Below are 55,777 nucleotides of genomic sequence, written 5' to 3'. Positions count from 1 at the left end.
CACGAGGAGTGATACCCAACCGCAACCGCGCCGACCGTTCCGAATTCGCCGACCAAGATCGGCTGCTCAGCCGTCACGGCTGGACGGAGGACGGCACCCCATTGAACTTTCCGCGCATACCCTAACCGGTTCCGAGCCCCTGGGCGGCCGCGGAGACCACGGCCGGCCAGGGATTCCCAGCCGGACAGCCCCATCACGGCTCGGTGGGACGAGCGAGCCGCCAGTAGTATGCGCGAATGGGTAGATTTCTTGCGCTGTTCAATGGCGTTGCCGATGAGGCTGACAAGGCCGGGCTCACCGAACGCCAGCAAACTGAGTTCATCCAGGCATGGGGGTCGTGGGCCCAGGCAAACGAGAAGGCTCTCGTCGACCCCGGCGCCCCATTGAACGCGAAGAAACTGGTCACGGCGCAAGGCGTGGAAGACTTCACCGACTCCCTGACGGGCTTCGCCATCGTGGAGGCGGACTCACACGACGAGGCAGTTCAGATCTTCTCTGACCACCCGCACCTGAGGCTGATCGCCGGAAACTCGATAGCCGTCCTCCAGTGCCCGCCTCCGCCTGTCTGACGTATCCGCCCGAGCCTCGCCGGATCACGCAGACCACAGGCAGGAGGGTCGCGACCACCGCGCCGGCCGTCGATTACCGCCGCGCATCGACCGCTGGCTCGTCGACGGACCGCGCGATGTCGGGTAGCAGGACGTGCAAATCGCCGAGTGCGGCGCACTCGGGGCCGACCCAGGCCGGGTCCGAGTCGGCGTGCTCGGTGGTGCGCACCACCGTCATACCGGCCGCCGCGGCACCGGCCAGCTCACCGTCGGCGCCGTCACCGACGAACACACAGCGGGCCGGGTCGGCGCCGAGCCGCTCGGCGGCGAGCCGGTAGATCACCGGATCCGGCTTGGCGAGCCCGACATCGCAGGAGAACACCGCCGCGTCGAACCGGCGGGCGAGCGCCGTCCCCGGCCACGCCGCCGAGGTCTCCGACGTGGCGTTGCTGACGAGGGCCAGCGGGTGCCCGTCGCCGCGCAGGGCGTCGAGCGCCCCCAGGGTCGCCGGGGAGACGGCCTCCAGCAGCCGCCGCGCCAGGGTCCGCCGAAGAGCCGCGGCCCGCGTCACCTGCTCGTCGGTTGGATCGCCGCCCACCCGGCGGGCGAGGACGCGCACCGTCCCCACCACGTCCCACCGGACCAGCCGCTCCCGCCAGCTCGCGTGGTACGCGTCGACGAACGTTGTCGGATCCACCCCGACGATCACGGCCATCTCCGCGACCACTCGGTCCCGCTCGTCGTCGGCACCGGGAACCAGGGTGTGGTACAGATCGAAGATCACCGGACGTGGCATGGCTGGCATGCTACCGACGGCGCGGGCGCAGTCGGCGTACCGTCAGGCCAGGGTGGCGTCGAGGGTGATCGTGGTGCCGGCGAGCGCCTTGCTGACGGGGCAGTTCACCTTCGCGGTCTCGGCGGCCGACTGGAAGTCCTCGGCGGAGATTCCCGGCACGGTGGCGCGGACCGTCAGGTGGATGCCGGTGATCCCGGTCCCCGGCTGGAACGTGACGTCGGCCTTCGTGTCGACGGTCTGCGGCGGCGTGCCGGCCTGCGACAGGCCGTGCGACAGCGCCATCGAGAAGCACGACGAGTGGGCCGCGGCGATCAGCTCCTCGGGGCTGGTCAACCCGTTCGAACTCTCCGCGCGGGCCCGCCACGTCACGTCGAACGAGCCCACTCCGGAGGAGTCGAGCGAAACGGCGCCCTTGCCGTCGGCCAGGCTGCCTTCCCAGTGCGCGTTAGCGGTACGAATGGTGGCCACGTCCTGCTCCCTTCGTCTCCGGAGGGGCATCATGATCCCCGCCCGGTATGCCTCCTGCAGGCTACGTCAGCCGCCCCGACAAAGCGCGGGCGGCGGGTTGCCGCCCCGACAAAGCGCGGGCGGCGGGTTGCCGCCCCGACAAAGCGCGGGCGGCAAGGCTGTCGCCCCGCCGCCCGCGCTCGCCAGAGGACTGGCTCAGCCGAGAGTGCCCAGATAGTCAGGGTTGGCCTTCAGCCACTCGTCGACGGCCTTCTCCTCGTCGCCCTTGTTCTTGTTGAACATCTCGTCTTCCAGGGAGGCGAGCTGGTCGTTGTTCATCTTGAACTTCTCCAGCTTGGCGGCGACCTCCGGGAAGTCCTCGCCGAAGCCCTCACGGCCCAGGCTGTGAATCTCCTCGGCCTGGCCGAGAGTGCCCTTGGGGTCGGCCAGGTCCTTCAGCTCGTACTTCGCGTACGCCCAGTGCGGGTGCCACAGGGTCACCACGATCGGCTTCTGGTCGGCGATCGCGCCGTCCAGCGCGGCCAGCATCGCCGGAGTGGAGGAGGTCTTGAGGTTCAGCTTGCCCTCCAGGCCGTACTGCGGGATGACCTGCTCCTGGGTGGCCTTGGTCAACCCGGCGCCCGGCTCGATGCCGATCATCTCGCCACCGAAGTCACCCGACTTGGCGGCCAGGTCCTCCAGCGATTCGATCCCCTGGACGTATGTCGGCACGGCGATGCTCAGGCTGGCGTCGTCGTACCAGACGCCGAGCTTCTCCAGCTTGTCGCCGTACTTGTCCATGTAGGACTTGTGCGTCTGCGGCAGCCATCCGTCGAGGAACAGATCCAGGTCACCGTTGGCCAGACCACCGAAGACGAGGCCGGCCTCGAGGTTCTTCAGTTCGACCTCGTAGCCGTCGTCCTCCAGGATCTTCTTCCACAGGTGCGAGGCGGCGACCGCCTCGTCCCACGCCATGTAGCCGATGGTGATCTTCTTGTCGTCACCACCGCCACTGCCGCTCGCCGTGCCGGAGTCGTCCCCGCAGGCGGTGGCGCCGAGCGCCAGTGCCGCGGTCATCGCGAGCGCGACCCCCCGGGTCAGTGCCTTCAACATGTGTTTCCTTCCTTACCTTCATCGAGCGCCGGCGCCCACGTTCGTCGAGCGGCCGGCGGGCCGGCGCGCGGCCGGGCACCAGTGGGACGTACGTCCCCCGGTCAGGGCTGGTAATGGTCAGTTGGCCTGCATGGCGCGCTGGGCGCGGGCCGCCGGGAAGCGGCCGCCGATGGAGTCGGTGAGGCGGTCGAGCACCACGGCCAGGATCACGACGGCGATGCCGCCCTCGAAGCCGGTGCCCACCTCGACCTGGGACAACGCATACATGATCACGTCGCCGAGGCCGCCGGAACCCACCATGCCGGCGATCACCACCATGGACAGCGCCAGCATGATCACCTGATTGACCCCGGTCATGATCGTCGGCAGCGCCAACGGAAGCTTCGTCCGCAGCAGGATCCGGCCAGGCGAGGCCCCGAACGCCTCGCCGGCCTGCACGATCTCCGGATCCACCTGGCGCAGGCCCAGCGCGGTCAGCCGGACCCCGGGCGGCATGCTGAACACCAGGGTGGCCAGCACTCCGGGCACCGTGCCGATGCCGAAGAAGAAGATCGCCGGGATCAGGTAGACGAACGCCGGCAGCGTCTGCATCAGGTCCAGCACGGGCCGGGCGACGGCCGCGGCGCGCCGGTTCTCGGCCACCAGGATGCCCAGCGGGATCGCCATCAGCAGCGACAACGCGCTGGCCACCAGGACCTGCGCCAGCGTGCTCATCGTCTCGTCCCAGTAGGGCATGCCGGCCACCAGGCCCAGGCCGACCGTCGCACTGAGCGCGAACTTCCAGGTGCGCAGCCACCAGCCGAGCCCGGCGATCACCAGCACCACGACGATCGCCGGTACGCCGGTGAGCATGTCGGTGAGCGGGTCCACGAGAGCGTCGACCACGGCCGCGACGGCGTCGAACACCGTGTCGAGCGAACTGGTCGCCCAGTCGACGACACCTTCGAGCCATTCGCCGAGCGGCACCCGGGGGAAGGGGTTGAGCGGTGAGACTGCCGTCCTCATGCCCGATCCCCTTCCGCGGTGGTGGTCTGTCGCTCAGGGGCGTCCGGCGCGGTCGGGGCCTGCGCGCCGTCGACCGACACGATCGTCGACGTGAGGACGTCGGGAGCCGTGGGGGAGTCGGCCGGTGGCGACGTCCCCGCGCCCGGGGGACGTTGGGCCGGCGTCTGCGGTTCGGCCGGCAACCGCGACTCGTCCACGGCTTGTTCCGCCGGGGGCGGCTGGCCAGGCCCGGCCTCATCCGCCGGTTCGTCGATCGAGTTCCGGGTGTCCTCGCCGATGTTGCCGAGCGCGGCCAGTAGCGTGATCCGCGGGATGACACCGGACAACCGGCCGGCGTCGTCCAGGACGGCGACCGGATACCGGCTCTCCGCGCAACTGGTGAACAGATCCGCCACCGGTGTGTCCCGGTCCACGGTCCGCACGTGCTCGGTGGAGACGTGCCCCTCCAGGCTCGCCTGGCCGGCCCGCAGTGCCCGGCCGACCTCGTCCTCCGTCACCGTGCCGAGGAACTTCTTCTGCGCACCGGTCACGTACACCACGGAGGTCTGCGTCTCCCGCAACGCCCGCGCGGCCAATCGCGGTCCGGCCGTCACGTCGAGGACGCTCTGCGGGCGTTCCATCACCGACGAGGCGGTGAGAATCCGGGTCCGGTCCACATCGGCCACGAACTGCGCCACGTAGTCGTTCGCCGGATCGGTGAGGATCTCCTCGGCGGTGCCGATCTGGACGATCCGGCCGTCGCGCATCATGGCGATCCGGTCACCCAACCGCATCGCCTCGTTGAGGTCGTGGGTGATGAAGACGATCGTCTTGCCGAGGTTCGACTGCAGTTCCAGTAGTTGGTCCTGGACCTCCCGGCGGATCAGTGGGTCGAGCGCCGAGAACGCCTCGTCCATCAGCATGATCTCGGTCCCGGCGGCCAGCGCGCGCGCCAGCCCGACCCGCTGCCGCATCCCGCCGGAAAGGTCCTGCGGGCGGCTGTCGGCCCACTCCTCCAGGCCCACCATGCGCAGCGCCTCCAGCGCGCGTTCCCGACGCTCGGCCTTGGGCAGGCCGGCGACCTCCAGGGCGTAGCCGGCGTTCTCCGCCACCGTCCGGTGTGGCATCAGCGCGAAGTGCTGGAAGACCATGCTGAGCTTCTCGCGTCGCAGCTTGCGCAGCGCCGCGGGCTTCAGCTTCGTCAGGTCCACACCTTCGATCTCCACGCTGCCGGAGGTCGGCGTGATCAGACCGTTGAGCATGCGCAGCAGCGTGGACTTACCGGACCCGGAGAGCCCCATGACCACGAAGATCTCGCCGCGCCTGACCTCGAAATTCGCGTCAATGACGGCAGCCGTCACCGGCAGGCCGGCCAGCGCCTCGGACCGGGGAGCCCCGTCCCGCAGACGCTCGACCGCCTGGTCACCGCGATTGCCAAAGACTTTGTACAGTGATTTGACCGCGAGGGCAGACACGGTCTCCCTTCCGACGAATTCACCGATGACGCGATGTCGTGGGATGCGATGTCGCGTGATTCGCCTTTGCGTATCGGTGGCCAAATAAGAGCTGGCCCATGCGACGCACAGGCCAGTCGAGGACCGTACCCGCTGGGATTCGCCGAGGCCAGCCGCTCAGATGTTTCCAGCGCACGGCTGTGGAATATCCCACAATCTGCCGCCCGATCTGTCATGCGACCGTCATATGGCGCGCGGGATCGTCATGAGCTTCACGCGATCGTCATATTTCTACTGGTCTGTGGTGCGTCGTCGCTGGGCTGCTCCCGACAAGCCGCAGGAGCGTCGCCGGAACTGCCAACGCGGCTTGATGGGCGGACGGCGGGCAGGAAAGATGAGCGTGAATAGCCTCGTGTTCCGGTCCGGTGGATGTGGATGGAATGCGTGCCGATGTGCGGTTGGCCGTTCGGTAAGCGCGGCCCGCAGGAAGCGGAGGGTTTGTCGACGTGAATGCGTGCTCTGGGCAGTCCCGGAATGGTGATAACGGTCGTCTCGGTCACGGCTGTCGGCATTCTCGGCATCCAGGTCAACGGACTCCAGGCAGCGGATGGGGATCCGCGGACCCGGCCAGTTTGATAAGCGAGAGGGTGTGGGCGACCAGGGTGATGGGGACGCCGAAGACAGGGATGAGGCTCATCGGCAGCGCGGTCATCAGTTCGGTGCTCACCTCGCTGTGGCGCAGGCCGACCGGGTCGGCCGCGTAGAGGGCGCCGAGCGTGACGGCGGCGACCAGGTCGGCCACCCCGAACGCCGTCCAGGCGACGAACAGTCGGCTGGACCGGCCGACCACGAACGCGGCCACCAGCGGCGCCGTCAGCCCGATGGCCACGTCGCCGAGGCCGGCGGGCAGGGCGAAGGCGGCCGGCAGGGCGTCGACCGCGAGGAGCGCCAGGAACGCGAGCCCGCCCACTCGCCAGGTCTGCAGCAGCGTGAGGAACCGCAGGTCGAGACCGCGGGCCCAGGTTCGGAACCGCGACGAGCCGAGGGCGAGGGCGAGTACGGCCAGCGGCGGGGCGAGCGCCGCGGTGGCGAGGGCGACCGGCGGGGCGCCGGGGGCCGTCCGGAACGCGCCCAGGGCGCTCGCCAGGAACGCGGTGCCGAACCAGCCGATGGTGACGGCGGCGGCAAGCATGGGTGTCCGGGAAGGCCGGGTGAGCGGTAACGCGGTCATCGTTCCTCCAGTCACTTGCATTTTGAAAGTGACTGTAGGGAGGTGAGTTGTATATTGCAAGTGACAAGGAGGTGCGATGCCAACCGCCCGGAGCCCGATCCGGCGCTCGGACTGCGCCATTGCCGGCACCCTCGACATCGTCGGGGACCGGTGGTCGCTGCTCATCGTGCGTGACCTGCTCTTCCGTGGTGAACTTCGATTCGCGGACCTGGCCACCTCGGCCGAAGGCGTGCCGACGAACACGCTCACCGACCGGTTGCGCCGGCTGGAGGAGTTCGGCCTCGTCGAGCGTCGCGCCTACAGTGAACGGCCACGGCGGCACCAGTACCGCCTGACCGACCGGGGCCGGGCCCTCGCCCCCGTGCTCGACGCCATGGCCAACTGGGGAGTCGACCACCTGCCCGGCACGCGCCGGCTCGATGACCACTGATCCACCGCCACCGGCCAGCCTCGCCACCCTCCGCGTCTCGCGACCGCGCCTGAAGGGGCGGGCCGCGACCGCATCGATCGGCCCACCGCCGCGTACCATTCCGCGATGACGACGACCCCTCCGGAGCTGTACCCGCCCATCGAGCCCTACGCCACCCACCGGATCGCGGTCGGCGACGGTCACGAGCTGTACGCGGAGGAGGTCGGCAGTCCCGACGGCATCCCGGCGGTGTTCCTCCACGGTGGACCGGGTGGCGGCCTCGTACCCGGGGCGAGACGGTTCTTCGACCCGGAGCGCTACCGCCTGGTCCTGTTCGACCAGCGCGGCTCGGGACAGAGCACCCCGCTGGGCGAACTGGCCGGCAACACCACCGGACACCTGGTCGCCGACATCGAGGTGCTCCGGCGGCACCTGGGCATCGAGTCGTGGCTGGTGTTCGGCGGTTCGTGGGGCACCACACTGGGACTCGCCTACGCCCAGGCGCATCCCACCCTGGTCACCGGACTGATCCTGCGGGGGATCTTCCTGATGCGCCGCAGCGAACGCGACTGGTTCTACCAGCACGGACTCAAGCACCTGCAGCCGGAGGAGTGGGAACGCTTCACGGCACCCATCCCACCGGCCGAGCGGCACGACGTGCTGGGCGCCTACCACCGCCGCCTGCACGGCCCCGACGACGAGGAGGCGCGCCGATGCGCGGCGGCGTGGGGCCGGTGGGAGGCGGTGAACTCGTCGCTGCGCTCCGATCCGGACCTCATCGCCCACCTCACCGAGGACGAACGGGCCCTGCCGATGGCGCGGATCCTGTCCCACTATGTCCTGCACGGCGGGTTCCTCGACAGCGAGACGCAACTGCTCGACGGCGTGGACCGGATCCGCCACCTGCCGGCCGTGCTCATCCAGGGCCGCTACGACCTGTGCTGCCCGCCGTTCTCCGCCTACGACCTGGCGCGCCGCTGGCCGGAGGCCGACCTGCACATGGTGCCCGACGCCGGCCACTCCGCCCTCGAACCGGGCATCACCCGCGCCCTGCTGGCCGCCACCGACCGGTTCGCCGACCTGCTCGACCCAGCCGACGCCACGCCGGCGGCCTGAAACCGACCACCGCTCGCCCCGGGTCGGCGATCACCCGCCGACCCGGCGGGCGAACCCGGCCCAGTACCGGTCCCGGACCGCACGCCGAGCCGTCTTGCCCGTGCTCGCGGTCGGCAACGCCGACGTGATCTCGATGTGCAGCGGCTTCTTGTAGCTGGCCAACCGTTCCCGGCAGGCGGCCACCACCTCCTCCGGGGAGAGGGTCCGCTCCGGCTCGACCGCCACCACCGCGGCCACCGCCTCCCCCCACCGGTCATGCGGTACGCCGAACACGACCACGTCCCGCACCGCGGGCAGCTCGGCGATGGCCCGTTCCACCTCGGACGGATACACGTTGAACCCGCCGGTGACGATGACGTCACCGGTCCGGTCGACCAGATGCAGGTAGCCGTCGGCGTCGAACCGGCCGATGTCGCCAGAGCGGAACCATCCGTCGTCGTCGAACACGGCGGCGCTCGCCTCCGGCCGCCGCCAGTATCCGGGCATCACACAGTCGCCACGGATGCGTACCTCGCCGGTGCCGCCGGGCGTCACCGGCCGGCCGGTGACGTCGGTGACCCGTACCTCCACCTCCGCCGTCGGCCGCCCGGCCGAGGCCAACCGGTCAGGCACCGCGCCCTCGGATCCGCCCGGCCGGTGGTCGGCGGCACCGAGCACCGTCACCGGCGCCAACGCCTCACTGAGGCCATAACACTGATAGAGCGTGTCACCGAACACGTCGTACGCGCGGGCGGCGGCGGGCGCCGAGATGGCCGCGCCCCCGTACACCACCGCCCGCAGGCCGCTGAGGTCCGGGTCGCCGGCGGCGGCCGTCGCGGTCAGTGCCGTCAGGATGGTCGGCACCGCCGGCAGCACCGTGACCCGGTGCCGGGCGACCGCCGCGAGGATCGTCGCCGGATCGGCCCGGCCCACGGGTACGGCGGCACCACCGCGGAACGTGACGGCCGAACCGACCGAGCCGCCGAGATGGCTCATCGGCGCGGCGTGCAGCACGACATCTCCGGGCCCCAGCGGCGGAAGGTCGGCCCAGAACCCGCGGAGCATCGCCAGCCAACCCCGATGGGTGACGATCGCCCCCTTCGGCTCGCCGGTGCTGCCCGAGGTGTACATCAGGGCCGCGACGTCGTCCTCGACGGGCTCCGGCACGGCCGGATGGTCGTCCGGTACGCCGGGACCGACCAGGTCCGCCAGGTCCCGCGCGGTGACCACCAAACCCGTACCGGATGCCCGGACCGGTTCGGCGGCCGACTCCTCACACAGCACCACGGCCGCTGCGCAGTCACAGGCGATAGTGGCGATCTCCCGCCCGTGCAGCCGGCTCGACACCGCCACCCGCACCAGCCCCGACAGGAACAGCGCATGGTCGAGGATGAGCGACTCCGGCCGGTTCGCCAGCGCCACCACGACCCGGTCACCGGGCAGCAGACCGTGCCGCAGCAGCCGATGTGCGGTCCGCCGGGCCGCCGCACCGAGCTCGGCGAAGCTGTGCCAGCGGGTGCCGTCGTACACGGCGGGCCGGTGGGCGTGCCGGTGATGGACCCGGCGGGTCAGCTCCGCCAGGGTGGTCATCGGTCGCCGGCCGGCCCGGCGCCGGCCCGGCGGATCCACCGGTCGGCCAACTCGGCCACGATGGTCGCGGCGGGCTCCCGCCGCCGGACCAGGGCGTGCAGCAACTCCCCACCATCGCGCTGGTGGGCGGGGTAGCCGACGTCCCGGGCGCGGACGAACGCGTTGTCCACCGTGGACAGGGTGGCGCGGAAGAAATCGTGGGTGAGGTCGTTGGCGGCCGGATCGGTCCACGCGGCGCGGTGTCCGGGTTGGCCACCCGAGCGCAGGTAGTCGCCACGCTGGAAGTCGGCGGCCAGGACGAGGGCGGCGAACCGGGCCGCGGTCGGCAGGTCACGGCAGCGGGCCGAGATGGCCAGCCCGACCCCGCCCAGCATGCTGCCGTCCGGGTTGCCGGTCGCGCTGGGCGCGTCGGCGAACCGGACCAGGTGCCGGGCGTGGTCGTCCCGGGCGTAGTTCGAGTAGCCGAACGTCAACGGCACGTACCGGACCGGGGCGCCGGCCGCCATGGCGTCCAGTGTGGTGATCGGGTCCTGGGTCAGCGACACCGGATCCACCAGGTCGAGCAGCCGGTACAAGGTGCCGATGGCGGGCACCGCGACCTCGGTCCGGACGCCGGCGTCGGTCCACCAGCCGGGACGGCCGTCGGGCCGGGGCCGCACCAGCGTCGCGTCCGTGCGGGCCGCGTGCTGGTGGCAGAGGGTCAGGAAACTCGCCCACAGGTGGGTCGGGCTCGCCGGCAGCCGCGCCGCGCTCCGATTCGGCAGCGCGGTCAGCAGCTCGATCACCTCGTCCCAACTCGCCGGCGGGGGACCGGACAGCAGGTCCGGCCGGTACGCGCTGACCTGCGCGGCCGCGTCCATCGGCAGCGCCCACTGCCGGTCCTGCCAGGTGTAGCTACGGAAGCTCGGCCCGACGCTGGCCTCCCGCAGGTCGGCCAGGACCTCGGCGGGCAGCACCTCGTCGAGCGGCACCACGGCCCCGGACGCCGCCGCCTGACCGACGAACGGATGGTCGACGGCGATCAGGTCGTAGCGGGCGGCCAACTCCGCCACCGGAACGTCCTCGAACTCGCGCAGCGACCGGGCCTCCCAGCGGATCGTGCGACCCGGATGCTCGGCGGCGGTCCGCCGGGTCGCGGCCAGCAGCGGTGCCACCCCGCGCGGATGGTTCCAGGTCATGCCCACCAGCGCGCTCATCGTGGCACCGGTGGCAGCGGGACGCCCCGGGCGCCGACGTCGATCCGGGTCAGGTGCCACCGGCCGAGGTTCGCGGTGAGCAGGGCATCGCCGTGGAACGCGACGTTCGTCGGATGGGCCAGCAGGTGCGCGGTCGGGTCGTGGGCCACCACCTCCACCACCTGATCGGGGGTGATCCGCAGCACCTGGCTCGGCTGGTAGCAGCCGACGTAGATCGACCCGTCGACGCCGACCGCGAGCCCGTCCGGCAGCGCGCCGGGCAGCACCGCCACGTCGCGGCGCGTCCCGGCCGACCCGTCGGGCCGGACCTCGATCTCTACCACCGCGTTGCGGAACATCTCGGCCACGTACAGCCGGGTGCAGTCCGGGTTGAAGGCCAACCCGTTGGCGAACCGGAACGGCCCGGCGTGCCACAGGTCGCCGGTCCCGTCCGGGAGTAGCCGCACGATGCCGGGGCCGGCGACCTCCATGTCCCAGCTGTCCGACACGTACAGCCGGCCCTGCTTGTCGAACGCCGGATAGTTGGGCACCCGGAACCGGTGCCCGGGCACGCCGTCGGCGAACAGTTCGAGGTGTCCGGTGGCCATGGTGAGCCGGAACACCGCGGCATGCTTGAGGTCGCAGACGAACAGGTCGCCGGCGGTGTCGAAGGCCATGCCGAGGCAGAATCCGTCGGTGCTGGCCACCACCTCACGGTGGTCACCATCGGGCGATATCCGGTAGATCTGCCCCAGTTCGCCACCGCACCAGACCGAGCCGTCGGGGGCGACGGCGACCCCCTCCGGGTGCGACAGTCGTGGCTCGGTCAGCTGACCGTCGCACCACACCCGCGCCGGCGCCTGTCCTGTCATCGCCGTCCCCTCATCGTCCGGTGAACGTCGGTTGCCGTTTGTCCAGAAAGGCCGCCACGCCCTCGGCGGCGTCGGCCGTCGCGTACAGGCCGGAGAGCACCTGCTGCTCGACGGTGAGGCCCACGTCGAGCGGCATCCGCGCGCCGTCGGCGACCAGCCGCTTGGCCGCGCGGACCGCGACCGGCGCCTTGGCCGCGATGGTGGCGGCCAGTTCCCGGGTACGCGGCAGCAACTCGTCGGGGGAGTGCACCTCGTTGACCACGCCCCGGTCGTGTAGCTTCCGCGCGGGATAGAACCGCCCGGTGAGCACCGCCTCGGTGGCGAACCGGACCCCGGCGGCCCGGGCCAGCCGCTGGGTGCCACCACCGCCGGGCAGCAACCCGAGGTTGATCTCGGGAAGGCCGAATCTCGCCCGATCGGAGGCGACGATGAGGTCGCAGCTCAGCGCCACCTCGAAGCCGCCGCCGAGCGCGTACCCGTTCACCGCCGCGATGGTGACCTGCGGCAGGGCCGCCAGCGCGTCGAACACGGCGCGGCTGAGCCGCTGGTACGCGTCGAAGTCACGCTGGCTGACGCCGTGGTACTCGCGGATGTCGGCACCGGCGATGAAACCCTTGCCGGTCCCGGTGACGATCAGCACCCGCACCGACTCGTCGGCGTGCAGGTCGGTGAGGTGCTCACGCAGTGCGAGCAGCATCCCCCGGGACAACGCGCCGAGCGCCGCCGGCCGGTCGACGCGCAGCACCTCGACCCCGCCGGCGCGTTCCGTGACCAGATGCTCATGGACCCGGTTCTGCTCGCGGTGGCTGCTTCCGGCTTCCTGGTGGCCGCCGGGCCGCGGGTCGCCGGTCATGACAGCGCCCCGGCGGCGTCGAGAGCGGCCAACTCCTCGGGGTTGAGGACGGCCCCGAGCACCTCGCGGGTGTGCTCGCCGACGGCGGGTGGGCGGCGACGCTGCCGCCACGGAGTCGCGGACAGGGTGATCGGGCAGCCGATCAGCTCGATCTCCTCGCCGTTGGGGTGCTCGGTGGTGACGACCAGCGGTGATCCGTCGGCCCGCAGCTCGTCCACGGCCTCCCGCATGGTGCGCACCGGGGCGGCCCACAACCCGGCGCCGAGCAGCACGTCCAACCACTGGTCGGTGGTCCGTTGCGGGGTGCGCCGGTCGAGCCGCCGCTTCACCTCGTCCCGGTCGGTCCACGGGTGCAGCCCGGCCAGGTCCGCGTCGACGACCTCGGCCACCAGCGACAGGTCGCCCATCGACAGGGCGAGGAAGCCGTCGGCGGTGCGGTAGATGCCGAACGGTGCGTCCAGCCACGGCTGCGCGACGCCGGCCGCCGACCGGGATACCTCCAGATCCAGGTTAACCATCGCGGAGATCTCCTGGCACATGATGGCGATGGTGGAGTGGAACAGATCGACTTCGACGCGTTGGCCGATGCCGTGCCGGGCCCGGGCCAGCAACGCGGCGAGGATCCCGTTGACAAGCGTCAGCGCCCCGGTCGCGTCGCAGATCGAGGTGCCGGCGGCCACCGGCGGGTCGGTCGCCGTGCCGGCGTTGTACGCCAGCCCGGAGGCGGCCTGGATGAGCAGGTCCTGGCCGGGCCGGTTGCGGGCCGCGGACGGCGTGCGCTGCCCCCACCCCGAGCCGGAGCAGTAGACGATGTCCGGCCGTACGGCCCGGAAGTCGTCGTAGCCGAGGCCGAGCCGGTCCAGCACACCGGGCCGGAAGTTCTCCACCACCACGTCACAGGTGGCGCCGACGCGCAGCAGGGCATCCCGGGCGCCGGGCGCCTTCAGGTCGATCGCGACCGAACGCTTGTTGCGGTTCATCGCCAGGAACGCCGGCGAGTCGCCGTCGACCAGCCGACCGCCGAACGTCAGACCGCGTTCCCACTCGCCGTCGCGCGGACGTTCGACCTTGATGACGTCGGCGCCGAGGTCACCGAGCACCTGCGTCGCGTACGGCCCGAGCATCATCTGGGTGAAGTCGAGGACCCGGATGCCGTCCAGGGCCAGCGGCGCGGCGGGGGTGCCGGCCGCGTCGACGGCCGGGTGCGGGTCGGCCATGTCAGACCGCCTCCCCGGTGGGGCCGAGGACCGTGAGGCCACCATCCACCCGCAGGCAGGTGCCGGTGATGAACGATGCCTCGTCGGAGACGAGGAACGCGGCGGCGGTCGCCACCTCGTCCGGCTGGCCGAAGCGGCCGAGCGCGTGCGAGGCGTTCCAGTTGGCGATCAGCGCGTCCGGATCGGCCGCGGTGCGGAAGATCCGCTCGTTCATCGGCGTCATGATGGTGCCCGGCGCCAGGCAGTTGATCCGGATACCGGCGGTGCCGTACTCGACGGCCGCCTGCTGGGTCAGCCCGATGATGCCGCCCTTGGTGGCGGCGTAGCCGGCCCACCCGGGAAACCCCACCAGGGCCTGGACACTTGCCATGTTCACGATCGCTCCGCCACCGGCGGCCCGCAGGTGCGGGATCGCGTACTTCATGCCCAGCCAGACGCCCTTTAGGTTGACCGCCACCACCCGGTCCCAGTCCTCCTCGGACAGCGCGTCGGCGCTGCCCGCGATGGCCACCCCGGCGTTGTTCACGATGGCGTCGAGGCGGCCGAACCGGTCGACGACGCCGGTGACGAAGCCGTCCACCTCGTCGGCTCGGGACACGTCGATCCGCGCGGCGTACGCCTCGGGTCCGGTCTCGCCGAGGTCGGCCGCGACCCGAGCCGCGCCGTCGCTGTCGATGTCGGCGATTCCGACGTGGGCGCCCTCGGCCGCCAGCCGGCGGGCGATCGCGTACCCGATGCCGGTGGCCGCCCCGGTCACCGCGCACACCTTTCCGGTCAACCTGCCCACTGCGCCCCCTCGTCCGGTGGTCGCGGACCCGCTGCGGAACCGGACCACCTTGATAAAACGTTTTTCTGTATAGTCGGGCGGCCAGGTCGGTGTCAACAGCCGGTTGCCGCGGGCGGCGCGCGACGGAAGGCTCACGGGGCGGCCGACGTCGGGCCGTGGAGGAGGATCGCACGATGGCCACCATCAAGGATGTCGCTCGGCACGCCGGCGTCACGCCGTCGGTCGTGTCGCGGCTGCTCAGCGGCGACCCGACGCTGCGGGTGCGGCCCGAGACGAAGGCCCGGGTGGCGGCCTCCGTCGCGGAACTCGGATACGCCCCGAACCGGGCCGCCCGGGCGTTGCGACGGGCCCGCACCGGCGCCCTTGGCATGGCCATGCGGGACCCGACCAGCCCCGTGTACGGCGAGATCTTCCGCGGCGCCGAGGAGGAGGCCGGCCGGGCCGACCACGTCTTCGTCGTGGCCGACCTGGATTCGCTGACCGTCGACCCGGCGACGTTCCGCCGGCTGACCGGCACCGGCGCGATCGACGGCCTGGTCATCCAGCGCGACGGGCAGCCCGGTGACGACGCCCTCCTGGCCGGCCTGCGGCTGGCCGAGCTGCCCTTCGTGGTCGTCAACGAACGGGTCGAGCCCCCGCTGGCCGGGGTGGCGCTTGACGACACGCGGGCCGGCCGGGTGGCCACCGCCCACCTCATCGCGCTCGGCCACACCGAGATCGCCAGCATCGACATCGGCGGACCCACCTCCCGCTCGGCGGACCGGCACGCCGGCTGGGACCAGGCCATGCGGCACGCCGGCCTGGAACCCCGGTCCGACCTGGTCGCCGTGGGCGGTGCCCGGCCGGAGACCGGCTACCGGGCGATGACGGAACTGCTGGCCACCGTCCGACGGCCGTCCGCGGTGGTGGTCGGCACCCTGGTCGCCGCCGTCGGCGCGTTGACCGCCATCCGGCACGCCGGACTGCGCGTCCCCGAGGACATCTCGGTGATCGCCCACCACGACGCCTGGTTCGCCGAGCACGTCACGCCGCCGCTGACCGTGGTCCGGTCGCCGCTGCGTGAACTCGGCCGGCGCGCCGTCCGGTTGCTGCTGGACCGGGTCGACGGCCAGCCGGCCCGGCAGGACGTGGTGACCGAGCCGCCACCGGAACTGGTGCACCGCGGCTCGACCGTGCACGCCCCCGCCGGGCGGCGGTGACGCTCACCGGGGCGCGCCCATCGCCTCGGCACCGCCGGTGCAGACGGACATCGTCCAGGTCGCGCGGTAAGCGTCCCGGGTGTCGGGCCCGCCCGTCCCTTGACAAGGCCGACCCTTGACAAGGCCGACCCGGCCCACGATACCGTGGTAAAACGTTAGACCAATTCGGGTTCCGACCGGCTGGTCGACACCGCACCCCCCGAGGAAGGCCGGCATGGACCGCATCCCGTACGCCGCGCAGGTGCCACCCCACGACGCCACCCAGGCGACCCTGGTCGCCCGGGTGTTCGCGCCCGAGGCCGGCGGGCCCTGCGTGGCGGCGGTTCGCGGCGACACGGTGGTGGACCTGAGCCACCTCGAACCCACCGTCGCCGACCTGCTGGACCGGCCCGACGCCGTCGAGATCGTCCGCTCCGCGCCCGGCAGCCGGCAATGGCCGCTGGCCGACCTGCTGCGCGACACCCTCGCTCGACGCACCGACACGGCGCACCTGCTCACCCCGATCGACCTGCAGGTCATCAAGGCGGCCGGCGTCACCTTCGCCCGCAGCATGCTGGAACGGGTGGTGGAGGAACGGGCGGCCGGGGACCCCGGCCGCGCCGAGGCCCTGCGCGCCACCCTGACCGGACTGCTCGGCGGCGCGATCCAGGTCCGACCCGGATCGGCCGAGGCGACCCGGGTCAAACAGGTGCTGCAGGCCGAGGGCCTCTGGTCGCAGTACCTGGAGGTGGGCATCGGCCCCGACCCGGAGATCTTCACAAAGGCACCCGTGCTCTCGGCGGTGGGCACCGGCGCCGAGATCGGGGTGCTGGCCCGCTCGGTCTGGAACAACCCCGAACCCGAACTCGTCCTCGCGGTCACCTCGACCGGCCGCCCCGTCGGCGCCACCCTCGGCAACGACGTCAACCTCCGCGACTTCGAAGGACGCAGCGCACTGCTGCTGACCGAGGCCAAGGACAACAACGCGTCCTGCGCGGTCGGCCCGTTCCTGCGGCTGTTCGACGACCGATTCGGCCTCGACGACGCCTGCACGACCGAGATCAGCCTGCGGGTCGACGGCCCGGACGGCTACCGCCTCGACGCCACCAGTTCGGTAGCTGAGATCAGCCGGCACCCCCGGGACCTCATCGCCCACGCCCACGGCCCGCACCACCGCTACCCGGACGGGTTCGTGCTGTTCACGGGCACCATGTTTGCCCCGACCACCGACCGGGACGCTCCCGGTCAGGGCTTCACCCACCACCCCGGCGACATCGTCAGCATCTCGAGCCCACGGCTCGGCACCCTCGTCAACGTGGTCAACACCGCCGAAGCGGCTCCGGACTGGACGTTCGGCGTCCGGGCCCTGATGCGCAACCTCGCCGGCCGGGGACTGCTGCCGTCCGGACCGGTCCGGGACCGGTCGGACCAGGCGAGACCGGCGGTGCCGGACCCGGCACCGGCCCCCGCGACGACGACCTGACCAACCGAACGGAGTTCCGTTGTCCACCGACGCGCCCGCCACCACCGACGCCGCCGGCACGCCGGCTGACCGGCTGACCGCCGTGCTGGCGGCGAGCGCCGCCAGCGCCCGCCCGCTCGCCGCCACCGGTCCCGACGAGCGGGCCGCCCTACTCGACGCGATCGCCGGCACCCTGGACGCACACGCCGACGAACTGGTGCACATCGCCCGCGACGAAACCCACCTGCCCGAGCCGCGGCTGCGCACGGAACTGCGCCGAACCACGTTCCAGGCCCGGCTGCTGGCCGACCGGCTGCGCCAGGGCCTGCTCACCGACGTTCGGGTCGACCACGCCGACCCGGACTGGCCCATGGGACCCCGACCGGACCTTCGCCGCACCACCGTCCCACTCGGGCCCGTGCTCGTCTTCGCCGCCAGCAACTTCCCGTTCGCCTTCAGCGTCGCCGGCGGCGACACCGCCAGCGCGCTCGCCGCCGGCTGCCCCGTCGTGGTAAAGGCACACCCCGGCCATCCCCGCCTGTCCCGCCGAACCGCCGAACTCCTCGACGCGGCGCTGTCCGGGGCCCCCGCCGGGACCTTCGGGCTCATCGAAGGCGTCGAGCAGGGCGCCACGGCCGTACGCGACCCGAGGATCCGCGCCGTCGCGTTCACCGGCTCGCTACGCGCCGGCCGGCGCCTGTTCGACCTGGCCTGCGCCCGGGACGAACCAATCCCCTTCTACGGCGAATTGGGCAGCACCAACCCGGTGGTCGTCACCCCGGACGCCTGGCGTCGCCGCGCGGCGGCGGTGGCCGACGGGTTGGCCACCTCGTTCACCCTCGGCTCCGGGCAGTTCTGCACCAAGCCCGGCGTCGTGCTGGTACCCGACGCGGCCGCCCTGATCGCCGCGCTGCCCGCCGTCACCAGCGGACCGATGCTCACCCCGGAACTGACCGACGGCTTCCACGCCGCCCTCGCCGACCTGACCGCCACCCCCGGGATCGAGGTCGCGCTGCGTGGTGAGCCCACCGACGCCGGTGTTCCGGCGCCGGTGGTGCTGCGCACCGACGCGGCCACCGTGCTGGCCGACCCGGACATCCTGGAGCGGGAGTGCTTCGGGCCGGCCACCCTGCTCGTCGAATACGCCTCGACCACCGAGGTGCACGACATGGTGGCCGCGCTGCGCGGGCACCTGACCGCCACCGTGCAGGCCGGATCCGACGACGACGCCCTGGCCCTGGCGCTGGTGCCACTGCTCGCCGAACACGCCGGGCGGGTGCTGTGGAACGACTGGCCCACCGGCGTCACGGTCTCCGACGCGCAGCACCACGGCGGCCCGTACCCGGCCTCCACCGCCCCCGCCACGACGTCGGTGGGAACGGCGGCGGTCGCCCGCTTCCTGCGGCCGGTCGCCTTCCAGAACGTGCCGGACGGAGCGCTGCCACCGGAGTTGCGTGAGCGGGCGCCGGGACCGCGACTGGTCGACGGGCGCCCGCAACCCTGACGGTCGGCTCGCCGGGTGCGAGGCCGTCGGCGCCTTACGGTCGGAACGGCTGCCGGCACGCCGGCGAAACACGCCGCGGAAAGGTGGGACAGATGATCGGCATGTCCCGGTTGACCGGCGGGCGGACCCGCTCGGTCAGCCCGGAGAACCCCACGGGCGCCAAGGGCGCCGGTGCGGCGGCCACCGAGGGCACCGGCGCCGCCGCCGCCGTGGACCTCGGCCCGGGATGGAAGGTGTCCCCGAGCGTCGAGGTGGCCGCCGGAACGACGCACGTGCTGGCCGACCTCACCGGACCCGGCGTGATCCGCCACCTGTGGTGCACCACCCATCCCCGGCACTGGCGCTCGCTGATCCTGCGCTGCCACTGGGACGACGCCACCGAACCGGCGGTCGCCGTGCCGCTCGGCGACTTCTTCTGCCAGGGGTGGGGCGAGTTCGCCCAGGTCAGCTCGATACCGGTGGCCGTGAACCCGTACGGCGGGCTGAACTCCTACTGGGAGATGCCTTACCGGCGCCGGGCCCGGCTCACCATCGAGAACCTCGGAACCGAACCGGCGCTGCTGTTCTACCAGATCGACTACGAGCTGACCGAGGTCGCCGCGGACGTGGCGTACCTGCACGCCACCTGGCGGCGCAGCAACCCGCTACCGGACCGGCGACCGCACGTCATCCTCGACGGGGTGACCGGCGCTGGTCACTACGTCGGCACCTACCTCGCCTGGGGCGTCAACAGTTCCGGCTGGTGGGGCGAAGGCGAACTCAAGGTCTACCTCGACGGGGACGACGAGCTGCCGACGATCTGCGGCACCGGCACCGAGGACTATTTCGGCGGCGCCTGGAACTTCGACGTCCCGGGTCTGGGCTACACCGCCTACAGCACGCCGTACCTCGGCATGCCGCAGGTGCTGCGCCCGGACGGGCTGTACCGCAGCCAGCAGCGGTTCGGCATGTACCGCTGGCACCTGCCCGACCCGATCCGCTTCGCCGAGGACATCCGGGTCACCGTGCAGGCGCTCGGCTGGCGGTCCGGCGGCCGCTACCTGCCGCTGCGTGACGACATCGCCTCCACCGCCTGGTGGTACCTGGACAACCCGGCCGGGCGGCCGGTCACCTTCGACCCCGACCACCTCGAAGTGATCTGAGCGGGCTGCCCGGAGCCGGCCGGCCGGCACCGGGCAGCCGGCCGGCACTGGCCCGTGCCGCTTGAGTTCAAGCCCGGTTGAACACCGATCCTTGAGTGCGCCGCCGGCAGGACGCCGATGGAACGAACCAGGGAGAGCCCACATGACGACCGAGCAGCCGCGCAGCCCCCAGCAACGCAAGCGCGACACCCTCGCCCGCTTCGACCAGGACCTCGACGCCTGGGTGGCCTCGGCGGACCGGGACGGCAACGCCCACCTCGTGCCGTTGTCGTTCCTGTGGGACGGCACGACATTCACGCTCGCGACCGACGGGTCCACCCCCACCGGCCGCAACCTCCGGTCCTCGGGACGGGCCCGACTGGCGATCGGCCTGACCCGCGACGTGGTGCTCGTGGACGGCACCGTCGAGACCCACACCCTCGACACCGTCCCGACCAGGCTGGCCGACGCCTTCGCCGCGAAGCAGGCGTGGGACCCGCGAGGTGGTGGTCCCCGGTACGTGTTCTTCCTGGTGACCCCGCGCCGGATCCAGGCGTGGCGGGAGGTGGACGAGATCGCCGGCCGGGATCTGATGCGGGACGGTCGCTGGCTGGTTTGAGGGTCGCCGGAGGCTTCCCGGCCTTCCCCCGATACCGCAGAATGCGGGGATGGACGACTCGACTGAAGACCAGAAGACCGGCACCGCGATGGGTCGGCGCGCCCTCTTCGGCCGGGCGCTGCTGGCGGTCGGCGCCGCGGCCGGGCTGCTGAGCCTCACCGGATGTCCCGGCGGCGAACAGGGTGACGACGGCGACGACGACGGTGACGACGGTGACGACGACTAGGTTCCCACCGGGGCAGGAGATCGTTCGACGGTACGTTCGCGGGCCGCACCTGACCTGGGCGCAGGCCACCCGGGTCGTGGCCGACGACGAATCCGGCCTGGTGCTGTGGCTGCCAGAAGGCGCCGACTTCGCGTACCGGATCAACCCCGATGGTGGGGCGCTGCGCGGCGCGCCCACCATCGAGGCGTACGGCGCGGTTCCGTTGGCGCTACGCCGGTGGACGGACTATGACGTCCTGCTGCTGCATCCGCCGGGGGCCGCGCATTCGGTCTGGTGGTTCTTCTCCGGCGGTTCCTTCGACGGCTGGTACGTCAACCTGGAGACCCCGTTCGTGCGGCGTACCGACGGCATCGAGGTCGTGGACCACCACCTGGACATCGTCGTCGAGCCGGACCGGACCTGGCGGTGGAAGGACGAGGACGACTTCGCCAGGTGCACCGGCATAGCGGGGTTCTGGGATGCCGAGCAGGCGGCGGAGATCCGTGCCGAGGGACAGCGGGCGGTCGCCGCCATCGAGGCCGGGCGCTTCCCGTTCGACGGCACCTGGTGTGACGTCGCGCCGGACCCGACCTGGGCGCGGCCTCAACTGCCCGCCGCGGTCGTCCGGCTGACCGACGATCAGTCGGCGCGGGCGTCGTAGCTGTCGCGGTTGGCGAACACCTCGTCCATGTGCGCCTCGGCCCATTCCTTGATGCCCCGGATCACCTGGTGCAGTGAGAGACCGAGGTCGGTCAGCCGATAGGTGACCGTCGCCGGCACGGTGGGCCGTACGGTGCGGGTGACCAACCCGTCGCGTTCGAGCGACCGCAGCGTCTGGGTGAGCATCTTCTGGCTCACCCCGGCCAGTCGGCGGGACAATTCGGAGTACCGCATCGCTCTCGGCGCGCCGTCGCCGTCGGCGCCCGGCCGCTGCGGACCGTCGCTGCCGAGCGCGGCCAGGATCAACGCGACCCACTTGTCGGAGATCCGGTCGAGCAACTGGCGGCTGGGACATTCGGCCAGGAACGCGTCGTAGTCACGCTTCGCCTGGGCCCGTTTCTGGGCAGCCGTGGCTGTCGGCATCGCCGCTCCTTTTACCCGTGGGTGCCCTACGCACCTTCAGGTGCCTACTTCCCACTGGAGAGTAGCGCATCCATCGTGGTGGGTGGCACAGGCCGAGCACCCCTGCGAGGAGCGAACCATGAGCACCCCCACCTTCCGCACCGCCGTCGTGCGTACCCCCGGCGCGCCCGACCCGATCGAGATCATCGACGTCCCGGTCGCCCAGCCCGGCCCCGGCGAGGTCCGCGTCGCGATCGCCGCCGCCCCGGTCAACCCCGTCGACATCGCGGTCGCCCAGGGCTTCTTCCATGCCATGGGGCTGATCAACCAGCCGGAGTACACGGGACTCGGCTGGGACTTCGCCGGCACCGTCGCCGTCGCCGGACCGGGCGTGGACCTGGCCGTCGGCACCCGGGTCGCCGGCATGGTGGCCGGCTTCGACCGCGACCACGGCACCTACGCCGAACAGGTCGTCGTGCCGGTGACCGGGCTGGCGGTCGTCCCTGACGGGCTGGACCTGGTCACCGCGTCGACCGTGCCGCTCAACGGGCTGGCCGCCGCCCAGATCGTCGACCTGCTCGGCGGCCCGTCGGCCGGCCGCGACCGGCTGTTGGTGACCGGCGCGGCCGGCGCGGTCGGCGGGTACGTGGCCGTGCTGGCGCAGGACCGGGGCTGGCGGGTGACCGGCCTTGCCAGGACCGAGGACGAGGAGTTCGTCCGGAGCCTGGGCGCCGACTTCACGGCGGACCCCGAGCCGGGCTGGGACGCCGTCGCCGACGGAGCCACCCTGCAGGAGCGGGGTCTCGCCCTGGTCCGCGACGGCGGGCGGTTCGTCGGAGTCCGTCCGGCCGCCACGCCGGCCCCGGAACGCGGAGTCACCGTGGCGGCGGTGGAAACCCACCCCGACGGCCCCCGACTGGGCGACCTGCTCGCCGTAACGGCCTCCGGCGGTCTGCCGGCCCGGGTGCACGCGGTCGTGCCGTTGGAGTCCGTCGCCGACGCGCACCGCGCGGTGGCCAAGGGTGGGGTACGCGGTCGCTACGTGCTCAAGCCCTGATCCGCCGACCCCCGCAGTTCAGCCAACGTCCAGCACGTCACCGAACGGAGTGAGCATGACCTGGGTAGCCGGGTTCCGTACCGCCGTCATCAGCCCCTACGAGCCGATCCAGTACAACGAGCCGCGCGGATTCACCGACCAGACGGTGCGTCAGGTGCTGCACATGGCCGGCGGAGGAGAACAGATCCGGGTACTGCTGACGAACCGCTACGGTCGCACCCCGTTGACCGTCGACGCGGCGGCGGTCGCCACCACCCACCGGCGGGCGGTCCTCACCGTCGACGGCGCCGAGACCTTCACCATCGCACCGGGGGAGGAGGCCGTCTCCGATCCGATCGACCTGCCCGTCGTCGCCGGCTCCGACCTGGTCCTCAGCCTCTACCTTCCGGGGGAGACCGGTCTCGCCACCTATTCCCACCAGCCCATGGAGACCGCCCACGTGGTGGCCGGCAACCATGTCACCGCTCGGACCTGGCCGGACAGCGAGCCGGTGCAGGCCCGGTTCTACGTCACCGGGGTCGACGTCGTCGTCCCGGACGACATCCCGGTCGCCGTCGCGTTCGGCGACTCGTGGTTCGAAGGGGTCGGCACCACACCCGGCGCGAACAACCGTTCCGTGGATTTGCTCAACCGGCGCCTGGGCCGGGGATGGGTCGTCAACCAGGGCATCGCCGGGAACCGTCTGCTCAGCGACGGGATCGGGGAGCACGCGCTGGCGCGGTTCGACCGGGACATCCGCCCGATCCCCGGTCTGACCCACGTGCTTGTGCACTTCGGCATCAACGACCTCGGTCTGCCCGGAATGCTCGGCGAGCCCGCCGTGACGCCGGGCGCCCTGATCGAGGGATTCAGTGCCCTGGCTCATCGGGCACACCAGGCCGGTCTGAAGATCCTCCTCTCGACCATCGGACCCTTCGCCGGGGCCGCCTATCCCGGCGTCAGCACCCCCGAGGGGCTCGCCACCCGGCGCGAGGTGAACCACTGGATCCGCACCACCGACACGGTCGACGCCGTGGTGGACGTGGCACGGGCCGTCGAGAATCCCGACGCCCCCGACCACATCCATCCCGACCTGGACAGCGGCGACGGGATGCACCTCAACGACAAGGGCGCCCAGGCGATGGCCGACGCCGTGGACCTGAGGTTCCTGGGCCAGTAGCCAGGCCGCCGCGGGAAGGGCCGGTCACCAGGGGTCGTGCGGATACGGGTTGTAGCTCGGCAGCTCCATCTCACGCTTGAGGCGTCGGCGGAACAGCAGCACGGACAGGCTCAGGGACCCGAGGCCGATCAGCGCCAGCACGAGCCAGACCCCGGCGTTCCCCGCATCGTACGAGGAGCCGGGCGGCGGCGGGCCGGCCCCGGCCGCCACCTCGGTGCCCGGACTGTCCGCGGCCGCCTCGTCGTCCTCAGGCACCGCCACGGTGAACGAGAACTCACCCCTGCCCACCTCGCCACCGGCGAGGACGGCTGTCCAGGTGACTCGATAGTCGCCGGGCGGCAACTCCCTGGTCTTCTGGGAGAGGTTGATCCCGCCAAGCACCCGCGGTCGTCCCTCCTGATAGGTCGTCCCGTCGGTTCCGATGACCTCGACCTTCTCGTTGCGACCGCGCTCTATCTGCTGGTTGATGCTGATGATCACGTCGTCGACCGGCTCGGTGACGGTGGTGTCGGCCTCGGGGACGGTCTGCAGGACCACGGGTTCGGCCAAGGCTGGCGTCGCCAGCGGCCCGGCGAGCAGCGCAGCGGCGGCGGCCAGCAGGCCGACGAGGGGAACGAGCCGACGGCGAGCGCGGCGGACGATGCACGGCGACAACATCGCTAGATCATCCGCCATCGGGATCGATCGCGCTGCCCCTCCCGTACCGCCCCCAGCAGTGGCTGAAGACTGTGGATCGTGGATTTCTGGTGCCCCAGGGGCAGCGGAAATCCACGATCCACACGGTCACTCGGGGTCAGGTCAGGCCTACCTGGTCCAGCAGGCCGGCCAGTTCCACCGGCCGGCCGCCGGCCCGCGCCGACTCCCGGACCGCCGCCATCAGGCAGAACGTCTCGATGCCCTCCGCCAGGCCGGGGGAGTAGTCGGAATCCGTGGCCAACGCGTCCGCGAAATACTGGAGATAGTTCGCGAACTCGCCGTAGTGCATGCCGTGCACCTCGTTGTTGAAGTGGTAGTGCCGGTACTCGTACAGCATGTCCTCGACGATCTCGGTGCCGTCGTCGGCCGTGTGCACGTACCGCATGTCGTGGTACTGCGCCATCGAGGTGCCGGCCGACCCGTACAGCAGGCACTCGATCGAGTTCCGCGCCCGCGCCAGCTCGTGCATGCCGTAGTGGCCGAACGCCCGACCCAGCCGGCCGTCGGCGGTCATCGCGTTCACCGAGTAGACGTCGTACGACGCCAGGCCGTGCCGCCGGGCCAACGCGGAGCGGGAGCCCACCGCGGACACCGACTCGATCGGGCCGAGGTACCAGCGCAGCAGGTCCAGCGGGTGACTCATGCCCAGGTACACCCAGTCGGTGCCGTCGACGATCCACGGCGCCCGGTCGTAGTACCAGTCCATCCGGTGCGTGTAGTGCGCCTCCACCACCTCGACGTCGCCGACCTCGCCCCGCTCGTACGCGGCCCGCTGCCGCCGGAACGACTCGAAGAACCGGGTCGACTGGCCGACCAGCAGCCGCCGCCCGGTCCGCTGGGCCACCGCCAGCACCTGCCGGGCCGCCGCGAGATCGTTGACCACCGGCTTGGTGCACACCACGTCCTTGCCGGCCTCGAACGCGGCGATGATGTGCTCGGCGTGCAGATGATCGGGGGTGTACACACCCACGATCCGCACGTCGTCGCGGGCCAGCAGGTCGGCGTACGAGGACGTCAGGGCGACGCCCGGCACGTCGGCACCGACCTCGGCCAGCACGGCCGGGTCGAGGTCGCAGCCGGCCACCGCCCGCACGTTACGGGTCCGGTACGCGGCCAGCAGCGCCGTGCGGCCCTCGTGCAGGCCGACCACACCGAGGCCGAGCCGGTCGGCCTCGGGCACCGACTCGTCCATCGGGTACGAGTGGACGCCGCGGGCGACCCGGGGGAAGTAGCTCATCGACTCACTCCTGTTCGGTGCGGTGGACGGTGGCCCACACCTCGCGGTGGGAGTCCAGGTCACGGGACTGCTTGGCGGCCTCGGCGAGGTCGAGCACAACCGTGGCGATCTCGTGTCCGCGCAGCTCCACGGTGATCCGGGACCGCCCGCCGTCCGTCGTCACGGGCAGCGGTTCGCGCAGCTCCCCGAGGGCGCTGGCGCGCCAGCCGTGGCGGACCGTGCCGTCGCAGGTCAGCTCGGCGGTTCCGGGGTCGCCGGTGAACTCGACAAGCCGCACCAGCACCGGCCGGTCCAGCGTGGCGCTGGCGTGCTCGGGCAGCCCGGTCCCGGCGTACCCGGTCTCCCGGTACACGGCGGTGACGGCGGCACCGGGACAACCGTCCAGCCGCAGCAGGGACAGCGTCGCCGGCAGGTCACCGCCGACCCGGTCGGTGGTGGCGGCGACGGCCGGCCGGGTGAACTCCTGCGCCAACCGCCACCGGGTGGCGTGGTCCAGCCCGGTGTGCGGCAGCACCCGCACCCGGGCGTGCAGTTGCCGGACGTACCGGTCCTCGTCCCACGGGTCGCGCATCGACAGCACGTTCCACACGCCCCGCTCGGCCCGCAGGAAGCCCTGGCTGCCATCGTGCAGCCAGAGCACACCGGCGCCGGTGCCGTCGGTCAGGTCGACCAGTTGCAGCCCGGTCAGCGGATCCCGGATCTCCTCGAACACCTGGGGTGAGGTCATCCAGTCACCGGTCGGGTACTTGCGGGAGTGCCGGCCGCGGCCGGTGACCGGGGTGACCGCGTACGGGGTGTCGTGCAGCACCGTCGTCACGTCGAGGTCCGGTTCGACGAGCGTCATGAGCGCGGCGTGGTGCCGCCCGTCCGGCGGGGCCAGCGCGTCGGCGTCGAACGACAGGTCCACCGCGTCGAGGTCCGGGGCGAGCGCGACGGTCAGGCGCACCTCGTCCCCGGCGGGTGAGCGGGTAAGGACCGCCACCCGGTCACCGTCGACCCGCACCGACACCGGCTCGTACCGCTGCTCGACGCCGTCGCGTTCGCAGCGCAGCCCGGCGAGGCCGGCGGGGCCGCAGCCGACCCCGCCGATCGAGGTGACCACCCCCCGCCGCGGGTCGACGGTCACCCGGAAGTCGCCCCGGCGCAGCGTGACCACGCCGCCAGCCGCCTCGCCGACGCACGCGCCGTCCCTGGCGCCGGGCGCGATGTCCCTGTTGGCGGGCGTCGTGCCCGCGGCGGCCGGCGCAGCCTCCTCGACGCTCACCAATGGCACCGCCGGCTCGTCACCGGTGAGCACCACGTAGCCGAGCGCCGGCAGGTCGACCAGCCGGCCGGCGACGGCCGCCGTCCGGGACCAGCCCAGCGGGTTGACCGCGACCGTCCGGCCGGCGGGCCCGGCGGTCCGGCCGGCCAGGTGCGCGACGGTGCGGTCCAGCACCTCGCGGGCCAGCGCGTGGCCCCGGTCCAGGCCGGCGTAGCCGACGTGCCCGCACAGCCCCTCACACTCGTCGTTGTCGTGGTGCTGGAAGGCGAGCAGCTCCCGCCACCCCTCCTCCAACTCCCACACCGGATACACGTCCCAGTGCGGGTACGGGCGACCGACGCGGCCGGCCAGCACGGACAACCCTTCGGCGGCCAGCAGCGTCTGCTCGGTCTCCCGGCTGCGCCGGTGCCCCAGGTCGCCGTTCTTGCCGAGGCTCATCCCGTGGAAGACGTCGTCCATCGTGTACCGGCGTACCTCGGCGTGCGGACGCACCGCGTCCAGCACCTCCGAGAGGGTGCCGAACCGGACGTCCAGTCCGGGGGTGGACAGCAGTTCCTTCATGCCGTCGAGCAGCAGCTCGGAGCGGCACATCCAGTCCGGGGACGGGAGCAGTTCCAGCCACTGCTGGATGACCGGCGCGGGTGATGTCGTCAGCAGCGGATGGGCCTGCAGGGCGGCGAAGTCCTCCGGCCACTGGTGCAGGTTCAGCGGCCCGCGCGGGGAGGTCAGGACACGGCTGCCGTCCACCCCCTCCCACCACACCGCCGGCAGGTCCTCCTCGGGCACGTGTGGGGTGTGCCAGGTCCACTGGAAGAACAGTGACGCGTACCGGTAGCCGACGTCGGTCAGCAGCTGCGGCAACTGGGGGAAGAACGCGAACTCCTCCTCCCAGAAGGTGCGCGGCCGCACCCCGAGCAGCCGCCGCACCGCGCGCACCCCGTAGGTGAGCTGCCGGACCGCGGACTCGCCGTGGTGGAACAGCGGGTACGGCTGACCGTAGCTGGCTCCGACGATCTCGATCCGGCCGTCGGCCACCGCCTCCCGCAGCAGGGCCAGCGCCTCGGGTTCCTCGGCGGCCATCCGTTCGTACCCGACGCCGTCGAAGTTGAGGTTGCCGCGGGCGCCGGTGGCGGCGGAGAAGGCCAGCATGTCGCGCACCGAGGCGCCGAGCACGCCGTAGCCCCACAGCCACTGCATGTCCACCCAATGGAAGTGGTTGCCGAACGTGTACCAGACCGGCCGATCCACCTGCCCGCTCCCGTTGTCGTTGTCGTGCTCGCTCACTTGCCGGCTCCCGCGGTCAGGCCGGCGATGATCCGGCGTTGCCCGAACACCACCAGCAGGATGATCGGCACGATCATGAACACCGACAGGGTGCTCATCAGGTCCCACGGCCGGCTGGCCGCACCGCTGTTGACCTGGGTGAGTTGGATCAGCCCGATGGTCAGCGTCCGAGTGTCCACCGAGTTGCTGAACACCAGCGGATAGAACAGCTCGTTCCACGCCATGATCAGGTTGACCAGGAAGAGGGTGACCAGGGCCGGCTTCAGCAGCGGCCAGATCACCACGTACAGCATCTGGGCGAAGTTGGTTCCGTCGACGTGCGCGGCCTCCTCCAACTCGCGGGGGATCTGCTTGACGAACGACACCATCAACCACACCGTCATCGGGATCATGAGGCTGGCCTGCAACAGGATCAGCCCGTGCATGGTGTCGACCAACCCGAGGCTGTTGTAGAGCTGGAACAGCGGGATCGTGGTGGCGATCTGCGGCAACGCCATGGTCAGCAGCAACACCAGCATGGTCAGGTTGCCGCCGCGGAACCGCAGCCGGGCGAAGGCGTACGCGGCGAAGAACGCCAGGGCCACCGCGAGCAGCGCCGAACCGACCGCGTAGAGGGCGGAGTTCAGGGCGTACGTCCAGATGGGCACCTGCTCGCTGGTGCGCTGCACCGTCTCCCCGGTCGGCCGGGTCGTGAAGTAGGTCGGCGGCTCGGACAGCAACTGGTCGGCCGGCAGGAACGCGGACAGCAGGATCCAGTAGACCGGCAGCCCGAACACCACCGCGAACAGCGCGAATCCCGCGTACGGACCGCCCCGGGCGGCCAGTCGGCGCATCACAGCGCCACCTCCGTGCGACGGAACGTCACAGCTCCACCTCCGAGCGACGGAACGACCGCAGCGCCAGCACCCCGACGGCCAGCACGATCAGGAACAGCAGCATGGCGATGGCCGAGGCCCGCCCGTACTGGAGACCGATGAACGCCTCCTGGTACGCCAGGTACGGCGCGACCTGGGTGGCGCTGCCGGGCCCGCCGCCGGTCATGCCGAGGACGGTGTCGAAGGTGCCCAACTGGAAGATCACCATGAACACCCCCATCGTGATCAGCAGCGGCGTCACCAGCGGCACCACCACCGACCACAGGGTGCGCAGCCAGCCGGCGCCGTCCACCTTCGCGGCCTGGTACAGCTCACCCGGCACGCCCTGCAGCCCGGCCAGGATCACGAACGCCACGAACGGCACCGAGCGCCACACGTTGGCCAGGATGACCGCGATCTTCGCCGCCACCGGGTTCGTCAGCCAGTCGATGTCCACTCCGACGAAACCGAGCAGGTGCGGCACGATGCCGAACCCCTCGGAGAAGATGAACCGGAAGCCCAGCGCCGACACCACCGCGGGGATCGCCCACGGGATGAGCGCCACCGCCCGGGCGGCGCCGCGCAGCCGGAACGTGGCGTTGAGCAGCAGCGCCAGGGCGAAGCCGAGAACCAGCTCCAGCACGGTGGACACCCCGGCGAAGACGATCGTGAACAGCAGCGCGCCGCGGACTGTCGAGTCGCCCAGCAGATCGGCGTAGTTGCCGAGACCGATGAACGCCGGCTCGGCGGTGTACGCGCTGTCGTCGGTCAGGCTCAACCAGACGGTGGACAGGAACGGATAGATCGAGGTGAACAGGCGCACCAGCAGGGCGGGCGCGATCAGGACGGCGGCGAGCAGCCACACCCGGCGGGGCAGCGACAGCCGGCCCAGCAGATGGGTGACAGCCCACCGCAGCCGCGCCTCGGTGGGTGGCGCCCCGGCGCGGGTGCGCCGCGCCGGGGCGGTTCGAGCCAGTGCCATGAGAAGGGTCCTCGCGTCGGGTCAGGACAGGGCGGAGATTCGCTTGGCGCCCTCGGTCATCGCGGTGTTCAGGTCCATCTGACCGGTCAGGTACGCCTGCCCGATGTCGTCGATGACGGTCTCCGCCCGGGCGGCCTGCGGGTGGAAGGGCCGCGGCGTGACGTAGCCGGCCTCGCTGTACTCCTTCATCGCCTTGACGATTCCCGAGTCGCCCAGCTTGTCGAGGACGCTGGTGCGGGCGGTCACGAAGAACGAACTGGCCTCGGCCAACCGCACCGCGACCTCGGGTGAGGACATGTACTTCACGAACTCCTTGGCCTGCTCCTTCCTGGGGCTGGCCTTCGGCACCGCGTAGCCCCAGCCGCCGGCCCAGGTCTTCGCGCCACCGGGTCCGGCGGGCGGCGCCACCACCTGGATCTTCTCCGGCTTCGTCCACCCGGTGTTCGCCTCGGCCACCCCCTCGAAGAACGTCCACTGCCGCATCGACAGCAGCTTGTCGCCCATGTACGAGGCGTTGAGCTGGTCATAGGTCCAGGTCAACGCCTCCTTCGGGAACAGCTCACGGTCGATGAGCTGCTTGGCGAACTCGAAGGCCCGGCGGGTGCCGTCGTCGAAGGAGTACAGGTCACCGCCGGCCTGGGCGGCCAGGTACGCCAGGTAGACGAAGGTCAACCCAGGCTTGCTGGCGGCGTCGGCGAAGGCGTACATGCCGGTCTTCTGCTTGACCTCGGTGCCGACCGAGACCAGTTCCTCCCACGTCGTCGGCGTCTTCAGTCCCTGCGCGGCCAGCACGTCCGCCCGCAGCCAGTTGTAGCCGATCTCCCAGTTGTGGTAGACGCGGTAGGTCTTGCCGTCCTTGGTGTTCCAGGTCTTCATCGACTCCGCCATGCCCGGCGTCAGGTCGTCGGTGAACTCGGCGCCGAGCGCGTCGTCCAGCGGCTCGAACCAGTCGCCGGCGACGAACGCGGCACCGGCCGGGTCGTCGGCGTCCACCACGTCGTACGGTGTGGTGCCCGAGTTGAACGCCGGGACGAGCTGGGTGAGCAGATCCTGCCCGGAGGCCGGCCCGCCTTCCAGCCGTACCGTGATGCCACTCTGGTTGGTGAACTCGTCAATGATCGGCCGGATGGCGTCGTGGCTGAACGCCTGAACGGCGTACACGATGGTCTTGTCGTCCCCGTCGCTGCCCCCGGAGGGACCGTTGGAGCAGGCGCTGAGGGCGGGTCCGGCGGCGACAGCGCCGGCACCGAGGGCGGACAGGCGCAGGAATGTGCGCCGGTTGACGGAACGGGACATGAGGGGACTCCTTCTAGAAGGTCACGCCCGCGATCAGGGCGAGATTCGCGTACGGGGTGCACTCGCCGGTTCGGATGATCACGCGCGCCGAATGGGTGAGGGACTTGAAATCGCTGTGGTCGACGGTGCGCACCGGGAGGCCGGCGCAGAGCCGGTCCAGCGCGTCGGCCACCGGGGAGTCGGCGGACTGGGTGGCGACGACGACCCGCTCGACCGGCAGGCTGGCCAGGACGGCCCGGGTCACCTCGGACAGGGACGGAACGCCGGGGGTGAGGCTCAGGTCGATGAGCCGGACCCCGACCGGGACGGGCAGGCCAGCGTCGGCGATGACCAGGACGTCGGTGTGTCCCAGTCCGGCCAGCGCGTGCAGCAACGCCGGGTTGAGGATCTGGTGGTCGCGCAGCATCAGCGCACCCCGGCCGGATCGGCCGTCCGGGCGCCGGCTCGGGTGACCGCCGCGGATCCGGCGGTAACCCCGGCGGCCACGGCCCGGTCCAGGTCGGCACCGGTCGCCAGGAGCACGGTCAGGGCGCCGGTGAAGGCGTCCCCGGCGCCCACGGTGTCGACGACCGGCACGGACGGGGCCGGGTGGTGGCCCGACGCGCCGTCCGGCGTGGCCCACACGGCGCCGGCGCCGCCGAGGGTCACCACCACGGCGCACCCGGAGCGCCGGGCGGCTTCGGCGGCGCCGACCGGGGTCGGCGCGTCGAGGCCGAGGACGATCCGCGCCTCGGGCTCGTTGACCACCAGCACGTCCAGGGCGGCGAGCACCTCGGGGTCCAGCGCGGTGGCGGGGGCGGCGTTGCACACCGACCGGGCTCCGGCCGATCGGGCGCCGGCCACCAGCGCCGCCGTCGCGGACAGCGGCACCTCCAGTTGGCACAGCACCACGTCACCGGGGTGGAGCCGGGCGACGGCCCGGTCCGCGTCACCGGCGTCGACCGCGGCGTTGGCGCCGGGTGCTACCGCGATCATGTTCTCCCCGGCGCCGTCGACCAGGATCAGTGCGGTGCCGCTGGGTTCGGCGGCGTCGACGGCGACGTGCCGGGTGTCCACCCCGGCGGCGGCCAGGTCGGCGCGCATCCGGCGGCCGTGCTCGTCGTCGCCGACCCGGCCGACCATCCGCACCGACGGCCCGCCCGGTCCGGCGTGGACGGCGGCGGCGACCGCCTGGTTGGCGCCCTTGCCGCCACTGTTCGTGCGCAGCCGCCCGCCCAGCACGGTCTGCCCGGCGGTGGGCAGGGCCGGCACCTCCAGCACCAGGTCGGCGTTGAGGCTGCCGAAGACGACGATGTCGGGCACGGGAACTCCTCAGGTGGTCGTGGCGGCGGGACGGACGGGCGGGGTGTCCGCTGGCGAGGGCGCGGTGGTCGCGGGCCGCGGTGCGGTGCTGCCCGCCGGGGTCGCGGTTGTGGTGCTGCCCGGCGGGGGTGCGGTGCTGCCTCCGGCGATCAGTGTGGTGGTGAGGATGATCGGATCGGTGGGGGTGGCGTTGCCGGCGATCCGGTCGAGCAGCACCTCGGCGGCCCGCTGACCCAACTCGAAGATCGGCTGCGCGACCGTGGTGAGCTTGGGGGTGATGTACGCGCTGAGGTGGATGCCGTCGAAGCCGACCACACTGACCTCGGCGGGCACCCGGACGCCGGCGTCGGTGAAGGCGGCGAGCAGACCGATGGCGCTCAGGTCGTTGGCCGCGAACACCGCGGTGAACCGGTCCCGCTGGCCGATAAGCGTCCGGCCGGCCGCCCACCCGCCGTCCTCCTGGAAGTCGCCGGGCAGGACGGGGCAATCGTCCGGATCCACCCCGGCTGCGCGGAGGGCGTCCGCCCAGCCCGCCTGCCGTTCTGCCGTCACCGGCAGGTTGGCCGGCCCGGCCAGGTGGGCGATCCGCCGGTGCCCGAGGGCGAGCAGGTGCTCGGTGGCGAGGCGCGCACCGGCGCGGTGGTCGACCGCCACGAGCGAGGCGTGCGGTACGGCGATGGCCCGGTCCATCAGCACGACGGGCAGCCCGGCGGCGGCCGGGGCGAACCGTTCGCCGCTGAGCGCGCCGGTGACCAGGATGATCCCGTCGACCTGTTTGCGGCGCAGCAGCGCCAGGTCGCTTATCGCCTTCTCCTCGTCGTCCGCGTTGGGGCAGAGCAAGAGCAGATGCCCGCGCTGGTCCGCCACCGTCTGCACGCCCTTGACGAGTTCCGGGAAGAAGGGGTTGGCGATGTCCGGCAGCAGCAGTGCGATCGTCTGGGTGGCCTTGCCGACCAGGCTGCGGGCCACGTCGTTGGGCTGGTAGCCGAGTTCCGCGGCCACCGCGAGCACGCGTTGCCGGGTCTGCGCGGAGATCCGGGACCGGTCGTTGAGCGCCCGGGACACGGTGGCGATGGAGACACCGGCCCGTTGCGCGACGTCGTACACGGTCACCATGGCGTTCGTCCGTCCTTTCGGTGGGGGACCGACCGGCGCGTAAGCGTTTACGCAACTGTCGGACGGCTGCGTAAGCGCTACCGCAGTTGGGGGGACTTTACGGTGCCCGTCACCCCGCGTCAACACCCCCGAAAACCTGTGAACTGCTGAAACGTAGATCGCGCGAGGTGCCGGGTGCCGCCGGGCGGGGTTCCGGCTCGACGTTGCCCGCGGCTCCGTTCGACTCCCTCCACTGTTCGTCGCAACGGTCCGGCTGCCAGCTGTTCCGCGATGGTCCGCACGCCTTACAGGAACTGAATTCCAGATGGCTCCTGGTTGAATCCTGATGGTCGCCGGGCGATGGTCCGGCGCGCCGCGACCGCCCAACCGTCATCTGTCTGGCTCTGCCAGTTCCCCTCTGAACTGGAAGAAAGCGACGAAGAGGCAGTTGCGCGGTGCTGGCCCTGGTGGCTGTAGGCGCCTTCGGGATACCGACTCAAATTTTCGTACCGAACGGCCTCTGGAACTCCGCTCCAGAATGAGCTAGCTTGATCGGGAATTCAGATCCAGGAGGCGTCATGGCGGCAGTCGACCCAGCGGCACCGGCCGAATCGCATCGGCCGGACCATCGACAGGTCCTGGCCCGGATCCGCGCCGAACAACCTCGCTACCAGCGTGGCGACCGGCGGGTAGCGGACGCGGTCCTCGCGAATCCGGCGGCGGTTATCCACCTGACGATCAGCGACCTGGCGGCAGAGGCGGGAACCGCCTCCTCGACAGTCGTGCGGTTCTGCCAACGCCTCGGGCTGCGCGGCTTCCACGATCTCAAGTTGGCCATCGCCAGGGAACTCGGCGCCGATACCGTCGTGGAACCCCGAATCGGGTCGGCCGACGGTCCGATGGAGGTCCTCGCGAAGATCATCGCCTCCGACGCGGAGGCACTTCGGGACGTCACGTCCACCCTGGACGGCGTGCGGCTGGAGACCGCTGTCACCCGGCTGCACGAGGCGAGCCGGGTGCTTGTCGTCGGCGTCGGAACCTCGGCCCCGCTGGCGCAGGACTTCGCATACCGACTGATGACCATCGGCATGCACGCGGACGCGTACCCGGATGCCCATGTCCAGCACGTCGCTGCCCGGCTGCTCGGCCCGTCCGACGTCTGCCTCGCCGTGAGCCACACGGGCTCGACACGGGAAACCGTGGCGGCGGTCGAGGCAGCTCGGCACGTCCGGGCGACGACCATCGCCGTCACCAGTTTCGCCAGATCACCGCTGACCGCGGTGGTCGACACGGCGCTCGTCGCCGGCAGCCGGGAGACCTCCTTCCGGATCGAGGCGATGGCCAGCCGGATCGCACACCTGTCAGTTCTCGACGCGATGTTCGTGTCGCTGGCCCTGCGACGGCCAGCGGCGGCGTCGGCCGCGCTGGAACTGACCGGCGGGGTGCTCGCGGAGCACCGGTTCTGATGACCACCGCCCGACACTCCCGTCCGGCACGCGTCGCGGCCCCTCGCGTGCCGGCCCCGACCGATCACCAGCGGCCACCGCACCGGCCGTAGTCCGGGGCGGACCGACGCCCCCCTCGACCCTCAAGGAGACACGACCATGAGACGCACAGCGGCCGCCGTGCTCGCGGCCCTCGCCCTCACCGGCACAGCGGCCTGCAGCACGGAAACCACCCCCAGCGGCGGATCAGCCGGGAAGACCACGGACGACTGCGGGTACGCCTTCGTGCACGCGGCCACCATCGGTAGCAGCCTGTTCGAGCAGTGGGCCGAGGACGGGGTCAAACGGGCGAGGACCGACCTCGGCGTCAAGATCGACTCCGTCGAATCGGCGACACCGCCGGCGATCGCCGACAACTTCCGTGCCTTCGCCCAGCAGAAGTGCAAGAAGGTCATCGCGAGCGTCGGCTTCACCGCGGCCGAGGCGATGACGCAGGTGGCCAAGGAGTTCCCGGATCAGCAGTTCGCCATCATCGACGCGGAGGTGGCCCTGCCCAACGTCCGTTCCTACACCTGGGCCGTCGAGGAGGCCACCTACGTGGCCGGAGTGGCGGCGGCCAAGCTCTCCCGGTCCGGCACCATCGGCGCGGTCTTCGGCATGGACATCCCGCCGCTCAAGCGCTGGCAGGCCGGCTATGAGGAGGGCGCCAAGGCGGTGAACCCGGACGTCAAGGTGCTTGTCAACTACGTCGGATCGTTCTCCGACCCCGCCAAGGCGCTGACGCTGGCGATCGCGCAGAAGCAACAGGGCGCCGACATCATCCTGCCGGCGTCCGGATCCAACCTCGGCATCATCTCCGACTCCGTGAAGAACGACTTCTCGGTGGTCGCGATCGACCCCGACGAAGCGACGAAGGCCGGCGAAGCCGGTGTGCTGTTCACGATGCAGCAGAAGGTGGCCGACTCGGTGATCCTGCTCTTCCGGGAGAGTCAGGACACCGGCGCCGAAGGCGGGACGCGGGACCTCCGGCTCAGGGACGACGTGTTCGCCTTCGACCCGTTCACCACGACGTCGGGGAGGTTCGCCGGCAAGGTGCCGCCGGAGGTCACCGAGGCCGTGAAGCAGGCGTACGACGACATTGTGGCTGGCCGGGTCGTGGTACGGAATCCGTTGGCTGGGCAGTAGGCGTGGGCGTCGTACTGGAGTGCCGGCAGGTCCGCAAGAGCTTCGGCACGGTGCGTGCCCTGGACGGTGCGGACCTGCGCGTGGAACGGGGCACAATCCACGGCCTGGTCGGCGAGAACGGTGCCGGCAAGACCACCCTCATGAAGGTCGTCATGGGAGAGGACTCGGCTGACGCGGGGACGGTCGACCTCGCCGTCCGCCCCGGTCTCGTCCGGCAACAACTGTCCACCGTGCCGGAGTTCTCCGTCCTCGACAACATCGTCTTCGGTGCGGAACCGGTGCGCCGCGGCCTGATCGACCGCCGCCGGGCGGCCGCGGACATCACCGCGCTGATGGACCAGGTCCAACTGTCGATCCCGTTGCGGGCCGAGGCCGCGCTGCTGCCGCTGGCGTTGCAGCAGCGCATGGAGATCCTGCGGGTGCTGTACCGCCGGGCCGGGGTGATCCTCATGGACGAGCCGACCGCGCTGTTGACGCCGAACGAGGTCGACGCCCTGTTCAGCCTGCTGCGCCGCCTCGCCGCCGACGGCCAGTCGATCGTGCTCATCACCCACAAGCTGCGGGAGATCGAGGCGCTCTGCGACGCCGTCACGGTGATCCGGCATGGCCGGACCGTGCGGCGCTGGGACGAGCGGCCCTTCTCCAGCACGGAGATCGCCTCGGCGATGGTGGGCGTGGCGGAGGGGGACACCGCGGCGCACCGGCCGGAGCGCGACCGAGCCGTCCCCGTCGACGCGCCGGTCCTGCTCTCCGCCGGGATCGGAGCCGGGAAGGTCGAGGTGCGCGGCGGCGAGGTGCTGGGCGTGGCCGGCGTCGCCGGCAACGGCCAGGAGCACCTGGTGGAACAGATCTGCGGACTCGCCCAGCACCGTCACCGTGGCGGGGTCCGAATCGGGGGCACGGTGGCGGACCGGTGGTCGACGAGGGCTCGACGCGCCGCCGGCCTGCGGATGATTCCCGCCGACGTCCGTCAATGGGGCAGCGCGGTTACCGCCAGCATCCGGGACAACGTCCTCACCACCGAGCCCGCGCCGGCCCTCACCGGCCGGTTCCGGATCCGACCGGCGGCCATGCGACGGTACGCGACCAGGGTGGTCGAGGACGGCGGGGTGGTCTGCGCCGGGATCGACCAACGCGCGGGCGAACTGTCCGGTGGCAACCTCCAACGCCTCGTCGTCGCCCGCGAGTTGGGCTCCGGTGGATCTGTCGTCCTGGCCCACGAACCCACCCGCGGCGTGGACTTCAAAGCGGCCCGGATCATCCGTGGCCGGCTGCGCCACTTCGCCGATGACGGCGGCGCGGTCCTGCTGGTCTCCGCTGACCTGGACGAGCTGTTCGAGGTCAGCGACCGGATCGTGGTGCTGTACCGGGGCGCGGTGGTCGGCGAGCTGCCCCGCGCCCAGTTCTCCCGGGCCCGCCTCGGTGCCCTGATGGGCGGCATCGAAGACGAACCGGCGGCGACGGAAACGGTGGCGTAGTGATGGACCCGCGTACCAGCCGTACCATCGCCGTCGCCCTGCTCATCGGCCTGGCCCTGGCCGGTGTCGTCATCGCCGGGGTAGCGGGGCCGGCGAACCTGCCTGCCGCCGCCGAGGCGTTCGTCGACGGGGCGTATGGGTCCGGCACGTCCTGGGGTGCCACCGTGGCGGCGGCGGCACCAATCCTGCTCATCGGCATCGCCGCCAGCATCTCGTTCCGGGCCGGCATCTTCAATCTCGGACAGCCCGGCATGTTTGTCATCGGTGCCGTCGCCGCCGGAGCGACCGCACCCGTGGTGCCCGGGCCACCATGGTTCAACGTGCTGATCACCCTGGCCGTCTCGGCGGCGGTCGGCGCCGTCTGGGCCGGACTCATCGCCGCGGGCGCGGTGCTGGCCGCGCTCGACATTCTCGTCCTCTCCCTGATCATGAACTACCTCGCCGACGGGCTGGCCACCCTGCTCACCACCCGGGTGTTCCGGGATCCGACCGCGCTCGGCATCATCGAGACCCGGCTGGTGCCGGCCCGACTACCGCTGCTCGTCCCACAGAGCAGCTTCCACGCGGGCGTGCTGCTGGCGGCCGTCGCCTGCCTGGCCTACTGGTGGGTGATGAACCAGTCCCGTGCCGGCCACCGGCTGCGGCTCTACGGGCAGAACCCGAAGTTCGCCGCCGCCTCCGGCACCCCGCGGCGCGGCTATGAGCTGCGGGTCACCGTGATGACTGGCGCCCTGTGCGGCCTGGCTGGCGGCGTCCAGGTCCTCGGCGTGTTCCTGCGCTACATCGACGGCACGGTCGGCGGTTCGGCGTCATACGCCTGGACCGGCGTCATTCTCGCCATCCTCGTCCCCACGGGCACGCTGTTGCTGCTGCCCGGCGCGTTGTTCCTCGCCTCCCTGCAGACGGGTCTGCTCGGCGTCGAGCGCGCGGTCGGCGTCTCCAGCCGGCTCAGCCTGGTTGTCCAGGCCGTAGTGATGATCGCCGTGGCGTACGGCCGGGGACGCGCCTCGGGCGCCGACCGGCTCCGGGCGGGGAAACCGGAACCACCGGAACCACCCGAGCCCCGCCCCGCCGGACAACCGGCGACCACTGGAGGTGTTCCGTCGTGATCGAACTGATGACCAGCGCCGTCATCTGGGCGCGCACCCTCGACGCGGCGACCTCGCTGCTGCTGGTGGCGCTCGGCGGATATCTCTGTATCCGGTCCGGCGTCTTCAACATCGGCCTGGAGGGCACCATGATCTTCGGTTGCTTCGCGGCCGTAGCCGGCGGTTTCTGGGCCACCAACTGGACCATCGGCGTCGTCAGCGCCCTGGCCGCCGGCATTCTGGTGACCGGAATCCTTGCCGTGGCCGCCGTCTGGTTACGCGCTGACGTGTTGCTCGTCGGCCTCGCGGTCAACCTCCTCGGGCTCGGTGGCACCGCGCTGCTGCTGCAGTGGTTCTTCGACATCCGCGGCGGATTCACCTCCCAACGCGTGCGTCCGCTGCCCAGAGTGGACCTGCCCGGGGTGGACGCCGTGCCGTGGCTCGGTACCGTGCTCAGCGGTCGCACCGTGCTGACGTACTCAGCCTGGCTCCTCACCGCCGCCGTGGTGGTCTGGCTCGGCTTCACCCGATCCGGGATGGCCCTGCGGGCGGTCGGGTTGCGCACGGAGATAGCCGAAGCCTCGGGCGTGTCGGTCCGCCGCACCCGGTCGGTGGCGCTGCTCGTCGGGGGCGCGCTGGTGGGACTCGGCGGTGCCCAACTCGCCCTCGGCGACGTGGCGCAGTTCTCCGAGAACATGACCTCCGGCCGCGGCTTCGTCGCCCTCGCCATGGTGCTGATCGCGGCCAGACGCGCCTGGACCCTGCTTCCGCTCTCCGTCGGGTTCGCCGTCTTCGACGTCCTCGGCCTGTCCCTGCAGTCCGAGGGCCTGCCCTCGGAACTCAGCTACGTGCTGCCGTACGCCGCCGCGCTTGTCGTCCTGCTCGTGGCGCGAGTGTGGTCGGTTCGCGTCTCCCGAGCGTCGGACGAGTCGTGGGCGGGCGCCGCCGAGGGGCGTCGGGCTCATGCGTGACGGCGTCCGGCTCCGGATCGGGGCGACAAACGACCTGCTGGGTTCCTTTCATCCGTGGCCGACCGGTTACGGTTCTCTGCCCGGCGGTGCGGCGATCCGGGCCACTGTCGACCAGCTACGAGCCGAAACCCCGGCCGTTTGGATCGACGCGGGCGACTTCGCCCAGGGTGGGGCGATCAGCACGCTGACCGACGGATACGGTGGCTTCACCGCCATGGACTCGCTCGGTCCCGACGTCGTCGTCGCGGGGAACCACGAGTTCGACTGGGGAACACCACATCTGCGGTCGGCTGCCCGGCGAATCTCAGCTCCGATGCTCTGCGCCAACCACCCGGACAGCGGGTTACCCGCCACCGCGATGCTCGACGCGTCCGGCGTCGCGGTCGGGGTGGTCGGCTGCACCACACCCGACCTGTTCCGGTTGGTGCGGGAGCCGGCCACCGAACTGATCACGGTCGCCGAGGCGACCGCCGAGGGAGTACACCGGTTACGAGCCGACGGGGCGGACGTCGTCGTCGCGGCGGTCCACGACGGAGTTGACTGGCGGCCGGACGGCAACGGGGCACGGCAGCTGCCCCGACGATTCGCCGATCAGATCGGGGCCTGGCAGGTCACCCCCGATCTGATCGTCGCCGGGCACACCCTGGGCCGCTGGATCGGCCGGCTGCACGGAATCCCCGTGCTCCAGCCGTGGGCCTTCGGCGCCGAGATCGGCATCGCCGAGTTCGACCGGAACCTTGCGGTCAGCCGGCTCACCGGCCGCGTCCCGACCCCCTGTTCCGACTGGACCGGGTTCGGTGCCGACCTCGTCACCGCCGCGGCCGGGCGGTTGCTGGGTCACCTGCCGCACACCCTCGTCAACCGGCCCGGCAGCGACCACTCCCTACCGCGTTACGTGGCTGCCGCCATCGCCCGTCGCAACGGCACCGACGGCGGTGTCTTCGGCTGCTGGGAGATGGCCACCGGTCAGCCCCCCGTCGACGGTGCCGTCGCCTTCCTCGCCGCCGGTCCGGTAAGCGAGGCGGACGTCCTGCGCCTCGTTCCGTACCAGGACGACTCGGTGGTCCGCACGGTCATCACCGAGCGGGAGTTCGACCGGCTACGCCGTCGAAAGGACCTGGCCTGCTGGTCGGTCCCCGACCGTCGCGGCACGGTAGGCGTGGCGATCACCCGCTACTCGTCGGTGGATCTCGCCGCCCACCTCGACAGACATCTTGAGTTTGAGCCGGCCGCCGCGGGTGTGCGGGATTCCCTGCGGAGGTCACTGGAAGAAGGAGTCACACCAGAATGTCCGCTGTGATCGGCCGCCGGCCGGTGAGTGTCCTCGCGTTCGATTGGAACGGGACCCTGGTCGACGACGCGGCAAGAGCGCGGCGGGCAACCAACCAGGTACTTCGCGGACACGGCCTGAGCCCGTTGTCGGAGGCGGAGTTCGGCGACGCCTTCGTGCTGCCGATGCGGCGGTTCTTCGTCCATCTGGGGGTTGCGGAGGAGCGAGCCGACGCGGCCGAGGACCAGTGGAACAGGGAGATGGCCGGAGAACCGGCGCCGCTGAGCGTGGGTGCCATCCAGATCCTGGAGGCGGCAGCGGTTCGTGGGGTCCGGGTGGTGGTGGTGAGCGCCGCCGACCCCGGGACGGTACGGGACGAGGCCCGTGCGCTGCACATCGACCACCTCCTGGCCGATGTCGCCGGTTCCGTCCGGGACAAGGCCGCCGCGCTCGGCCGAATCGTGGCGGCCGAGCAGGGAGTAGTGATCTATGTGGGGGACGTCGAGTACGACATGCGATCGGCGGTCGAGGCCGGCGCCTATCCGGTCGGTTTCGGTCGTGGTTACCGACCGGCCACCGCCCTCGTCGAGGCGGGAGCCGAGATCGTCGTCCGGAACCTGGCAACCCTCGAAGTTCTTCTCGGCCGGGAGGCCGTGCTCAGCACGGCGGCGTCGCGATGACCGACTCCCGCGGCCTGACTCCGACGTGACGCGGTGAGGCAGCGATGACCACCGTGCATCTCGACATCGGATTCGTCGACCTCGTCCTCCGGGTCACCGCCGCTGCCCTGGCCGGAATCGCCATCGGCTTCGAACGGGAGGTCGGCGACCACGTCGCGGGCATTCGCACACACACCCTCGTGGCAGTCGGTGCCGCGATGTTCGCGATTAGCGGCGCCTATGGCTTCACCGACATCCCGCGGGCCGCCATGGTGGATCCGTCCCGGGTGGCGGCGCAGGTCGCCTCCGGCATCGGGTTCATCGGCGCCGGCGCCATCGTCAAGGACGGCGTGGTGGTCCGGGGCCTCACCACCGCCGCCACACTCTGGCTCAGCGCGGCACTCGGCATGGCCGGCGGTGCCGGCGCGTACGGTCCGCTCGCGGTGGGCCTGACGACCGTCATGCTCGTCCTCATCGCGCTGCGGCTGGTGAAACCCGCGGCTCGCGGCATCGCCGGTCGGGCACCCTCGCTCCTGGTGGCCTACCGCCAGGCCGACGGAATGCTGGACCACGTCCTGCGCACCGTCGAGGGCACGGGTGTCAGCGTCGCCCGGATCTCCGTACCGGATGGCGGTATCCAGGGTCCGGGGGTGCGGACCGTGGTGCTGGACCTCAAGCGAACGAACAGCGACCGGCTCGTGCCCGCGGTCGAGGCATTGGCCGAGCACCAGGACGTGGTGCGGCTGAGTCTGCGGTCGGGAGCGCCTGCCCGTGGGCCGCGGCGTCGGCGGTTCGGAGATCCGCCGTGGCGCAACCGAAGCCGTGGCGGGTCGGGGCGGCCGCCGGACCGGGACAGGCCAGAGCAGGCAGGGCCGCGGAGCGGAGCGACAACGTGGTGGCGGAGGCAACCATGACAGCGGAGGTGACCATGCGGGCGGTGGATGTGATCCGCGCGAAGCGCGACGGCCAGGTGCTTGCGGACGACCAGATCGACTGGCTGATCGCGGGCTACACCGACGGCACGGTCGCCGAGGAACAGATGTCGGCGCTGGCGATGGCCATCCTGTTCAATGGGATGTGCCAGCAGGAGATCTCCCGCTGGACCGAGGCCATGATCGCCTCAGGAGAGCGTATCCGGCTACCCGCCGAGACCCTTCGCGGTCGGCCCGCCGTCGACAAGCATTCCACCGGCGGCGTCGGTGACAAGATCACGTTGCCGCTGGCGCCGCTGGTCGCCTCGTGCGGGGCGGTCGTACCGCAGCTGGCCGGGCGAGGGCTGGGACACACCGGTGGCACGCTGGACAAACTGGCGGCGATCCCCGGCTGGCGGTCCGCACTGACCGGCCCGGAGTTGCTTCGCCAGTTGGACGAGGTGGGTGCCGTGATCTGCGCCGCCACGGGCGACCTGGCGCCGGCGGACCGGAAGCTGTACGCGTTGCGGGACGTCACCGCGACGGTGGAGTCGATCCCGCTGATCGCCAGCTCCATCATGAGCAAGAAGATCGCGGAAGGTACCGATGGGCTGGTCCTCGACGTCAAGGTGGGCTCCGGGGCGTTCCTCAAGAGCGTCGACCAGGCCCGGGAACTGGCCAGAACCATGGTCGCGCTCGGTGCGGAGCACGGCCTCCGGACGGTGGCGCTGCTGACCGACATGGACACCCCCCTCGGGCAGACCGCCGGCAACGCGCTCGAGGTCCGGGAATCGGTCGAGGTGCTGGCCGGGGGAGGCCCGGCCGACGTGGTCGAGCTGACCCTCGCACTGGCCCGGGAGATGCTCGCGATTGGCGGGATCACGGGTATCGATCCCGCCGAGCGGCTGCGGGACGGGTCCGCGATGGACTGCTGGCGGCGGATGATCCGGGCCCAGGGCGGTGACCCCGACGCGCCGCTGCCGGCAGCGGTCGAGACGCATGTGGTCCGCGCGTCCACTGCCGGGACGCTGACCAGGCTCGACGCCTATCCGGTCGGGCTGGCTGCCTGGATCCTCGGCGCCGGACGGGCCCGCAGGGAGGATCCCGTACAGGCCGCGGCCGGGGTGGAGACGCACGTCCGGCCCGGCCTGCCGGTGCGACCCGGCACGCCACTGTTCACTCTGCACAGCGACACGCCGGAGCGGTTCGACCAGGCGGCCACGGTGCTGCGGGAGGCGGTGACCATCGAACCCACCGGTGTGCCGGTCGAACGGCCACCGCTTGTCATCGAGCGGGTGTCCGCCTGACGTGTCGCCGGACGCGAGCGGACCCGCCGGGGCCACGCCCCCGACGGATCCGGCGGGTCTCAGCGGTCGGCCGTGCCGCAAGTCACGACTGGACACGAGGCCTCCGTCGATTGAGCGGGTAGGTGTCCCACCCGCCCAGCTCGGCGAAAGGCGTCGCTAGGGGAGGGGTACGTTACCGATCCGCCCGCCCGAGGTCAACGCGGACTACTTCCGGCCCACCGCCGCGTACGTGGAGACCTCGGTGGGGGAGGGGTGCTCGCCACTCTCGGGGCGCCACTCGCTCACCGGGACGATGCCGGGGTCGACCAGGTCGAGCCCGGCGAAGAAGGCGCCGAAGCCGGTCCGGTCGCGCGGGTAGGTGTCCACCTGACCGGCCGCCAGCAACGCGGTGAACTTGGCGGCCATCTGCGGATCGATGAAGTCGCCGGTGCCGTGCGTGGCCACCAGGTAACTGCCGGGCGGCACGGCGGCCAGCAGGTCGGCGACCACCCCCCGAGCCTGCTCGTCGTCCTTGATGAAGTGCAGGACGGCGATCAGCAGGATCGCGACCGGCTTGTCGAGGTCCAGGGTGGCGGCAACCTCGGGCGCGTCCAGGATGGTGGCCGGCTCGCGCAGGTCCGCGTCGACGTACCGGGTGACGCCCTGTGGCGTGCCGACCGTCAGTGCCCGGGCGTGCGTCAGCACCATCGGGTCGTTGTCCACGTAGACCACCCGCGATTCGGGCGCGACGGCCTGCGCGACCTCGTGGGTGTTGTCCGGTGCGGGCAGGCCGGTGCCGATGTCGAGGAACTGCCGGATGCCGGCCTCCCGGGCCAGGTGGCGGATGGCCCGGCCGTGGAACGCACGCCCCTCGCGGGCCGCCGTCCGGATGAACGGGAACACCTGGGCGATCCGGTCGCCGGCCTCCCGGTCCGCCTGGAAGTGGTCCTTGCCGCCGAGCCAGTAGTTCCACCGCCGGGCCGGGGACACCGCCTGGGGGTCGAGTCGCTGGTCGTGACCGGGCGGGCTGACGTCGCTCGTGGACACTGCGGTTCCTCCGGGGGCAGGGGACGACAGGGCACGCCGCAGGCGGCGATCAGGCGGCGTTCATCCTAACGTCCATAAGGTCAACTCGACACGAGCGAGCCTCGCGACAGGATGATGGAGGACATACCTATTTACTGTTAGGAAACCTTACCTTAACGTCGTCGCACACCGGTCCGCACCACCGACTCCGGGAGGGGTCCCCATGCGAAGACGGACAGCACTTCCCATCCTCACCATCGGCGCCGTCCTGGCGTCCCTGCTCGTGGCCCTGCCGGCCCAGGCCCACGGGTACGTCTCCAACCCACCGAGCCGCCAGGCCATGTGCGCCCAGGGACGGGTGCCCAACTGCGGCGACATCGTCCACGAACCGCAGAGCGTCGAGGCGCCCAAGGGCTCGCTCCAGTGCAACGGCGGCGGTAGCCGGTTCACCGTCCTCAACGACAACAGCCGCCCCTGGCCCGCCACCTCGGTCGGCAACCCGGTGACCTTCACCTGGAGCCTCACCGCCCGACACTCCACAAGCACCTGGGAGTACTTCGTCGGCAGCACCCGCATCGCGGTCTTCAACGACGGCGGTCGGCAGCCACCGCCCACCGTGAGCCACGCCGTGAACCTGGGCGGGCGCACTGGCCGACTGACCGTCCTCGCCCGCTGGAACGTCGCCGACACCGCCATGGCGTTCTACGCCTGCGTCGACCTGCAGGTCGGCCCGGGCGGCGATCCCACCCCGCCCCCGCCCGACCCCGACCCGACCCCGACCCCGCCACCACTGCCGGGCGGCGGCACCTGGGCCGCCGGCACCGCGTACCAGATCGGAAGCACGGTGACCTACGACGGCCGCACCTACCGGTGCGTCCAGGCACACACGGCACTCAGCGGCTGGGAACCGCCGAACGTCCCGGCGCTCTGGCAACGCGTCTGACCAGCCGGGTGGTACGCGCGGACGACGAGCCATCCGCGCGTACCACCACCGGATGACCAGAAAGACCCGGGCCACTTGCCCCGGCCCCGGACGCGTCAGACGATCACACGATGGTGAGCATCAGCGTCGAGACACCCGCCCAGAGCGACGAGCGGCTACGCCGCGTGATCGCGGTGGCCGACCTCGACATCCTGCCGGGGGAGTGGGCGTTCCGCGAAACACCACCGGACCAACCGCCGACACTGACCGATGACCTGCTGGCCGTCGTACGCGACGCCGACGGCTGGTCGTGCCTCGGACCCGCCGCCGGCGACGAACCGGAACGATTCGCCGTGTTCTCCTTCCACTTCCCGGCCGACGTCGACAACAGCGGATTCGTCGGCTGGCTCGCCAGCACACTCAAGCGCGAACTCGGCACCGGAGTCGTTGTCGTCTGCGGCTACAACCACGCCCGGGGCGGCGTCTACGACTACTGGGCCGCACCATCGTCCCTGCGGAAACAGGTCATCGACGTCGTGGCGGCACTGCGCCGCTAGCGGTCCACGCTCCGGGCCGTCGACGTCGCGCCCGGTCAGCGGTCCGCGCCCCGGGGCGGTTCGGGGAGGCTGAGGCACGGGAGATTCGGCTGTTCACCGGCGACCGCAGCCGTGGCGCCAGTTCGTTCTTGATCGGCCCAAGGTCGGGGATGTTGGGGCGTCGACGGACACCGCACCATCGCCGACGTTGTGTTGATCAACGCGGGCCGCCAGGCCCGCAGCCGGGTCAGGCGGGCGTCGCGGAGTACGCGACGCTCTCCTGGCCGGGCTCAGTCCTCGTCCGGCTCCACAAGCAGTCGGGCGTAGTTGGCCATCGACCGCTGGTATCGGGGCAGGTGCGGGGCGAGCGCACCGACGGCCACCGACACCGCCTCGCGTTCCCGACCGACGCTCGTCAGCGCCAACGCCAGGGTGGCGGCGACCGCGTCGTCCAACTCGTCCGAGCCACGCCGGCGTTCCGCCAACAACAGCTCGACGCTCTCCTGCGCCTGGCCGACGTTGCGCGACGAACTGGCGAGCTGGATGACGGTGCGACGGCGCCGGATGCCGCTGATGCCCAGTTCCAGCGCCCGGCGGTAGAGCGGTACCGCCCGGTCCGAGTGCCCGGTCGAGTCGAACGCGCAGGCCCGCTCGAACGCCGCCACCGGATGATCCGCGGGCAGTTCGTCGGCGAGCGCGTCGACCCGCCTCCGGAACTCCTCGGGGTCGTACCCGTCGATCGCCGCCCACAGGTCAGCACTGCGCGCCTCCCAATCGGCGCTGAGCTGCTCGAACACCCGGTTCCTCCCGTCGTGGATCCCGGGCCCGGCCCGGGGCACCAAGCATCCACGATCGCCGGGAGTGGATCCGAGCCGGCCCGTCCCGCCGGAATGCGGTCAGCCGGTGGCAGCGACCTCATCGACCGGACGTGCGTCGGCCGGTCGCTCGGCGATGACCGCCCGCTCGGCGTCGGCCGACCGCCGGTCGTCCGGTCCGTTGCTGCGGGCGGGCTCCCGCTCTGGGCCGCGGATGGTGGCCGTTTCGATGGTGCGGTCGATGATCGGCCCGTGCGTCCGGTCGGACCCGGGATCGGTCCGGTCGACCCCCCCGCCAGCGGTCGGGTTGATGCCCCCGCCAGCGGCCGCGTCGACACCCCCGCCAGCGGTCGGGTTGATGCCTGCGTCGGCGGCCCGGTCGGTCGGCTCGGGCGCCCGGCCGGCGCTCGGTGCGGCGTGGTTGAACGGCTCGGCGGCCCGGTCGGTGGCCGCCTCGGCGCGGTTGTCGCGACCGTCCGATGGTCGCGACAACTCCGAGTCCGGCCGATCGAGAGCCGGTTCGAACGCGTCGGGCAGCCGGTGGGCGCCGGACCGGAAGGAGCGCACCTGCGGATACTCGCCGGTCTCGGCGCCTCCCGCGGCGGCGGCCATCACCGCGGCGGCGGCAAGGTCGGCCACCCGCTTCGCCTCCCGCTGCACCCGGGCCCGGATCTCCTTGGCGTGCCGCTCCGCCGCGTCGGCGGCCAACCGCGTCTCGGCCAACCGGGTCCCCTCGGCGGTCAGCTCCCGGCGCAGCTCGTCGAGCCGCCGCTGGAGCTGCCCGACCTCCCGGTCGGTGGCCGTCGCCTCCTGCCGCGACTGCGCCAGCCGCTGCTGGGCGGTCTCCAGCTCGGCCTGCATCTGGGTCAGCGCCTGCCGCCGCAGCCGAACCTCCTGCTGCACCGCCGTGAGCTGCTGCTGGTGGTCGCTTATCTGCTCCTCGGCCCGCTGCCGCACGGTCGCCGCGTACTGCTGGCCCTCCGCGATCAACGTGGCGATCTTCTCCTCGGCCTCGGTGCGCTGGCGGGCCAGATCCCGCTCGGTCGCCGCCCGGCTCTCGGTGAGCTCCTGCTCGGCGGCCACCCGCCGTTCCTCGATCTCGCGTTCCACGCCGGCCTGCCACTGCGCCAGCTCCTGCTGGGTACGCGTACGGGCCGCCTCGATCTCCTGCTGGATCTGCGCCCTGGCGGACTCCACAAGCGCTTCGGCCTCGCCGCGCGCCTGCTCGACCTGCCGGGTGGCCTGCTCGTTGATCCGCTCGGCCTCCTGCCGCGCCCGCTTGTGCGCGGACTCGCTCTCGGCGCGCAGCCGGTCGGCGAGTTCCCGCATCTCGGCGAGTTCGGCCTGCGCGGCGGCGCGCCGTTCGTCGTGCGCCTTCTCCTGGGCCGCGTGCCGGGTGGCGATCTCCTGCTCCAGATCCCGCAGCGTCTGCGCGGCCTTCTCCCGAGCCTCGGCGAGCACCCTCTCCGCCTCACCGGTGAGTTCCGCGGCCCGCTCGGTGGCCGTCTCGGTGATCAGCTCAGCCTGCTTCTCGGACAGCGCCAGCATCTGACCGACGATCGGTCCCAGGTCACGGAACGCGGCCCGGTCCACCGGGGTCGGTTGGTCGCGCAGCTCGGTCAGCTCCGCCTGGAGCTGCTGCAGCTGCACGGTCAGGCTCTGCACCTGACCGACCGCGTGGTCGCGGGCCATGGCCAACGCCGCCATCTCATGCTGCGTCTGCTCGACGAACCGGTCCACCGGTCGCTTGTCGTAGCCGCGCAGAGCGACCTCGAAGCTGGGCCGCGGAGGCATGCCGCCACGCATTGCCACCATCCCGTCGCCGTGGGACATGCTCATCCTCCGTACGATCACGAGCGCCGCGCCGGCGGAGCCTCCCGCGGGACACACAGTGCGGCGCTACGCTACCGCCCGCCCGGGCGAGGCTCAACGTCCCGCCGGCCACGAACGGTGGGGCACCATACGCGACGGCGACACGGACGCCCGGCACGACACGAGTGAACAACTAGCGACTTGTTACAGGGCGTCGTCGGTCAGGCAACCTGTAACAGTTGTTCACACCATTCGCGTGATGGCGCCGGCCGGCGCGTTGTCCGGGCCGGGCGGACAGCACAGGATTGCCCCTGACGGCGAGGATCCGGGAAGCGTCCAATGACGACATACCGACCGCCGGAGAAACCCGATCCGACCGAAGGGGAGCTGCTGTCGTGCGCGCGTGTTCCGGTGATTCCCGGGAACCCCACCCGACCCTCGTCACCTGTCCGGCCTGCGGCGGTCAGCCGCCACGCACCCCCACCTGCCGGGACTGCCGGCGACACGGCCTGCGTCGCGCCCAGCTCGTCCTCACGGTGGCGAACATGGACACCGGGGCCGTCACGTCCGCCGACATCGGCCCCGGTGTCATCGCCGCCGCCGACATCGGCCCCGGCGTCATCGCCGCCGCCGACATCGGCCCCGGCGTCCGGGACGCCGATCCGGCCCGACCCGGTCGCCGGTTCGCGGACCTGACCCCTCGGGTACGGCAGCTGGCAGCGGCCGTCGGCGCGCACGTCGAGTCTCCCGAGCTGCTCGTCGAACTACCCACGTCCTGGCGGCCCGACCTGCCCGGCCCACGCCGACGGGAACTCGCGGCGCTCGCGCTGGCCCGGTACGACCACGACCCCTGGCGGGTGTGGATCGGGCGCGGCACCCCACCATCCACCGTCGACCCGGCGGACCGGCTCGCCCGACTCTGCGCGCTGGCCGACCTGCTGCTGCTCGACCTCGTCATCGAGCACCGGTGGTCCGCCGGTCGACCGGCCTGGGACATCCGCTACGAGCTGCCCGGCACACCGGTACCCGGCCAACCCGAGCGCCGTTGGCCCGACCTGGACACGGCGTTGACGCGCACCACGGCCCGGACCGCCCTCGACGGGCTCGGCTGGCGTTGCCGGACCGCTCCCGCCCATCTGCTCCGCCCGACCGCACGGCGCCCGCCGGCCGTCGGCGACCTCACCGACCTGGCCCGCGCTCTCCGCGCCAACACCACTACGAACACCTACACCCACACCGCCGCCGACGACGCGAACATCCCGGCAGTGGGGGCGCAGGCGATCTGGCGGGACGGTCGCTGGTGGCACACCAGACTGCGCCCCGACGACCGTCCGGTCCCGGCCGGCGGGGACGCCGGACAGGCCGGGCGCCGGATCGGTACACCGGTGCGGCGCGTCATCGAGCCACCCGCACCGTCCTGGCGCGGCGAACCCATCCCGGCCCGGCCGTGCCCCGACTGTGTCACCACGGGCCGACTGCGCGCCTGCCCGTGCACGGCGGGTCGCCACGGTGCCGACCCCACCTGCGCGTTCTGCGGCGGGGTCGGGTTCCGCACCTCCACCCTGCCCTGCACGACCTGCGGCGACCGCCGCCGCATCCACGCGGCGGTCCAGATCACCGTCACCGACCTGGACACCCGCGTCACCCACCTCACCTGGCGGGCGAGCGACCACGCCCCGGTGGCGCCCGCCCGCACCGGGTCGGTGGTCCAGCTTCCGGGTCCGTTCCGGCTCGCCGACCAGGCCGCCCGGTTCGGCGTACGACCGGAGGAGCTGACCGAGGCGGACAGCGGGCATCCCCTCGGCCGGGACCTGCGGGAGGGTTGGATCGTCCAGCCGCGGCCGGACGTGGATCCGGTGACCGAACGGGTGACCGCCGCCGGTGCCGGGCTGCCCGGTGCCCGACTGCTGGTGGCGGCCGTGCGACCCGAGGCACCGCCGCTGACCGAGCTGATCCGGCTCGCCCTCGGCCTGAGCCTGGCACTTGTGGTCGCCGTACGGGATGACTCGGCCGCCGTGCCGCCCGCCGAGGGCGGCTGGTGCTGGTCGGTGGAACTGGTCCGGGCGTCCGCCCTGGTCGACGAACCGGTGTACCACCCGACGCCGGTGGCGGCCGTCGCCGCGCTTGTGGACTACCTGGACGGCGCGCTCGCCGAGACGGTGCCCGACGCGCCCGGGCAGGCGCTCCCGAGGCCGTCGTCGGCGGCCCGTCCGCTCGCCGTGGACCCGGTGCCCGCGCTGGCCCGGCTCGCCCGGCGGCATCCCGGCGAGACGGTCACCGTCCGGTTCAGCCGGGCCGGGCGCGACCTGCGGGTGGCGCACCGGGATGGGACGTCCAGCACACTTCCCGCCGACCTGCTCGACGGCGACGGTGACGCCGGATGAGCATTGTGGACGTGACCACCGCCGACTGGTACGTCGACTTCGCCGAGCGTGAGGCGCGGGGCGTTTCCCCCACCTACGAGCGTTTGTCGCTCGCGGTGTCCCGCGACGACCACCTGCTCACCCTGCTCGACTCGCTGCCGCGGGGCAAGCGGCAACCCAACCTGCTGTTCGGCGTTGTCCGGCTGCTCGGCGGCCCGGTCGACGACCCGGCCGCGTTCCACGACTACGCGGTGGCACACTGGCCGGCCATCGAGGCGGAGATGCGGGTCCGGGCCACCCAGACCAACGAGATCGGGCGCTCCGCCGTCCTGCTGCCGGTGCTCGCCGCGTTGCCACAGCCGCTCGCGTTGCTGGAGGTGGGCGCCTCAGCCGGGCTGAACCTCTATCCGGACCGGTACGCGTACCGGTATGGCGACCACCGGGTCGGCACCGGGGAGCCGGTCGTCGAGTGCGCGGCGACCGGACTGACAGCGCCGACCCGCGTTCCGGAGGTGGTGTGGCGGGCCGGCCTCGACCTGAACCCGCTCGACGTGACCGACCCCGCGGACGTCGCGTGGCTCGATGCCCTCGTCTGGCCGGAACACGGTCACCGTCGCGCCCGGCTGCGGACGGCGGCGGCCGTCGCCGCCGCCGACCCGCCGCTGCTGGTGCGCGGTGACCTGGTGGACGACCTGCCGGCGTTGGCCGCGCGGGCACCGGCCAACGCCACACTTGTGGTGTTCCACACCTCGGTGCTGTACCAGGTGCCCCCACCGCGCCGGGACGCGTTCGTCGGCCTGGTACGCGGATTGCCCGGCCACTGGGTCGCCGTCGAGGCCCCCGGTGTGCTGCCGTACCCCGACATCCCGCAACCACCGGCTGAGGCGTTGCACAACGTCCTCGCGCTGGACGAAACGCCGTTGGCCTGGACCCGTGGGCACGGGCAGGCAATGGTCTGGTTCGGCCAGGGGCTTTGACACCGGCCACAGGGGCCGCCGTGCGATAGGTTGCCGAGCATGGTGGACGTGGCGGCCGGCAGGGTCGTGGAGATTTGGACCGACGGGGCGTGCAGCGGCAACCCGGGGCCCGGCGGCTGGGGCGCGCTGCTGCGCTACGGCACGCACGAGCGGGAGCTGTGCGGCGGTGAGGCGGCGGCCACCACGAACAACCGGATGGAGCTGATGGCGGCCATCAGTGCGCTGGAGAGCCTCACCCGGCCGTCGGTGGTGGAGCTGCACACCGACAGCACGTACGTGCGCAACGGCATCACGAGCTGGCTCGCCGGGTGGCGGCGCAACGGCTGGTTGACCGCCGGCAAGCAGCCGGTGAAGAACGCCGATCTGTGGCAGCGGCTGTCCGCCGCGTGCGCCCGGCACACGGTGACCTGGCACTGGGTCAAGGGGCACAGCGGCCACCCGGAGAACGACCGCGCCGACGCGCTGGCCAACCGCGGCATGACCGAGGCCCGTGCCGTGGTCCCGTCGTAGGACGGAACCACGGCACGGCGGGGCTCACCACGGCACGGCCGGTCTCACCACGGCACGGCCGGTTCGCAAGCGGCCGGGTTCTTGGCATAGGCGTCCTGGTACACCTGGTGCGCCAGGGGATTGACGAGGTTGCCCGACGGATCCACGTAGCACCGGCCGACCGGTTGACTGAGGGCTGGGCGCCGGTCGATCTCCGTTCCGCCGGCGTCATAGCTGATCAGCATGCCGGCGCCGGGCTTGACCCGGCCCGCACTGAACACGACGAAGGTCCCATCGACGATCCGCGCGCTGCTCCGATGGCCGGCTCCCTGGTCGAGGACCACCGAATCGACCTGCTTGCCGACCCGACCGGCCGCGTGGACGTACCCCCCGGACGTGTCCGTCGACCTGGCATCCTCCACCGAGATCGGCCCCGGCAGCCAGGGTGAGGCGTCCAGAACCCCGAGGCTGACGACCCCCCAGGCACCGGGGGCGAACTCTCGCGGCTCCGGGCCGTCGATGACGCCGGGTCCCACGAGGCAGTAGAGGAGCTGGGACTGCGCCCGGTAGATGACGGTGCCACCGCTGCCGGGTTGCTCGGTGTAGTTGAGCAGCGTCGGCCGCGAGTCGCCCGGCCAATTGATCATCGGTCCGCGGGGACCATCGTCGCGGGCGGTTCGGAGGCACTGCCGGCCGGCGGTACGCGCGTTGTCCGACAACACCTCGTCACCGAGTGCGTACACCTGCGGGTCGGGGCCGAGACCGGGTCGTCCGACCCCGACCCAGCCGATGGCGGCGCAGGCGACCGTCGCGAGCCCGGCCGCCGCGATGCGTCGCGGCAACCGTCGATGTCCGGCACGGCGGCGCACGTCCGGTTCGGCGACGGCGGAGAGCACCGCTGCCCGCATGCGGGCGTGCCGGCCGGTCGGAATGCTCCGTTCCGGGGGAAGCTGGTCGATGTTGTTCACTCTTTCTCCTCCGTCATGCTCGTCGCCGGACCGCCCTCGGCGGTGACCTCGCTCAGCAGCCGCTTCAACCTGGACCGTGCCTTGCTGACCCGTGCCCGCACCGACCCCTCCGTGATGCCCAGCACCGCCGCCGCGTCGGCGTACGACACCGATGACCAGACGCACAACATGAGGGCCTCCCGTTCGGCGCGGGGCAGCCGGCGGACGGCCCGCAGCACGGTGTGCATGCGGCGCATGTCGTCGACCCGGTCCGCTGCCAGATCGGCCACCTCGACCGCGGCATCCCGCTCGGGCGGCAGTCGCATCAGCGCCGCGAGCCAGCGGCGGGCAGACCGGCGTTCGTCCCGTACGGCGTTGGTCGCCACCGACAGCAGCCAGGGCAGCAGCGAATCGTTGACCAGGCGGACCTGGTCACGCTTGCGCCACGTGATCAGGAACGTCGACTGGGTGGTGTCCTCCGCCGTCGCCCAGGAGGCGGTAAGCCGGAAGCAGTGGTTGTAGACCGCCTTGGAGTGCCGGTCAAAGAGCACCCCGAACGCCTCCGGGTCGCCCTCCAGTGCCTTGGTCCACAGCACAGCGTCGGTGACCTGCACGATTATCGTCACACCTTGTCATGGCCGGCGGAGACCACAACGTTGCCTCCCATCCACCGGGGCGGATGGTGCGCCGTCAGGTCGGCTTCACCGCCGTGCCCAGAGCGTGCGGGGCGGCCGGCACCGGGATTCGCGTCTCCGGGAACCGGTACCGGTCCAGCGCCACCACCAGGAACCCGGCCGCCTCGATCGCCCCGACGGTGTCCCGGCCGGTGTGGCAACCGCCGCACAGCAGCGGCCAGATCGTCGCGTCCAGCGCCCGCTGCGTCCGGCGCAGCCCGCCCGGCCGCTCCGCGCGTACATGCTCCAGGAACCGCAACTGCCCACCCGGCCGCAGCACCCGGCGGGCCTCGGCCAGCGCGGCGGCCTGGTCCGGCACCGAGCAGAGCACCAGCGACAACACCACCGCGTCCGTGTCGCCGTCAGCGGCCGGCAGCGCGTCCGCCACCCCGTCCACCACGGTGATCGGCACCGGCACGTCGGCCGCCGCCCGGTGGGCGGCATCCCGCAGCCGGCGCTCCGGCTCGACCGCCAGCACCTCGGTCACCTCGGCCGGGTAGTGCGGGAAGTTGCGGCCGTTCCCGGCCCCCACCTCGACCACCCGACCGGAGAGCCCGGCCAGCAGCCGCCGCCGGTGCTCGGCCACGCCGGCCTCGTCCATCCGCACGCTGACCCGCTCGAACATCCGGGCGAAGATCGGATGGGACACCCGCGTCCGCGCCATGCCGCCCCCCTTCGATGAACGCACTCTAGGCCGAATGGGAGTCTCGGCGGGGGCACTCGCGAGGTAGCATTGCCCAACCCTGACGTCGGAGGCGTCAGCGGATCGACCGGCACGGCTCGCCCGGAAGGAGTGCGGAGACATGATCATCATTCGTCGCCGGCCCCTGCGAGTACGCCGAGTAGCCATCCGCGTCGCCTGACGCGGTTATCTTCAGGCTTTTCACTTCCAGGCTTTCCCGTTCGGCGCCGCCGCGCCGTGGTGCCACCGCACCAGCGCGCGCGCCGCGCCGGCTTCGTCGTTTCCTTCTGCCG

53 protein-coding genes and 1 pseudogene are annotated in these 55,777 nt (G+C 71.8%); 26 read left to right on the top strand and 28 right to left on the bottom strand.

The window, feature by feature from the left end; translation table 11 throughout:
• The first annotated feature begins 236 nt into the window (after positions 1-236).
• On the top strand, positions 237-569 hold the full coding sequence (locus tag ACFQUZ_RS10560; RefSeq protein ID WP_377440693.1) for a hypothetical protein: 333 nt from the start codon (positions 237-239) through the stop codon (positions 567-569).
• Positions 570-642: 73 nt separating this feature from the next.
• Here the strand turns inward: ACFQUZ_RS10560 and ACFQUZ_RS10555 are convergent, their stop codons facing one another.
• The 6 genes and pseudogenes from ACFQUZ_RS10555 to ACFQUZ_RS10530 form a co-directional block, all read right to left on the bottom strand.
• Positions 643-1,344 carry an HAD family hydrolase gene (locus tag ACFQUZ_RS10555; RefSeq protein WP_377440691.1) on the bottom strand — a complete coding sequence of 234 codons (702 nt, stop codon included), beginning with the start codon at positions 1,342-1,344 and terminating at the stop codon, positions 643-645.
• Positions 1,345-1,386: 42 nt separating this feature from the next.
• Positions 1,387-1,812 (bottom strand): OsmC family protein, encoded by a 426-nt coding sequence (locus ACFQUZ_RS10550; RefSeq protein WP_377440689.1) that lies wholly within the window; start codon positions 1,810-1,812, stop codon positions 1,387-1,389.
• 195 nt (positions 1,813-2,007) lie between these two features.
• On the bottom strand, positions 2,008-2,904 hold the full coding sequence (locus ACFQUZ_RS10545) for a glycine betaine ABC transporter substrate-binding protein (protein ID WP_377440687.1): 897 nt from the start codon (positions 2,902-2,904) through the stop codon (positions 2,008-2,010).
• A gap of 117 nt (positions 2,905-3,021) precedes the next feature.
• The gene (locus ACFQUZ_RS10540) at positions 3,022-3,909 is read right to left on the bottom strand and encodes an ABC transporter permease (protein ID WP_377440685.1); all 888 of its coding nucleotides are present in this window, start codon (positions 3,907-3,909) and stop codon (positions 3,022-3,024) included.
• 271 nt (positions 3,910-4,180) lie between these two features.
• Positions 4,181-5,363, bottom strand: a pseudogene (locus ACFQUZ_RS10535) (glycine betaine/L-proline ABC transporter ATP-binding protein); the annotation flags it as partial.
• A gap of 565 nt (positions 5,364-5,928) precedes the next feature.
• Complete coding sequence (locus ACFQUZ_RS10530; protein WP_377440683.1) at positions 5,929-6,573, bottom strand: hypothetical protein; 645 nt, start codon at positions 6,571-6,573, stop codon at positions 5,929-5,931.
• Positions 6,574-6,649: 76 nt separating this feature from the next.
• Between ACFQUZ_RS10530 and ACFQUZ_RS10525 the strand changes: the two genes are divergently transcribed.
• Together ACFQUZ_RS10525 and pip are read left to right on the top strand one after the other, a co-directional pair.
• Positions 6,650-7,003, top strand: coding sequence for a winged helix-turn-helix transcriptional regulator (locus ACFQUZ_RS10525; RefSeq protein ID WP_377440681.1), 354 nt, complete (start codon positions 6,650-6,652; stop codon positions 7,001-7,003).
• A 105-nt stretch (positions 7,004-7,108) separates the two neighbouring features.
• A complete protein-coding gene (gene pip / locus ACFQUZ_RS10520) occupies positions 7,109-8,098 on the top strand; it encodes a prolyl aminopeptidase (protein ID WP_377440679.1) in 990 nt (329 codons plus the stop codon).
• 30 nt (positions 8,099-8,128) lie between these two features.
• Here pip and ACFQUZ_RS10515 read toward each other — a convergent pair whose 3' ends face one another.
• Genes ACFQUZ_RS10515 through ACFQUZ_RS10490 form a run of 6 tightly spaced genes read right to left on the bottom strand, consistent with a single transcriptional unit; the run spans position 8,129 to position 14,571 of the window.
• Positions 8,129-9,667 (bottom strand): class I adenylate-forming enzyme family protein, encoded by a 1,539-nt coding sequence (locus tag ACFQUZ_RS10515; protein ID WP_377440677.1) that lies wholly within the window; start codon positions 9,665-9,667, stop codon positions 8,129-8,131.
• Positions 9,664-10,863, bottom strand: a complete 1,200-nt coding sequence (locus tag ACFQUZ_RS10510) for an ABC transporter substrate-binding protein (protein ID WP_377440675.1) — start codon at positions 10,861-10,863, stop codon at positions 9,664-9,666. The genes ACFQUZ_RS10515 and ACFQUZ_RS10510 overlap by 4 nt, the downstream gene beginning before the upstream one ends.
• Positions 10,860-11,714 (bottom strand): SMP-30/gluconolactonase/LRE family protein, encoded by an 855-nt coding sequence (locus tag ACFQUZ_RS10505; protein ID WP_377440673.1) that lies wholly within the window; start codon positions 11,712-11,714, stop codon positions 10,860-10,862. The genes ACFQUZ_RS10510 and ACFQUZ_RS10505 overlap by 4 nt, the downstream gene beginning before the upstream one ends.
• A gap of 10 nt (positions 11,715-11,724) precedes the next feature.
• Positions 11,725-12,567, bottom strand: a complete 843-nt coding sequence (locus tag ACFQUZ_RS10500; RefSeq protein ID WP_377440671.1) for an enoyl-CoA hydratase/isomerase family protein — start codon at positions 12,565-12,567, stop codon at positions 11,725-11,727.
• Positions 12,564-13,784 carry a CaiB/BaiF CoA transferase family protein gene (locus ACFQUZ_RS10495; RefSeq protein WP_377440669.1) on the bottom strand — a complete coding sequence of 407 codons (1,221 nt, stop codon included), beginning with the start codon at positions 13,782-13,784 and terminating at the stop codon, positions 12,564-12,566. Before ACFQUZ_RS10495 ends, ACFQUZ_RS10500 begins: the two co-directional genes overlap by 4 nt.
• A 1-nt stretch (position 13,785) precedes the next feature.
• A complete protein-coding gene (locus ACFQUZ_RS10490) occupies positions 13,786-14,571 on the bottom strand; it encodes an SDR family NAD(P)-dependent oxidoreductase (RefSeq protein ID WP_377440667.1) in 786 nt (261 codons plus the stop codon).
• 173 nt (positions 14,572-14,744) lie between these two features.
• Here ACFQUZ_RS10490 and ACFQUZ_RS10485 point away from each other — a divergent pair, with 173 nt between their 5' ends.
• The 7 genes from ACFQUZ_RS10485 to ACFQUZ_RS10455 all read left to right on the top strand — a co-directional run bounded on the left by ACFQUZ_RS10485 (position 14,745) and on the right by ACFQUZ_RS10455 (position 21,321).
• Positions 14,745-15,770 (top strand): LacI family DNA-binding transcriptional regulator, encoded by a 1,026-nt coding sequence (locus ACFQUZ_RS10485; protein ID WP_377440665.1) that lies wholly within the window; start codon positions 14,745-14,747, stop codon positions 15,768-15,770.
• 214 nt (positions 15,771-15,984) lie between these two features.
• Positions 15,985-17,232, top strand: coding sequence for a fumarylacetoacetate hydrolase family protein (locus ACFQUZ_RS10480; protein WP_377440663.1), 1,248 nt, complete (start codon positions 15,985-15,987; stop codon positions 17,230-17,232).
• 19 nt (positions 17,233-17,251) lie between these two features.
• Positions 17,252-18,715, top strand: a complete 1,464-nt coding sequence (locus ACFQUZ_RS10475) for an aldehyde dehydrogenase (NADP(+)) (RefSeq protein WP_377440661.1) — start codon at positions 17,252-17,254, stop codon at positions 18,713-18,715.
• 92 nt (positions 18,716-18,807) lie between these two features.
• The gene (locus ACFQUZ_RS10470; RefSeq protein ID WP_377440659.1) at positions 18,808-19,857 is read left to right on the top strand and encodes a glycoside hydrolase family 172 protein; all 1,050 of its coding nucleotides are present in this window, start codon (positions 18,808-18,810) and stop codon (positions 19,855-19,857) included.
• A gap of 142 nt (positions 19,858-19,999) precedes the next feature.
• Entirely contained in the window at positions 20,000-20,455 is a 456-nt protein-coding gene (locus ACFQUZ_RS10465; protein WP_377440657.1) for a pyridoxamine 5'-phosphate oxidase family protein, read from the top strand.
• A gap of 49 nt (positions 20,456-20,504) precedes the next feature.
• The gene (locus ACFQUZ_RS10460; protein ID WP_377440655.1) at positions 20,505-20,681 is read left to right on the top strand and encodes a hypothetical protein; all 177 of its coding nucleotides are present in this window, start codon (positions 20,505-20,507) and stop codon (positions 20,679-20,681) included.
• Entirely contained in the window at positions 20,668-21,321 is a 654-nt protein-coding gene (locus ACFQUZ_RS10455) for a DUF402 domain-containing protein (protein WP_377440653.1), read from the top strand. Before ACFQUZ_RS10460 ends, ACFQUZ_RS10455 begins: the two co-directional genes overlap by 14 nt.
• Here the strand turns inward: ACFQUZ_RS10455 and ACFQUZ_RS10450 are convergent.
• Positions 21,300-21,743, bottom strand: coding sequence for a winged helix-turn-helix transcriptional regulator (locus ACFQUZ_RS10450; RefSeq protein WP_377440651.1), 444 nt, complete (start codon positions 21,741-21,743; stop codon positions 21,300-21,302). The two genes, ACFQUZ_RS10455 and ACFQUZ_RS10450, sit on opposite strands and share 22 nt — an antisense overlap.
• 118 nt (positions 21,744-21,861) lie before the next feature.
• On the opposite strand from ACFQUZ_RS10450, the gene ACFQUZ_RS10445 reads away from it, so the two are divergent.
• The gene (locus ACFQUZ_RS10445; RefSeq protein WP_377440649.1) at positions 21,862-22,779 is read left to right on the top strand and encodes an NADP-dependent oxidoreductase; all 918 of its coding nucleotides are present in this window, start codon (positions 21,862-21,864) and stop codon (positions 22,777-22,779) included.
• A 55-nt stretch (positions 22,780-22,834) separates the two neighbouring features.
• Positions 22,835-23,938 carry a GDSL-type esterase/lipase family protein gene (locus ACFQUZ_RS10440; RefSeq protein ID WP_377440647.1) on the top strand — a complete coding sequence of 368 codons (1,104 nt, stop codon included), beginning with the start codon at positions 22,835-22,837 and terminating at the stop codon, positions 23,936-23,938.
• Between the two features lie 24 nt (positions 23,939-23,962).
• Here ACFQUZ_RS10440 and ACFQUZ_RS10435 read toward each other — a convergent pair whose 3' ends face one another.
• The 9 genes from ACFQUZ_RS10435 to ACFQUZ_RS10395 all read right to left on the bottom strand — a co-directional run bounded on the left by ACFQUZ_RS10435 (position 23,963) and on the right by ACFQUZ_RS10395 (position 33,969).
• Positions 23,963-24,595 carry a copper resistance protein CopC gene (locus ACFQUZ_RS10435; protein WP_377440645.1) on the bottom strand — a complete coding sequence of 211 codons (633 nt, stop codon included), beginning with the start codon at positions 24,593-24,595 and terminating at the stop codon, positions 23,963-23,965.
• 136 nt (positions 24,596-24,731) lie between these two features.
• Positions 24,732-25,871, bottom strand: coding sequence for a Gfo/Idh/MocA family protein (locus tag ACFQUZ_RS10430; protein ID WP_377440643.1), 1,140 nt, complete (start codon positions 25,869-25,871; stop codon positions 24,732-24,734).
• 4 nt (positions 25,872-25,875) lie between these two features.
• On the bottom strand, positions 25,876-28,419 hold the full coding sequence (locus ACFQUZ_RS10425; protein WP_377440641.1) for a hypothetical protein: 2,544 nt from the start codon (positions 28,417-28,419) through the stop codon (positions 25,876-25,878).
• Entirely contained in the window at positions 28,416-29,252 is an 837-nt protein-coding gene (locus ACFQUZ_RS10420; RefSeq protein WP_377440639.1) for a carbohydrate ABC transporter permease, read from the bottom strand. Before ACFQUZ_RS10420 ends, ACFQUZ_RS10425 begins: the two co-directional genes overlap by 4 nt.
• Positions 29,253-29,280: 28 nt before the next feature.
• A complete protein-coding gene (locus ACFQUZ_RS10415; protein WP_377440637.1) occupies positions 29,281-30,255 on the bottom strand; it encodes a carbohydrate ABC transporter permease in 975 nt (324 codons plus the stop codon).
• A gap of 21 nt (positions 30,256-30,276) precedes the next feature.
• Positions 30,277-31,551, bottom strand: a complete 1,275-nt coding sequence (locus ACFQUZ_RS10410; protein WP_377440635.1) for an ABC transporter substrate-binding protein — start codon at positions 31,549-31,551, stop codon at positions 30,277-30,279.
• 13 nt (positions 31,552-31,564) lie between these two features.
• Complete coding sequence (gene rbsD, locus ACFQUZ_RS10405; RefSeq protein ID WP_377440633.1) at positions 31,565-31,957, bottom strand: D-ribose pyranase; 393 nt, start codon at positions 31,955-31,957, stop codon at positions 31,565-31,567.
• Positions 31,957-32,853 (bottom strand): ribokinase, encoded by an 897-nt coding sequence (locus ACFQUZ_RS10400; RefSeq protein ID WP_377440631.1) that lies wholly within the window; start codon positions 32,851-32,853, stop codon positions 31,957-31,959. Before ACFQUZ_RS10400 ends, rbsD begins: the two co-directional genes overlap by 1 nt.
• A gap of 9 nt (positions 32,854-32,862) precedes the next feature.
• Positions 32,863-33,969: a substrate-binding domain-containing protein gene (locus ACFQUZ_RS10395; protein ID WP_377440629.1), complete on the bottom strand. Its 1,107-nt coding sequence runs from the start codon at positions 33,967-33,969 to the stop codon at positions 32,863-32,865.
• Between the two features lie 557 nt (positions 33,970-34,526).
• On the opposite strand from ACFQUZ_RS10395, the gene ACFQUZ_RS10390 reads away from it, so the two are divergent.
• The 9 genes from ACFQUZ_RS10390 (at position 34,527) to ACFQUZ_RS10350 (ending at position 44,262) form a co-directional block, all read left to right on the top strand.
• Positions 34,527-35,414, top strand: a complete 888-nt coding sequence (locus ACFQUZ_RS10390; RefSeq protein ID WP_377440627.1) for a MurR/RpiR family transcriptional regulator — start codon at positions 34,527-34,529, stop codon at positions 35,412-35,414.
• Positions 35,415-35,552: 138 nt separating this feature from the next.
• Positions 35,553-36,578 (top strand): BMP family protein, encoded by a 1,026-nt coding sequence (locus ACFQUZ_RS10385; RefSeq protein WP_377440625.1) that lies wholly within the window; start codon positions 35,553-35,555, stop codon positions 36,576-36,578.
• Between the two features lie 2 nt (positions 36,579-36,580).
• Positions 36,581-38,056 carry an ABC transporter ATP-binding protein gene (locus ACFQUZ_RS10380; RefSeq protein WP_377440623.1) on the top strand — a complete coding sequence of 492 codons (1,476 nt, stop codon included), beginning with the start codon at positions 36,581-36,583 and terminating at the stop codon, positions 38,054-38,056.
• 2 nt (positions 38,057-38,058) lie between these two features.
• Entirely contained in the window at positions 38,059-39,165 is a 1,107-nt protein-coding gene (locus ACFQUZ_RS10375; protein ID WP_377440621.1) for an ABC transporter permease, read from the top strand.
• On the top strand, positions 39,162-40,115 hold the full coding sequence (locus tag ACFQUZ_RS10370; protein WP_377440620.1) for an ABC transporter permease: 954 nt from the start codon (positions 39,162-39,164) through the stop codon (positions 40,113-40,115). Before ACFQUZ_RS10375 ends, ACFQUZ_RS10370 begins: the two co-directional genes overlap by 4 nt.
• A complete protein-coding gene (locus ACFQUZ_RS10365; RefSeq protein WP_377440618.1) occupies positions 40,108-41,415 on the top strand; it encodes a metallophosphoesterase in 1,308 nt (435 codons plus the stop codon). The genes ACFQUZ_RS10370 and ACFQUZ_RS10365 overlap by 8 nt, the downstream gene beginning before the upstream one ends.
• Positions 41,403-42,065, top strand: coding sequence for an HAD family hydrolase (locus ACFQUZ_RS10360; protein WP_377440616.1), 663 nt, complete (start codon positions 41,403-41,405; stop codon positions 42,063-42,065). The genes ACFQUZ_RS10365 and ACFQUZ_RS10360 overlap by 13 nt, the downstream gene beginning before the upstream one ends.
• A gap of 44 nt (positions 42,066-42,109) precedes the next feature.
• A complete protein-coding gene (locus ACFQUZ_RS10355; protein WP_377440614.1) occupies positions 42,110-42,958 on the top strand; it encodes an MgtC/SapB family protein in 849 nt (282 codons plus the stop codon).
• Positions 42,955-44,262, top strand: coding sequence for a thymidine phosphorylase (locus tag ACFQUZ_RS10350; protein WP_377440612.1), 1,308 nt, complete (start codon positions 42,955-42,957; stop codon positions 44,260-44,262). Before ACFQUZ_RS10355 ends, ACFQUZ_RS10350 begins: the two co-directional genes overlap by 4 nt.
• 204 nt (positions 44,263-44,466) lie before the next feature.
• Here the strand turns inward: ACFQUZ_RS10350 and ACFQUZ_RS10345 are convergent, their stop codons facing one another.
• Positions 44,467-45,288 carry an SAM-dependent methyltransferase gene (locus ACFQUZ_RS10345; RefSeq protein WP_377440610.1) on the bottom strand — a complete coding sequence of 274 codons (822 nt, stop codon included), beginning with the start codon at positions 45,286-45,288 and terminating at the stop codon, positions 44,467-44,469.
• Positions 45,289-45,490: 202 nt separating this feature from the next.
• On the opposite strand from ACFQUZ_RS10345, the gene ACFQUZ_RS10340 reads away from it, so the two are divergent.
• Positions 45,491-46,210, top strand: coding sequence for a lytic polysaccharide monooxygenase (locus ACFQUZ_RS10340; protein ID WP_377440608.1), 720 nt, complete (start codon positions 45,491-45,493; stop codon positions 46,208-46,210).
• Between the two features lie 110 nt (positions 46,211-46,320).
• Positions 46,321-46,746: a DUF6196 family protein gene (locus tag ACFQUZ_RS10335; RefSeq protein WP_377440607.1), complete on the top strand. Its 426-nt coding sequence runs from the start codon at positions 46,321-46,323 to the stop codon at positions 46,744-46,746.
• 269 nt (positions 46,747-47,015) lie between these two features.
• Here ACFQUZ_RS10335 and ACFQUZ_RS10330 read toward each other — a convergent pair whose 3' ends face one another.
• On the bottom strand, positions 47,016-47,522 hold the full coding sequence (locus tag ACFQUZ_RS10330) for a tetratricopeptide repeat protein (protein WP_377440605.1): 507 nt from the start codon (positions 47,520-47,522) through the stop codon (positions 47,016-47,018).
• Positions 47,523-47,621: 99 nt separating this feature from the next.
• Entirely contained in the window at positions 47,622-49,373 is a 1,752-nt protein-coding gene (locus ACFQUZ_RS10325) for a hypothetical protein (RefSeq protein ID WP_377440719.1), read from the bottom strand.
• A 374-nt stretch (positions 49,374-49,747) separates the two neighbouring features.
• On the opposite strand from ACFQUZ_RS10325, the gene ACFQUZ_RS10320 reads away from it, so the two are divergent.
• Genes ACFQUZ_RS10320 through rnhA form a run of 3 tightly spaced genes read left to right on the top strand, consistent with a single transcriptional unit; the run spans position 49,748 to position 53,202 of the window.
• Positions 49,748-51,736, top strand: coding sequence for a hypothetical protein (locus ACFQUZ_RS10320; RefSeq protein ID WP_377440603.1), 1,989 nt, complete (start codon positions 49,748-49,750; stop codon positions 51,734-51,736).
• On the top strand, positions 51,733-52,692 hold the full coding sequence (locus ACFQUZ_RS10315) for a DUF2332 domain-containing protein (protein WP_377440601.1): 960 nt from the start codon (positions 51,733-51,735) through the stop codon (positions 52,690-52,692). The genes ACFQUZ_RS10320 and ACFQUZ_RS10315 overlap by 4 nt, the downstream gene beginning before the upstream one ends.
• Positions 52,693-52,731: 39 nt before the next feature.
• Complete coding sequence (gene rnhA / locus ACFQUZ_RS10310; protein ID WP_377440599.1) at positions 52,732-53,202, top strand: ribonuclease HI; 471 nt, start codon at positions 52,732-52,734, stop codon at positions 53,200-53,202.
• 44 nt (positions 53,203-53,246) lie between these two features.
• On the opposite strand, the gene ACFQUZ_RS10305 is transcribed toward rnhA, so the two are convergent.
• The 3 genes from ACFQUZ_RS10305 to ACFQUZ_RS10295 all read right to left on the bottom strand — a co-directional run bounded on the left by ACFQUZ_RS10305 (position 53,247) and on the right by ACFQUZ_RS10295 (position 55,466).
• Complete coding sequence (locus ACFQUZ_RS10305; protein WP_377440598.1) at positions 53,247-54,149, bottom strand: hypothetical protein; 903 nt, start codon at positions 54,147-54,149, stop codon at positions 53,247-53,249.
• Positions 54,146-54,742, bottom strand: a complete 597-nt coding sequence (locus tag ACFQUZ_RS10300) for an RNA polymerase sigma factor (RefSeq protein WP_377440596.1) — start codon at positions 54,740-54,742, stop codon at positions 54,146-54,148. The genes ACFQUZ_RS10305 and ACFQUZ_RS10300 overlap by 4 nt, the downstream gene beginning before the upstream one ends.
• A 76-nt stretch (positions 54,743-54,818) precedes the next feature.
• Entirely contained in the window at positions 54,819-55,466 is a 648-nt protein-coding gene (locus tag ACFQUZ_RS10295; RefSeq protein ID WP_377440594.1) for a methyltransferase domain-containing protein, read from the bottom strand.
• Positions 55,467-55,777: the final 311 nt, after the last annotated feature.

This window comes from Plantactinospora sp. GCM10030261, assembly GCF_042666615.1.
GTDB lineage: Bacteria > Actinomycetota > Actinomycetes > Mycobacteriales > Micromonosporaceae > KBS50.
This window is presented reverse-complemented; position numbering and strand designations above follow the sequence as displayed.

Excerpts from the sequence above, each read along its gene's own strand:
- ACFQUZ_RS10560 (WP_377440693.1), top strand. The coding sequence starts at position 237 with ATGGGTAGATTTCTTGCGCTGTTCAATGGCGTTGCCGATGAGGCTGAC.
- ACFQUZ_RS10555 (WP_377440691.1), bottom strand. The coding sequence starts at position 1,344 with ATGCCACGTCCGGTGATCTTCGATCTGTACCACACCCTGGTTCCCGGT.
- ACFQUZ_RS10545 (WP_377440687.1), bottom strand. The coding sequence starts at position 2,904 with ATGTTGAAGGCACTGACCCGGGGGGTCGCGCTCGCGATGACCGCGGCA.
- ACFQUZ_RS10540 (WP_377440685.1), bottom strand. The coding sequence starts at position 3,909 with ATGAGGACGGCAGTCTCACCGCTCAACCCCTTCCCCCGGGTGCCGCTC.
- ACFQUZ_RS10530 (WP_377440683.1), bottom strand. The coding sequence starts at position 6,573 with ATGACCGCGTTACCGCTCACCCGGCCTTCCCGGACACCCATGCTTGCC.
- ACFQUZ_RS10525 (WP_377440681.1), top strand. The coding sequence starts at position 6,650 with ATGCCAACCGCCCGGAGCCCGATCCGGCGCTCGGACTGCGCCATTGCC.
- pip (WP_377440679.1), top strand. The coding sequence starts at position 7,109 with ATGACGACGACCCCTCCGGAGCTGTACCCGCCCATCGAGCCCTACGCC.
- ACFQUZ_RS10515 (WP_377440677.1), bottom strand. The coding sequence starts at position 9,667 with ATGACCACCCTGGCGGAGCTGACCCGCCGGGTCCATCACCGGCACGCC.
- ACFQUZ_RS10510 (WP_377440675.1), bottom strand. The coding sequence starts at position 10,863 with ATGAGCGCGCTGGTGGGCATGACCTGGAACCATCCGCGCGGGGTGGCA.
- ACFQUZ_RS10505 (WP_377440673.1), bottom strand. The coding sequence starts at position 11,714 with ATGACAGGACAGGCGCCGGCGCGGGTGTGGTGCGACGGTCAGCTGACC.
- ACFQUZ_RS10500 (WP_377440671.1), bottom strand. The coding sequence starts at position 12,567 with ATGACCGGCGACCCGCGGCCCGGCGGCCACCAGGAAGCCGGAAGCAGC.
- ACFQUZ_RS10495 (WP_377440669.1), bottom strand. The coding sequence starts at position 13,784 with ATGGCCGACCCGCACCCGGCCGTCGACGCGGCCGGCACCCCCGCCGCG.
- ACFQUZ_RS10485 (WP_377440665.1), top strand. The coding sequence starts at position 14,745 with ATGGCCACCATCAAGGATGTCGCTCGGCACGCCGGCGTCACGCCGTCG.
- ACFQUZ_RS10480 (WP_377440663.1), top strand. The coding sequence starts at position 15,985 with ATGGACCGCATCCCGTACGCCGCGCAGGTGCCACCCCACGACGCCACC.
- ACFQUZ_RS10470 (WP_377440659.1), top strand. The coding sequence starts at position 18,808 with ATGATCGGCATGTCCCGGTTGACCGGCGGGCGGACCCGCTCGGTCAGC.
- ACFQUZ_RS10465 (WP_377440657.1), top strand. The coding sequence starts at position 20,000 with ATGACGACCGAGCAGCCGCGCAGCCCCCAGCAACGCAAGCGCGACACC.
- ACFQUZ_RS10460 (WP_377440655.1), top strand. The coding sequence starts at position 20,505 with ATGGACGACTCGACTGAAGACCAGAAGACCGGCACCGCGATGGGTCGG.
- ACFQUZ_RS10450 (WP_377440651.1), bottom strand. The coding sequence starts at position 21,743 with ATGCCGACAGCCACGGCTGCCCAGAAACGGGCCCAGGCGAAGCGTGAC.
- ACFQUZ_RS10445 (WP_377440649.1), top strand. The coding sequence starts at position 21,862 with ATGAGCACCCCCACCTTCCGCACCGCCGTCGTGCGTACCCCCGGCGCG.
- ACFQUZ_RS10440 (WP_377440647.1), top strand. The coding sequence starts at position 22,835 with ATGACCTGGGTAGCCGGGTTCCGTACCGCCGTCATCAGCCCCTACGAG.
- ACFQUZ_RS10435 (WP_377440645.1), bottom strand. The coding sequence starts at position 24,595 with ATGTTGTCGCCGTGCATCGTCCGCCGCGCTCGCCGTCGGCTCGTTCCC.
- ACFQUZ_RS10430 (WP_377440643.1), bottom strand. The coding sequence starts at position 25,871 with ATGAGCTACTTCCCCCGGGTCGCCCGCGGCGTCCACTCGTACCCGATG.
- ACFQUZ_RS10420 (WP_377440639.1), bottom strand. The coding sequence starts at position 29,252 with ATGCGCCGACTGGCCGCCCGGGGCGGTCCGTACGCGGGATTCGCGCTG.
- ACFQUZ_RS10415 (WP_377440637.1), bottom strand. The coding sequence starts at position 30,255 with ATGGCACTGGCTCGAACCGCCCCGGCGCGGCGCACCCGCGCCGGGGCG.
- ACFQUZ_RS10410 (WP_377440635.1), bottom strand. The coding sequence starts at position 31,551 with ATGTCCCGTTCCGTCAACCGGCGCACATTCCTGCGCCTGTCCGCCCTC.
- rbsD (WP_377440633.1), bottom strand. The coding sequence starts at position 31,957 with ATGCTGCGCGACCACCAGATCCTCAACCCGGCGTTGCTGCACGCGCTG.
- ACFQUZ_RS10395 (WP_377440629.1), bottom strand. The coding sequence starts at position 33,969 with ATGGTGACCGTGTACGACGTCGCGCAACGGGCCGGTGTCTCCATCGCC.
- ACFQUZ_RS10390 (WP_377440627.1), top strand. The coding sequence starts at position 34,527 with ATGGCGGCAGTCGACCCAGCGGCACCGGCCGAATCGCATCGGCCGGAC.
- ACFQUZ_RS10385 (WP_377440625.1), top strand. The coding sequence starts at position 35,553 with ATGAGACGCACAGCGGCCGCCGTGCTCGCGGCCCTCGCCCTCACCGGC.
- ACFQUZ_RS10375 (WP_377440621.1), top strand. The coding sequence starts at position 38,059 with ATGGACCCGCGTACCAGCCGTACCATCGCCGTCGCCCTGCTCATCGGC.
- ACFQUZ_RS10365 (WP_377440618.1), top strand. The coding sequence starts at position 40,108 with ATGCGTGACGGCGTCCGGCTCCGGATCGGGGCGACAAACGACCTGCTG.
- ACFQUZ_RS10360 (WP_377440616.1), top strand. The coding sequence starts at position 41,403 with ATGTCCGCTGTGATCGGCCGCCGGCCGGTGAGTGTCCTCGCGTTCGAT.
- ACFQUZ_RS10355 (WP_377440614.1), top strand. The coding sequence starts at position 42,110 with ATGACCACCGTGCATCTCGACATCGGATTCGTCGACCTCGTCCTCCGG.
- ACFQUZ_RS10350 (WP_377440612.1), top strand. The coding sequence starts at position 42,955 with ATGACAGCGGAGGTGACCATGCGGGCGGTGGATGTGATCCGCGCGAAG.
- ACFQUZ_RS10340 (WP_377440608.1), top strand. The coding sequence starts at position 45,491 with ATGCGAAGACGGACAGCACTTCCCATCCTCACCATCGGCGCCGTCCTG.
- ACFQUZ_RS10335 (WP_377440607.1), top strand. The coding sequence starts at position 46,321 with ATGGTGAGCATCAGCGTCGAGACACCCGCCCAGAGCGACGAGCGGCTA.
- ACFQUZ_RS10325 (WP_377440719.1), bottom strand. The coding sequence starts at position 49,373 with ATGTCCCACGGCGACGGGATGGTGGCAATGCGTGGCGGCATGCCTCCG.
- ACFQUZ_RS10315 (WP_377440601.1), top strand. The coding sequence starts at position 51,733 with ATGAGCATTGTGGACGTGACCACCGCCGACTGGTACGTCGACTTCGCC.
- rnhA (WP_377440599.1), top strand. The coding sequence starts at position 52,732 with ATGGTGGACGTGGCGGCCGGCAGGGTCGTGGAGATTTGGACCGACGGG.
- ACFQUZ_RS10295 (WP_377440594.1), bottom strand. The coding sequence starts at position 55,466 with ATGGCGCGGACGCGGGTGTCCCATCCGATCTTCGCCCGGATGTTCGAG.